Source organism: Achromobacter sp. 46006, from assembly GCF_059761975.1.
On the sequence record NZ_JCBANN010000034.1, the window covers coordinates 1 to 55,767 of the forward strand.

Annotated in this window: 51 protein-coding genes and 2 pseudogenes (1 of these 53 only partly in view); 27 read left to right on the forward strand and 26 right to left on the reverse strand. The window is 65.6% G+C overall.

The genetic code is table 11. From position 1 onward, the window contains the following. From AC6LKG_RS16665 to AC6LKG_RS16675, 3 genes and pseudogenes are all read right to left on the reverse strand, one after another. Nucleotides 1–180 (reverse strand): annotated as a pseudogene (locus AC6LKG_RS16665) (hypothetical protein); the annotation flags it as partial. Further along, a complete protein-coding gene (locus AC6LKG_RS16670; RefSeq protein WP_498166027.1) occupies nt 177–680 on the reverse strand; it encodes a hypothetical protein in 504 nt (167 codons plus the stop codon). The pseudogene AC6LKG_RS16665 and the gene AC6LKG_RS16670, both read right to left, overlap by 4 nt. A 158-nt stretch (nt 681–838) precedes the next feature. Beyond that, nucleotides 839–1,438, reverse strand: coding sequence for a TetR/AcrR family transcriptional regulator (locus AC6LKG_RS16675; RefSeq protein ID WP_498166028.1), 600 nt, complete (start codon nt 1,436–1,438; stop codon nt 839–841). 171 nt (nt 1,439–1,609) lie between these two features. Between AC6LKG_RS16675 and AC6LKG_RS16680 the strand changes: the two genes are divergently transcribed. Continuing rightward, complete coding sequence (locus AC6LKG_RS16680) at nt 1,610–3,682, forward strand: DUF8189 domain-containing protein (protein WP_498166030.1); 2,073 nt, start codon at nt 1,610–1,612, stop codon at nt 3,680–3,682. 81 nt (nt 3,683–3,763) lie between these two features. Here AC6LKG_RS16680 and AC6LKG_RS16685 read toward each other — a convergent pair whose 3' ends face one another. Beyond that, nucleotides 3,764–4,195 (reverse strand): response regulator, encoded by a 432-nt coding sequence (locus AC6LKG_RS16685; protein ID WP_498166032.1) that lies wholly within the window; start codon nt 4,193–4,195, stop codon nt 3,764–3,766. Nucleotides 4,196–4,371: 176 nt separating this feature from the next. Between AC6LKG_RS16685 and AC6LKG_RS16690 the strand changes: the two genes are divergently transcribed. Genes AC6LKG_RS16690 through AC6LKG_RS16705 form a run of 4 tightly spaced genes read left to right on the forward strand, consistent with a single transcriptional unit; the run spans nt 4,372 to nt 10,378 of the window. After that, on the forward strand, nt 4,372–7,764 hold the full coding sequence (locus tag AC6LKG_RS16690; protein ID WP_498166033.1) for a response regulator: 3,393 nt from the start codon (nt 4,372–4,374) through the stop codon (nt 7,762–7,764). Between the two features lies 1 nt (nt 7,765). Continuing rightward, nucleotides 7,766–8,605, forward strand: coding sequence for a CheR family methyltransferase (locus AC6LKG_RS16695; protein WP_498166035.1), 840 nt, complete (start codon nt 7,766–7,768; stop codon nt 8,603–8,605). Then, on the forward strand, nt 8,602–9,222 hold the full coding sequence (locus AC6LKG_RS16700; protein ID WP_498166037.1) for a chemotaxis protein CheB: 621 nt from the start codon (nt 8,602–8,604) through the stop codon (nt 9,220–9,222). The genes AC6LKG_RS16695 and AC6LKG_RS16700 overlap by 4 nt, the downstream gene beginning before the upstream one ends. Nucleotides 9,223–9,241: 19 nt before the next feature. Beyond that, nucleotides 9,242–10,378, forward strand: coding sequence for a hybrid sensor histidine kinase/response regulator (locus AC6LKG_RS16705; protein WP_498166039.1), 1,137 nt, complete (start codon nt 9,242–9,244; stop codon nt 10,376–10,378). Between the two features lie 103 nt (nt 10,379–10,481). On the opposite strand, the gene AC6LKG_RS16710 is transcribed toward AC6LKG_RS16705, so the two are convergent. The 5 genes from AC6LKG_RS16710 to AC6LKG_RS16730 form a co-directional block, all read right to left on the reverse strand. Continuing rightward, nucleotides 10,482–11,978: a class I adenylate-forming enzyme family protein gene (locus tag AC6LKG_RS16710; RefSeq protein WP_498166041.1), complete on the reverse strand. Its 1,497-nt coding sequence runs from the start codon at nt 11,976–11,978 to the stop codon at nt 10,482–10,484. A 21-nt stretch (nt 11,979–11,999) separates the two neighbouring features. Continuing rightward, nucleotides 12,000–12,734: a CoA-transferase subunit beta gene (locus AC6LKG_RS16715; protein ID WP_498166042.1), complete on the reverse strand. Its 735-nt coding sequence runs from the start codon at nt 12,732–12,734 to the stop codon at nt 12,000–12,002. Then, nucleotides 12,727–13,560: a CoA transferase subunit A gene (locus tag AC6LKG_RS16720; protein ID WP_498166044.1), complete on the reverse strand. Its 834-nt coding sequence runs from the start codon at nt 13,558–13,560 to the stop codon at nt 12,727–12,729. The genes AC6LKG_RS16715 and AC6LKG_RS16720 overlap by 8 nt, the downstream gene beginning before the upstream one ends. Nucleotides 13,561–13,626: 66 nt before the next feature. After that, nucleotides 13,627–14,343: an enoyl-CoA hydratase/isomerase family protein gene (locus AC6LKG_RS16725; protein ID WP_498166046.1), complete on the reverse strand. Its 717-nt coding sequence runs from the start codon at nt 14,341–14,343 to the stop codon at nt 13,627–13,629. Further along, nucleotides 14,340–15,506, reverse strand: a complete 1,167-nt coding sequence (locus tag AC6LKG_RS16730; protein ID WP_498166048.1) for a CaiB/BaiF CoA transferase family protein — start codon at nt 15,504–15,506, stop codon at nt 14,340–14,342. The genes AC6LKG_RS16725 and AC6LKG_RS16730 overlap by 4 nt, the downstream gene beginning before the upstream one ends. 196 nt (nt 15,507–15,702) lie before the next feature. Between AC6LKG_RS16730 and AC6LKG_RS16735 the strand changes: the two genes are divergently transcribed. Together AC6LKG_RS16735 and AC6LKG_RS16740 are read left to right on the forward strand one after the other, a co-directional pair. After that, entirely contained in the window at nt 15,703–16,680 is a 978-nt protein-coding gene (locus tag AC6LKG_RS16735; protein ID WP_498166050.1) for a Bug family tripartite tricarboxylate transporter substrate binding protein, read from the forward strand. A gap of 65 nt (nt 16,681–16,745) precedes the next feature. After that, nucleotides 16,746–18,245, forward strand: a complete 1,500-nt coding sequence (locus AC6LKG_RS16740; protein ID WP_498166051.1) for an FAD/NAD(P)-binding protein — start codon at nt 16,746–16,748, stop codon at nt 18,243–18,245. A 376-nt stretch (nt 18,246–18,621) separates the two neighbouring features. On the opposite strand, the gene AC6LKG_RS16745 is transcribed toward AC6LKG_RS16740, so the two are convergent. Next, entirely contained in the window at nt 18,622–18,966 is a 345-nt protein-coding gene (locus AC6LKG_RS16745) for a hypothetical protein (protein ID WP_498166053.1), read from the reverse strand. A 140-nt stretch (nt 18,967–19,106) separates the two neighbouring features. On the opposite strand from AC6LKG_RS16745, the gene AC6LKG_RS16750 reads away from it, so the two are divergent. From AC6LKG_RS16750 to AC6LKG_RS16765, 4 genes are read left to right on the forward strand one after another with little or no spacing between them, the layout of a single operon-like run. Beyond that, on the forward strand, nt 19,107–19,877 hold the full coding sequence (locus tag AC6LKG_RS16750) for a COG4705 family protein (RefSeq protein WP_498166054.1): 771 nt from the start codon (nt 19,107–19,109) through the stop codon (nt 19,875–19,877). Between the two features lie 45 nt (nt 19,878–19,922). Next, entirely contained in the window at nt 19,923–20,477 is a 555-nt protein-coding gene (locus tag AC6LKG_RS16755; protein ID WP_498166055.1) for a cytochrome b, read from the forward strand. Nucleotides 20,478–20,506: 29 nt separating this feature from the next. Then, nucleotides 20,507–21,172, forward strand: a complete 666-nt coding sequence (locus tag AC6LKG_RS16760) for a response regulator transcription factor (RefSeq protein WP_498166056.1) — start codon at nt 20,507–20,509, stop codon at nt 21,170–21,172. Next, nucleotides 21,148–22,533, forward strand: a complete 1,386-nt coding sequence (locus AC6LKG_RS16765; protein ID WP_498166058.1) for an ATP-binding protein — start codon at nt 21,148–21,150, stop codon at nt 22,531–22,533. Before AC6LKG_RS16760 ends, AC6LKG_RS16765 begins: the two co-directional genes overlap by 25 nt. On the opposite strand, the pseudogene AC6LKG_RS16770 reads toward AC6LKG_RS16765, so the two are convergent. After that, a pseudogene (locus tag AC6LKG_RS16770) lies at nt 22,528–22,692 on the reverse strand (class D beta-lactamase); the annotation flags it as partial. The gene AC6LKG_RS16765 and the pseudogene AC6LKG_RS16770 sit on opposite strands and share 6 nt — an antisense overlap. 198 nt (nt 22,693–22,890) lie before the next feature. Here AC6LKG_RS16770 and AC6LKG_RS16775 point away from each other — a divergent pair. The 8 genes from AC6LKG_RS16775 to AC6LKG_RS16810 all read left to right on the forward strand — a co-directional run bounded on the left by AC6LKG_RS16775 (nt 22,891) and on the right by AC6LKG_RS16810 (nt 31,065). After that, nucleotides 22,891–23,070 (forward strand): hypothetical protein, encoded by a 180-nt coding sequence (locus AC6LKG_RS16775; RefSeq protein ID WP_498166060.1) that lies wholly within the window; start codon nt 22,891–22,893, stop codon nt 23,068–23,070. A gap of 203 nt (nt 23,071–23,273) precedes the next feature. After that, nucleotides 23,274–24,206, forward strand: coding sequence for a LysR family transcriptional regulator (locus AC6LKG_RS16780; protein ID WP_498166062.1), 933 nt, complete (start codon nt 23,274–23,276; stop codon nt 24,204–24,206). 242 nt (nt 24,207–24,448) lie between these two features. Next, nucleotides 24,449–26,461, forward strand: a complete 2,013-nt coding sequence (locus AC6LKG_RS16785) for an FUSC family protein (RefSeq protein ID WP_498166063.1) — start codon at nt 24,449–24,451, stop codon at nt 26,459–26,461. After that, on the forward strand, nt 26,451–26,645 hold the full coding sequence (locus tag AC6LKG_RS16790) for a DUF1656 domain-containing protein (protein ID WP_498166064.1): 195 nt from the start codon (nt 26,451–26,453) through the stop codon (nt 26,643–26,645). The genes AC6LKG_RS16785 and AC6LKG_RS16790 overlap by 11 nt, the downstream gene beginning before the upstream one ends. Then, on the forward strand, nt 26,638–27,567 hold the full coding sequence (locus AC6LKG_RS16795) for an HlyD family secretion protein (protein WP_498166066.1): 930 nt from the start codon (nt 26,638–26,640) through the stop codon (nt 27,565–27,567). Before AC6LKG_RS16790 ends, AC6LKG_RS16795 begins: the two co-directional genes overlap by 8 nt. A 10-nt stretch (nt 27,568–27,577) precedes the next feature. Then, complete coding sequence (locus AC6LKG_RS16800; protein ID WP_498166068.1) at nt 27,578–29,065, forward strand: efflux transporter outer membrane subunit; 1,488 nt, start codon at nt 27,578–27,580, stop codon at nt 29,063–29,065. Nucleotides 29,066–29,249: 184 nt separating this feature from the next. Then, nucleotides 29,250–29,945, forward strand: a complete 696-nt coding sequence (locus AC6LKG_RS16805) for a GntR family transcriptional regulator (protein WP_498166069.1) — start codon at nt 29,250–29,252, stop codon at nt 29,943–29,945. Nucleotides 29,946–30,078: 133 nt separating this feature from the next. Beyond that, a complete protein-coding gene (locus AC6LKG_RS16810; protein ID WP_498166071.1) occupies nt 30,079–31,065 on the forward strand; it encodes a Bug family tripartite tricarboxylate transporter substrate binding protein in 987 nt (328 codons plus the stop codon). Nucleotides 31,066–31,147: 82 nt separating this feature from the next. Here AC6LKG_RS16810 and AC6LKG_RS16815 read toward each other — a convergent pair whose 3' ends face one another. The 3 genes from AC6LKG_RS16815 to AC6LKG_RS16825 all read right to left on the reverse strand — a co-directional run bounded on the left by AC6LKG_RS16815 (nt 31,148) and on the right by AC6LKG_RS16825 (nt 33,770). Continuing rightward, nucleotides 31,148–32,005, reverse strand: coding sequence for an alpha/beta fold hydrolase (locus tag AC6LKG_RS16815; protein WP_498166072.1), 858 nt, complete (start codon nt 32,003–32,005; stop codon nt 31,148–31,150). A 25-nt stretch (nt 32,006–32,030) separates the two neighbouring features. After that, complete coding sequence (locus AC6LKG_RS16820) at nt 32,031–32,633, reverse strand: amino acid synthesis family protein (protein WP_498166073.1); 603 nt, start codon at nt 32,631–32,633, stop codon at nt 32,031–32,033. Between the two features lie 84 nt (nt 32,634–32,717). After that, nucleotides 32,718–33,770 carry a WD40/YVTN/BNR-like repeat-containing protein gene (locus AC6LKG_RS16825; protein ID WP_498166074.1) on the reverse strand — a complete coding sequence of 351 codons (1,053 nt, stop codon included), beginning with the start codon at nt 33,768–33,770 and terminating at the stop codon, nt 32,718–32,720. A gap of 297 nt (nt 33,771–34,067) precedes the next feature. Between AC6LKG_RS16825 and gstA the strand changes: the two genes are divergently transcribed. The 3 genes from gstA to AC6LKG_RS16840 all read left to right on the forward strand — a co-directional run bounded on the left by gstA (nt 34,068) and on the right by AC6LKG_RS16840 (nt 36,239). Further along, a complete protein-coding gene (gene gstA, locus AC6LKG_RS16830) occupies nt 34,068–34,703 on the forward strand; it encodes a glutathione transferase GstA (RefSeq protein WP_498166076.1) in 636 nt (211 codons plus the stop codon). Nucleotides 34,704–34,756: 53 nt separating this feature from the next. Beyond that, nucleotides 34,757–35,725, forward strand: a complete 969-nt coding sequence (locus AC6LKG_RS16835; RefSeq protein ID WP_498166077.1) for a Bug family tripartite tricarboxylate transporter substrate binding protein — start codon at nt 34,757–34,759, stop codon at nt 35,723–35,725. A 223-nt stretch (nt 35,726–35,948) separates the two neighbouring features. Then, nucleotides 35,949–36,239, forward strand: a complete 291-nt coding sequence (locus AC6LKG_RS16840) for a hypothetical protein (protein ID WP_498166078.1) — start codon at nt 35,949–35,951, stop codon at nt 36,237–36,239. Between the two features lie 122 nt (nt 36,240–36,361). Here the strand turns inward: AC6LKG_RS16840 and AC6LKG_RS16845 are convergent, their stop codons facing one another. Continuing rightward, nucleotides 36,362–36,808 carry a carboxymuconolactone decarboxylase family protein gene (locus AC6LKG_RS16845; RefSeq protein ID WP_498166079.1) on the reverse strand — a complete coding sequence of 149 codons (447 nt, stop codon included), beginning with the start codon at nt 36,806–36,808 and terminating at the stop codon, nt 36,362–36,364. A gap of 140 nt (nt 36,809–36,948) precedes the next feature. On the opposite strand from AC6LKG_RS16845, the gene pdxR reads away from it, so the two are divergent. After that, nucleotides 36,949–38,367, forward strand: coding sequence for a MocR-like pyridoxine biosynthesis transcription factor PdxR (pdxR, locus tag AC6LKG_RS16850; RefSeq protein ID WP_498166080.1), 1,419 nt, complete (start codon nt 36,949–36,951; stop codon nt 38,365–38,367). Nucleotides 38,368–38,652: 285 nt separating this feature from the next. On the opposite strand, the gene AC6LKG_RS16855 is transcribed toward pdxR, so the two are convergent. The 7 genes from AC6LKG_RS16855 to AC6LKG_RS16885 form a co-directional block, all read right to left on the reverse strand. Beyond that, nucleotides 38,653–39,969, reverse strand: a complete 1,317-nt coding sequence (locus tag AC6LKG_RS16855; protein ID WP_498166081.1) for an FAD-binding oxidoreductase — start codon at nt 39,967–39,969, stop codon at nt 38,653–38,655. After that, nucleotides 39,966–41,414, reverse strand: a complete 1,449-nt coding sequence (locus AC6LKG_RS16860; RefSeq protein WP_498166082.1) for a sulfatase family protein — start codon at nt 41,412–41,414, stop codon at nt 39,966–39,968. The genes AC6LKG_RS16855 and AC6LKG_RS16860 overlap by 4 nt, the downstream gene beginning before the upstream one ends. A 39-nt stretch (nt 41,415–41,453) precedes the next feature. Next, nucleotides 41,454–42,326 carry a tripartite tricarboxylate transporter substrate-binding protein gene (locus AC6LKG_RS16865; protein WP_498166103.1) on the reverse strand — a complete coding sequence of 291 codons (873 nt, stop codon included), beginning with the start codon at nt 42,324–42,326 and terminating at the stop codon, nt 41,454–41,456. Nucleotides 42,327–42,507: 181 nt separating this feature from the next. Then, nucleotides 42,508–43,461: a LysR substrate-binding domain-containing protein gene (locus tag AC6LKG_RS16870; RefSeq protein WP_498166083.1), complete on the reverse strand. Its 954-nt coding sequence runs from the start codon at nt 43,459–43,461 to the stop codon at nt 42,508–42,510. Between the two features lie 357 nt (nt 43,462–43,818). Next, nucleotides 43,819–46,296, reverse strand: coding sequence for a TonB-dependent siderophore receptor (locus AC6LKG_RS16875; protein ID WP_498166085.1), 2,478 nt, complete (start codon nt 46,294–46,296; stop codon nt 43,819–43,821). A gap of 121 nt (nt 46,297–46,417) precedes the next feature. Continuing rightward, the gene (locus AC6LKG_RS16880; protein ID WP_498166087.1) at nt 46,418–47,398 is read right to left on the reverse strand and encodes a FecR domain-containing protein; all 981 of its coding nucleotides are present in this window, start codon (nt 47,396–47,398) and stop codon (nt 46,418–46,420) included. Beyond that, nucleotides 47,395–47,898 (reverse strand): sigma-70 family RNA polymerase sigma factor, encoded by a 504-nt coding sequence (locus AC6LKG_RS16885; RefSeq protein WP_498166105.1) that lies wholly within the window; start codon nt 47,896–47,898, stop codon nt 47,395–47,397. Before AC6LKG_RS16885 ends, AC6LKG_RS16880 begins: the two co-directional genes overlap by 4 nt. Before the next feature lie 397 nt (nt 47,899–48,295). Between AC6LKG_RS16885 and groES the strand changes: the two genes are divergently transcribed. Together groES and groL are read left to right on the forward strand one after the other, a co-directional pair. Then, entirely contained in the window at nt 48,296–48,583 is a 288-nt protein-coding gene (gene groES, locus AC6LKG_RS16890; protein WP_006385977.1) for a co-chaperone GroES, read from the forward strand. 37 nt (nt 48,584–48,620) lie between these two features. Then, entirely contained in the window at nt 48,621–50,261 is a 1,641-nt protein-coding gene (gene groL, locus AC6LKG_RS16895; RefSeq protein WP_498166089.1) for a chaperonin GroEL, read from the forward strand. A gap of 103 nt (nt 50,262–50,364) precedes the next feature. Here groL and argE read toward each other — a convergent pair whose 3' ends face one another. The 4 genes from argE to AC6LKG_RS16915 all read right to left on the reverse strand — a co-directional run bounded on the left by argE (nt 50,365) and on the right by AC6LKG_RS16915 (nt 53,766). Next, a complete protein-coding gene (gene argE / locus AC6LKG_RS16900; protein WP_498166091.1) occupies nt 50,365–51,540 on the reverse strand; it encodes an acetylornithine deacetylase in 1,176 nt (391 codons plus the stop codon). Nucleotides 51,541–51,547: 7 nt separating this feature from the next. After that, nucleotides 51,548–52,534 carry a LysR substrate-binding domain-containing protein gene (locus tag AC6LKG_RS16905; RefSeq protein ID WP_498166093.1) on the reverse strand — a complete coding sequence of 329 codons (987 nt, stop codon included), beginning with the start codon at nt 52,532–52,534 and terminating at the stop codon, nt 51,548–51,550. Between the two features lie 119 nt (nt 52,535–52,653). Beyond that, nucleotides 52,654–53,325, reverse strand: a complete 672-nt coding sequence (locus AC6LKG_RS16910) for a DUF1028 domain-containing protein (RefSeq protein ID WP_498166094.1) — start codon at nt 53,323–53,325, stop codon at nt 52,654–52,656. A gap of 27 nt (nt 53,326–53,352) precedes the next feature. Continuing rightward, complete coding sequence (locus AC6LKG_RS16915) at nt 53,353–53,766, reverse strand: RidA family protein (protein WP_498166096.1); 414 nt, start codon at nt 53,764–53,766, stop codon at nt 53,353–53,355. 298 nt (nt 53,767–54,064) lie between these two features. Between AC6LKG_RS16915 and AC6LKG_RS16920 the strand changes: the two genes are divergently transcribed. Further along, nucleotides 54,065–55,090 (forward strand): ABC transporter substrate-binding protein, encoded by a 1,026-nt coding sequence (locus tag AC6LKG_RS16920; RefSeq protein ID WP_498166098.1) that lies wholly within the window; start codon nt 54,065–54,067, stop codon nt 55,088–55,090. Between the two features lie 100 nt (nt 55,091–55,190). Further along, nucleotides 55,191–55,767, forward strand: the 5' portion of a protein-coding gene (locus AC6LKG_RS16925; protein WP_498166100.1) for an ABC transporter permease. 278 nt of this gene lie beyond the right edge of the window; 577 of the gene's 855 nt are visible here — the first part of the coding sequence; it begins with the start codon at nt 55,191–55,193; its stop codon lies off the right edge, out of view.

The window sequence follows — 55,767 nt, forward strand, 5'->3', positions numbered from 1 at the left end:
GGCCAGAATCGGCGCCGGTTCTGGCCGGCCCACGCTGGCTTGCAGGCGCGCGAACGTGGCATGGCGGGCGGGCACCACCCGCGCCGCCTGCATCTGTGCGCGCAGGCGCTCGGCGCGGTAGGGATCGCGCGTATCGCCGATGCGCGCCGCATCGAGCGGCTCCAGGGCACGGTGGCTCATGCCCGGCCCCGCACCGCGCGCCGCGCGCGGATCGCCCATTGCTGCGCGGCGGCGCCCAGCACGAACAGCGCCAGCCACGCCACCAGTGCGCCCCGCAGCACCGGCGATTGCGGCCCCTCGGCGAACGGATGCGAGAGCGGCAGCCGCGTCAGCGTTTCAGCGATGCCCGGAATCCACATCAGGAAAAAACTGAACGAAAACCCCAGTTGCGCCAGATGCGCGCGCGCCCGGGGCAACCCCGGCAGCCGCGCCACCAGCAACGCCCCCGCCACCGACAGCAGTGCCAGGATGCCGAGCGCATGCCCGGCGTTGAAACCGCCGGTGCTGGACAGGCCGAACGAAGTCAGCACGGCCACCAGCAGCCCGCCCAGGTAGACCTTGCCGGCGAGCGTGGCACTGTCGATGCCGCGATAACGGACAAAACAGTAGAGCCCGGAGAAGGCGGGCACCAGGCTGATGAGGGTATGTGCCGCGCCCAGGGCGGAAATGGGATGAGGCATGGTGAAACTCCTTGGAAATAGACCAGACAGGGGGAAACAGCTCGGGCAACGGCAGACCAGGCAGCGGCACCGACCGCAGCGCAAAAATCAACCAACTAGTCGGTTGGTTTTTGGATTAAAAAAAAGGGCGCACCCAGACGGGATGCGCCACCGCGCGTTCAAGCCGGCGCGGCCAGGCGCGCGATGGCGGCGCGCGCAATCGAGGCAAACATGTCGGGATCGCCGAACGCCCGCGCGGTCAGCATCGCGCCATGCACGGTGGACATGAGGGCCTGCGCTTCGGCGCGGGCACCGCCATGCAACTGCAATTGCCCGGTCGCGGCGCCGCGTTCGAGCACCAGCGCCAGCCAGGTACTCAATTCGCCGAAATAGGCCCGCACTTCGTCGGCAACGGCCGGCGGGATCGTGGGCAACTCGGCAGCCAGCATGGCGCAGATGCAGATGGGCGCGGTGCCGTCGCGTATGCATTTGGCCCAGTAATCGGTGTAGGCGATCAGCCGCGCCAGCGGGTCCGCGACATGCTGGTCCAGTGCCGCCAGCCCGGCCCGGGCCTGCGCGCGGTGCTGCCCGACCACCGTCAGCACCAGGTCGGCCTTGGCCGGGAAATGATGGTGGATACTGGCCTTGCCAATGTGCACCCGTTCGGACACATCGGCATAGCTGAAGCCGTGATAGCCGCCGGCGGCGAGCAGCAGCTTCGTCTGTTCGACGATTTCCAGGGCGCGGGCAGACAGTTCCAGGCTTATCGGTGCAGGCATGTTGATCAACGGAAAGAGGCGCGAGAGCTCAGGCGAGCGCAATATCAGCCAATCTACTAGTTGGTTGGTTTTCTGTCAAACGGAACAATCCTGCTTCCCCTCGCCCGGGCACGGCTTGATAAGATGCGCGCAACCGTCAGTTTCACGACCATGCCTCAGGAGCGGCGCCCCTTGACGCGGATTCCCACGACCTTGCTCGCCCGTCTCGGGCAGACGCTGTTTCTTGCCTGCCTGGCCTGCCCCGCCCTCGCCGCGCCCCCCACCCTGGCGCAATGCAATGGCATCAAGGATCTCGCCTTCGTCGCCCACCTGGATGACGACCTGCTGTTCATGAACCCGGACATCGCCTCCAACATTACGGCCGGCGGCTGCGTGCGGGTGGTCTACCTGACCGCCAGCGATGCGGGCGAAGGCGACACCTACATGCTGGGCCGCGAACGCGGCGTGCGCGCGGCCTATGCCTACATGGCGGGCCAACCCGATCTCTGGCAGGAAGGCGTCGGCCACGCCGGCCCGCGCCGGATCGCGCGTTTCAGCCTGTCCGGCAATCCGCGCGTGCAACTGTGGCATCTGCGCCTGAAGGACCCGTGGCTGGGCAAGGGCTGGGGCAGCCTCACGCCGCTGAGCCGCGCTGAATCCGAACCCGGGCAGAGCGTGGACACGCTCGGCCCCTACCCCGAGGTGTACTCGCGCGAACAACTGGTCGACACCCTGGCCGAACTGATCCGCCAGTACCAGCCGACCACCGTGCGCCACCTGGACGACACCATCAGCGTGCCATACACGCAATTGTGCTGGCGCTGTGCCGGGCACGGCCATCCCGACCACATCGCCAGCGCGCGGCTGGTGCGCGCGGCCATGCTGCGCGCGCCGGGCAACTATGCCGAAACCGGCTATATCGACTATCCCAGCCAGGAACGCGCCAGCAATCTCGCCGAAAACGAAATCGCCAGCAAATCGGTGATCTTCCAGCACTATGCCTGGAACGACTACCACTATTGCGCCGGCCCCACCGGCTGCAAGGAGCCCGCGGGTCCCGCGGCCGCCTGGGTGCAGCGCGCCTATTACGTCTCGCGCCGCGACATGCCGCCGCAGATCTATCCCGACAAGCGCGATGGCCTGGTGGTATTCGCGGCGGGCGAGACCAACGCCGCCGCCAATCGCTGGGATGCCGGCCAGCGCCGCTGGCAAAGCCTGGGCGGCCGTACCGGCGGCCCCCTGGTCACGTTCGGCCACGCCGACGGCACCGCCGGCCTGATGGCGCGCGACCCGCTGGGCGGCGTGTGGGCCAACAAACAGCGCCAAGACGGCACCTGGCAGGGTTGGCAGGCGTTGGCCGGCATCCGCGTCATCCAGATACCCGCGGTGGCGCCGCGCGGCGAGGCCGCCGCCGTGGCGCTGGGCTACGACGGCCTGCTGCACTGGATCTCGCCGTCCGGCATCGATGGTAGTTGGGGGTCATGGCAAAGCCTGCCGCCGCTGGACGGCGCCTCGGGCGCGCCCGCCGTGGTGCGCGGCGGCGATGGCCGCTACATCGTCTTCGCGTCGGCGAACGGCCAACTGTTCTACACCCGCCAATTGCCCGCCGCCACGGGCCAGCGGCCGGACTGGCAGGCCTGGCGCGCCGTGCCGGCGCCCACGGCCGCCGGTGGCCTGGCCGCGATCCGCAATCACGAGCAACGGGTCGAACTGTATTTCCGCCAACGCGCCAACAATCACCTGACCCGCCTGGAAGAAACCGGCGACACCACCGACCTGGAGATGGACTGGAGCACACCCGCCGACCTGGGCGTGCCCTATGTCGGCCGCCCGGCGATCGACGCCGACGCGCAGGGCAACGTGGTCCTGGCGATCCTGGAGCGCGCGGACGGGCCGCTCTGGCTGGTCGAGCACGGCAAGCCCGACAGGTTGCAGGCCGAGGCGGCGTCGCCGCCAGCAATCCATTTGATTGACGGCACGCTGTATGTCGTGGCGCGTATGGCCGGCGCGCCACAGCGCTACCAGGTGTTGTCGCGCCGCGACGGCCAGTGGGCGGCGAACCTGACGCTGGACGGTGTGCCGGCCAGCGGCGGCGGGCCCTTTGCCACGCTGGCTGCACGCCCGGCGGACCTACCCAGGCTGGGCGCCAACGACAGCCGCAATGCCGTCGTGGTGCGTCCTTCCTCTGCCGAGCCTGGCACCCTGACACAGGAACGCATGCCCACCCAGGCATCCCGCGCCGCCACGCCGCCCCAGGTGCAATGATCCGCCGGCCCGGCGCGCCCCCGCGATGCCCGCATCGCCGGCACGCCTGGCGCGCGCAGTCCCAACCGCGCCCCGGTCCGGCTACCAGCCGGTCGTCAATGCCGGGGCCGCCGCGACAAGGCCATCGGCCAGGCGCGCGGGCGCGGGCCGTGGCGTAGCCGGCGCCAGGCGCCGCACGGCCTGCAGCACCGCATCCGGTTCTGCAGGCTTGCGCAACAGGGTGGCGCGTCCGGCGCAGGCCGGGCCGATCTCGGATTCGGGCCGGCCGCTGAGCACCAGGACCGGGGTGTCGTTCAGATAGGCGTTTTCACGCATGGCGGTCAACAGCGCGCCGCCATCCATGCCAGGCATGGAAAAGTCGGTGATGACCAGGTCCGGCCGTAATTCCAGCATCTGCCGCAAGGCCGTCAGGCCATCGGTATGCGTCGTGACCTCGTAGCCTTCGCTACTCAGGAACTCGCTCATCAGAGCGACCAACGCGGGCTGGTCGTCGACCAAAAGGATTTTCGTCATGATTGTTCTGGCCCGCGCGCGGCATGGAAGGCGGCGCGCGGGCGGATTGGCCAGCGGGGAAGGCCGCATCCTAGGACATGCGCGCCCTTCGAGGGGGAAGCAATTGTATCTGGACGCAACCAGCGCCCCGGACCCCTGTATAGTCGTCCCTTCCCTTGCCCCGCCCACCCGTTCCTATGCCGCACACGCCGCAACCCGCCAGCCGCCATGCCGTTCCACGCACCCTGATCATCGGTTTCGTGACGGCCGCGCTGGCCACGCTGATTATCGCCTTCGTCAACGTGCGCTCGGCCGACACCCGTACCAAAGCGGTCCAGGCCATGGACAGCTCGACCGAGACCCTGCGCCAGTTGAGCCTGTTCAACTCGGCCCTCAAGGACGCCGAAATCGGCCAGCGCGGCTACCTGCTGACGGGCGATCCGAACTACCTGCAGCCCTATGTGCGCTCGGTGCCGCTGATCGAACAGCGCCTGGCGGTGGTCCAGGCGGCCACCGCCACCGATGCCACGCAACGCCGCATCGCCAACGACATCGCCGGCATCACGCAGCAGAAGCTGGCCGAACTGCGAACCACCATCGACATGCGCAAGGCCGGCGATGTCGAAGGCGCGATGGCCGTGGTGCGGACCGACGCGGGCAAGGACGCGATGGACCGGCTGCGCGACCTGGTCGCCGACCTGTACACGCGCCAATTGTCGCTGGTTCAAGAGCAGCGCGAGGCATGGGTCACGGCCTCCGCCACCTCGACCTATTACTCCTGGGGCGGCTCGCTGCTGCTGCTGGCGCTGATTCTCGCCTCGGCCGCCATGACCATCCGCGAGTACCGCGCCAAGGCGCGCCAGGCCTGGATCACCACCGGGCTGTCGGGGCTGAGCCTGCGCCTGCGCGGCGATCACCGCCTGGACGAGATCGGCAAGCGCGCGCTGGAATACCTGGCGCAGTACCTCAACGCCAGCGTGGGCGCCGGCTACGTCGTCAACGGCGGCCATGAACTGGAACTGTTCGGCGGCTATGCCCTGCCGCCCGAGCGGCTGGCGCAGAAGATATCCCCCGCCGAAGGGCTGGTCGGACAGGCCGCCAGCTCGCGCCGGCTGCTGCACCTGCGCGACGTACCTGCCGGCCACTTCGAGATATCCTCGGCCACCGGGCGCTCCAACCCGGCCGAACTGGTGCTGGCGCCCGCCATGCAGAACGAGCGGGTGTATGCCGTAATCGAACTGGGTTTCAATCACCCGGTGGGCCAGAGCGAGCGCAGCCTGCTCGAAGGCGCTTCCGAAATGCTGGCCTCGGCGATCCGCGCCGGACTGGACCGCACCCGCCTGGAGTCGCTGCTGGCGGAAACCCAGCGCCAGTCCGAAGAGCTCCAGACCCAGCAGGAAGAACTGCGCGTCAGCAACGAAGAGCTGGAACAGCAAAGCCGCATCCTGCAGGAATCGCAGGCGCGCATGGAGGTACAGCAGACCGAGCTGCAGCAGGCCAATGCCAGCCTGGAATCGCAGACCGAGCAACTGCTGCGGGTGCAGGGCGCGCTGACCGACAAGGCGCGCCTGTTGAGCCAGGCCAGCCAGTACAAGAGCGAATTCCTGGCCAACATGAGCCACGAACTGCGCACGCCGCTCAATTCCACCCTGATCCTGGCCAAGCTGCTGGCGGACAACAAGCCAGGCAACCTGAGCCCGGAACAAGTCAAGTACGCGCAGACCATCCACGCGGCCGGCAGCGACCTGCTGGCGCTGATCAACGACATTCTCGACCTGGCCAAGATCGAGGCCGGCCAGGCCACCGTGGAAGTCGAAGAGGTCGCCATCGTCCCCACGCTGCAACGCCTGCTCGATCCGCTGCGCCCGATCGCCCAGGAAAAGCGGCTGGCGCTGGACCTGGATATCGCCGCCGACGCGCCGGCCTCGCTGCACACCGATCCGCAGCGCCTCGGCCAGGTGATCAAGAACCTGTTGTCGAACGCCCTCAAGTTCACCGAACGCGGCAGCGTCACCCTCAAGGTGGCGCGCGCGCCGCGCAACATGCTGTCATTCGCGGTGCAGGACACCGGCATCGGCGTGGCGGCCGAGCAGCAGGAGCTGATCTTCGAAGCCTTCCGCCAGGCCGACGGCAGCACCCACCGCAAGCATGGCGGCACCGGCCTGGGCCTGTCGATCTCGCGCGACCTGGCCAAGCTGCTGGGCGGCACCCTGTCGCTGGTCAGCACGCCGGGGCAAGGCAGCGTCTTCACGCTGCTGCTGCCGCTGCGCCTGGAAGCCGGGCCGGCCGCGCGCGCGGCGCTGCCGCCGGCCTACGCGCCGGTGCCTGCCGCCGCGCCCCTCGCGCTCGAGCCCGAGTCCGAGGCTCAAGCCGAGGCTGAGGCCGAACCGCAGCGAGGTGACGGCCGCACCCTGCTCGTGATCGAAGACGACGAGCGCTTTGCCGCGATCCTTGGCGACCTGGCGCGCGAAATGGGCTTCGGCTGCCTGGCGGCGCACACCGCCACCGACGGCCTGGCGCTGGCGGCTCGGCGCCGGCCCGATGCCATCGTGCTCGACATCAACCTGCCCGACTTCTCCGGGCTTGGCGTGCTGGACCAGCTCAAGCGCAATCCGCACACCCGCCACATTCCGGTCCATATCGTCTCGGTCGCCGACTACGCCCAGGAAGCAATGGGCCGCGGCGCGGTCGGCTATGCCCTCAAGCCGGTCAAGCGCGAGGAGCTGGTGCAGGCCCTGCAGCGCCTGGAAGCCAAATTCACCCAGGACGCGCGGCGCGTGCTGGTGGTCGAGGACGACGAACGCCAGCGCGACAGCGTGCGGGAACTGCTGGCGCGCGACGACGTGCAGATCGTTCCGGCCGCTACCGCGCACGCCGCGCTGGAACTGCTGCGCAACACCACCTTCGATTGTGTCGTCATGGACCTGAACCTGCCCGACATCAGCGGCCACGAGCTGCTGCGCGCCATGGCCGAACAGGAGAGCGTGTCGTTCCCGCCCGTCATCGTCTACACCGGCCGGGCGCTGTCGCGCGACGAGGAACAGCAACTGCGCCGTTTCTCCAAGGCCATCATCATCAAGGACGCGCGCTCGCCCGAACGCCTGCTCGACGAAGTCACGCTGTTCCTGCACCAGGTCGAGGCCGACCTGCCGCCGCAGCAGCGCCAGATGCTGGAACTGGCCCGCAGCCGCGACAGCGCGCTCGAGGGCCGCACCGTGCTGGTGGTCGAGGACGACGTGCGTAACGTGTTCGCGTTGTCCAGCATCCTGGAGCCGACCGGCCTGCGGGTGGAGATCGCGCGCAACGGCCGCGAAGCGCTCGAAGCGCTGGACCGCGCCGGCGGCGATGGCCGGCCGGCCATCGATCTGGTGCTGATGGACATCATGATGCCCGAGATGGACGGCTACACCGCCATGCGCGAGATCCGCGCCCGGCCCGAATGGCGCCGCCTGCCCATCATCGCCCTGACCGCCAAGGCCATGAAGGACGACCAGGAAAAATGCCTGGCCGCCGGCGCCAACGACTACATCGCCAAGCCGCTGGATGTCGAACGCCTGTTGTCGCTGGTGCGCGTCTGGATGGGCAAGTGACATGCCTCAGCCGAACAAGACGCCCACCGAGGATATCGAGCAGCGCTTGCTGCTCGACGCGATCTACCATCACTATCACTACGACTTCCGCGCGTATGCGCAGGCCTCCCTCAAGCGGCGCCTGCAAAGCGCACTGGCCCATTTCGACTGCAAGACCCTGTCCCTGCTGCAGGACCGCGTGCTGCACGAACCGCCGGTGTTCACCGAGCTGCTGCAATTCCTGACGGTGCAGGTCAGCGACATGTTCCGCGATCCCGGCTACTTCCTGGCGCTGCGCAACGAAGTGGTGCCGATCCTGCGCACCTACCCCTCCATCAAGGTGTGGGTGGCCGGCTGCAGCACTGGCGAAGAGGTCTATTCACTGGCCATCCTGTTGCGCGAGGAAGGCTTGCTGGACCGCGCCTTGATCTATGCGACCGACATCAATCCGCACGCGCTGCGCGCGGCCGAGCAGGGCGTGTTCGACCTGGAACGGGTGGCGGCCTTCACCCGCAACCATGCCCAGGCTGGCGGCCGCAGCTCGCTGTCCGACTACTACACCGCGCGCTACGGCCGCGTGGTCTTCGACAAGGCGCTGCGCGCGCACATGGTCTTCTCCGATCACAGCCTGGCCACCGACAGCGTATTCGCCGAAGTGCACCTGGTGTCGTGCCGCAACGTGCTGATTTACTTCGAGCGCGAGTTGCAGAACCGGGCGCTGCGGTTGTTCCACGATGCCTTGGTCCATCGCGGCTTCCTGGGCCTGGGATCGCGCGAATCGGTGCGCTTTACGGCCCAGGCCGACAGCTTCGACGACTTCGTGCTCGAAGACCGCATCTACCGTAAAAAGGCCGGACTGTGAGCCACCGCCCTGCGACGCCCCGCGCAGCCCCGACGCCCGCCGCCGCTAGGGACGCGATCGTCATCGGCGGTTCGTCCGGCGCCATCGAGGTTTTGAATCTGCTGCTGCCCGCCCTGCCCGCCGGCCTGCGCGCGGCGGTGATCGTGCTGCTGCACCTGCCGCGCGATCGCCGCAGCCTGCTGGTCGAGATCTTCCGCGACCGCTGCGCGCTGCCCGTGCGCGAGGCCGAAGACCAGCAGCCGATACTGCCCGGGCATCTCTACTTCGCCCCGCCGGATTACCACCTGCTGGTCGACCGCGGCCCACGCCTGGCGCTATCGATCGGGCCGCTGGTGCATTTCTCGCGGCCGTCGATAGACGTGCTGTTCCAATCCGCCGCCGATTGCTACGGCGCCGGGCTGCTGGGCATTCTGCTGTCCGGCGCCAACGAGGACGGCGCCCAGGGCCTGGCGGCGATCCACGCCGCCGGTGGCCAGGCGGTGGTGCAGGCGCCGGACTCCGCCGCCATGCGCGCCATGCCCGACGCCGCGCTGGCCCTCGTCGACACCGCCCACGTGCTGCCGCCCGCCGCCATCGCCACCCTTCTGGCGCGCTTGCCCGCGCAAGCCACGCCCTGATTCCCTCTACGCTGCCACCATGATATCGACACCCGCCCAAACACCTGACAACCGTATCAAGTGCCTGCTGGTCGACGACGTACCCGAGAACCTGGTCGCGCTGGAAGCATTGCTGGCCAGCGACCGCGTCGAGGTACTGAAGGCCCAGTCCGGGCCGCAGGCCCTGGAACTGCTGCTGAACCATCCGGACGTGGCCCTGGCGCTGCTCGACGTGCAGATGCCCGACATGAACGGCTTCGAACTGGCCGAACTGATCCGCGGCAGCGAACGCACCCGCCACATCCCCCTGATTTTCATCACCGCCGGCTCGCGCGAGCAGAACTGGCAATTCCGCGGCTACGAAAGCGGCGCGGTCGACTTCCTGTACAAGCCGGTCGATCCCTACATGCTGCGCAGCAAGGCCAATGTCTTTTTCGAATTGCATGAGCGCCGCCACGCGCTGGCGCGGGAGCTGGACGCGCGCACCGAGGCCCTGCGGGTCAATGACCTGTTCATGGCGGTGCTTGGCCACGATCTGCGCACACCGCTGCAGGCGGTCATCATGGGCGCGGCGCTGCTGCGGCGCCAGAGCGACGACGCCCGCGTCACCAGCCTGGCGCAACGCATCCTGCAAAGCGGCGAACGCATGAACAACCTGATCTCCGATCTGCTCGATGTCACGCGCATCCGCCAGGCGGGCGGATTGACGCTAGCCCCGGCAAACACCTGCATGCAGACGCTGGTCGAGCGCACCCTGGATGAAATCCGCACCGGCTTTGCCGATCGCCGGATCGAGGCCGCCTATCGCGGCGACACCGCCGGCGCCTGGGATGGCGAGCGTATCGCGCAGGTGCTCGCCAACCTGCTGGGCAACGCCTTGCACCACGGCAGCCGAGACGTCCCGGTGCGGGTCGAGGTCGACGGCGAGGCGGCCGGCCAGGTCGTCATCACCGTCAGCAATGGCGGCAACATCCCGCCCGAGCTGCTACCGCGGCTGTTCGACCCCTTCCGCAGCGGCGCCCGGCGCACCGGCGGCCACCGCGGCCTGGGGCTGGGCCTGTTCATCGCGCAGCAGGTGGCACAGGCGCATGGCGGCCGCATCAGCGCCGAATCGCGCGACGACGTCACGCGTTTCCGCGTGGCGCTGCCGCGCACGGCGGCGGCCGGCGCGGCCTGATTGCAGGCCTGCAGCCCCGGAGCGCGCGGCGGGAGCCGGGTGGAAAAGGCCACCGGGACGCGCGGGGCGCGCGCAACGCCACGCAGGGATTCGCCCACGCGGGTCAGTGCGTGGGCTCGGCCGCCCGCGCCTGCACCCAGGCGGCCAGCGCTTTGCGGTCCACTTTGCCCACGGCATTCTCGGGCAGGGCGTCACGGTGGTAGACCGTCTGCGGCACATAGATCCGGCCCAGCCGCTCCTGTACCAGCGTCCGCATGTCCGCCTCGGCGGGCATGGCCGCCGATCCATCGGCCACCACCACCGCCACCGGCACTTCGCCCAGATCTGCGTCGGGCCGCGCCACCACGCAACAGGCGGCAATGCCCGGCAGCGTGACGAGCACTTCTTCGATCAGCTTGGGCGAGATATTCTCGCCGCCGCGGATGATCACTTCCTTGATACGGCCGGTGATGCTGAGATAACCGTCGTCGTCGAAACGGCCCAGGTCGCCGGTGTGCAACCAGCCGTCGCGCACCGGATCATCGCCTTCGTGGCCGAGATAGCCGAGCATCAGCGCATCGCCGCCAATGCAGATCTCGCCCTCGCCGCCAGCGGGCACCGGCTTGCCGGCGGTATCCAGCAAGGCCACCCGCTGCCCCGCCAGCACGGTGCCAACCGTTCCGATACGGCGAGCGCCCGGCGGGTTCATGGTCGAGGTGCAGGTCGCCTCGGACAGTCCATACGACACCACCAGCTCGCAGCCCGTGAACGCCTCGATCTCGCGATGCAGCGTGGTGCTGAGGGGCGCCGAGCCACAGCGCAACAGGCGCAACCGCGAGAACGCATCCGGCGCGAAGGTCTGCCCCAGCATGCGCGCATACATGGTGGGCACGCCGGTCAGCACGGTCGGCTTGAAGCGCGAAAGCACCTGCGGCAGTGACTCGGCGCGAAAGCGCTCGGCCAAGGCAATGGCGGCGCCGCAGGCCAGCGGCGCGAACACCTGGTTGTTGATCGCGTTGGTATGGTGCAGCGGCATCAGGTGCAGCAGGACATCATCCGGCCTTAGCCCGGTATGCGCCAGGATGCCCGCCGCGTTGCGCGCCAGGCCGCGATGCGACAGCAGCACGCCCTTGGGCTTGCCGGTGCTGCCCGACGTGAACAGCAGCAATGCCGCATCGGCGGGCGCCGGGTGCGGCGCCCAGTACGGCGCCGCGTCCGGCAGAGCATCCCAGGCCAGAATGCGCGCCGCCGGCAGGCCGCAAGCCGTCGCGCACGCGGCGTTGTCATCGTCGTGCACGATCCAGCCCAGGCCCACCGCCTGCACCCGGCGCGCGGTTTCCTCGGCGGCGATGCGCGGTTCCAGCGGGCAGGGACAGGCGCCCGCGGCAATGCACCCCAACAGCGCGATCACCTGCGCCGGTCCGCGTTCCAGCGCCAGCGCCACGAAATCCCCGGCCTGCACGCCGGCGCGCCGCAGGCCGCCCGCGACGCCGCGCACGGCCGCGTCCAATTGCGCGTACGTCCATTCGCGTTGCGCCGTGATCAGCGCGGGGCGGTCGCTCAGCCCCGGCGCGCGCCATTGCGCCTGCCATGTCTGCGGCAGCGTTGGAATGTCATTCATCGCCTGTCTCCCCGCCGCGTTTCAGCGCAGCCGCACGTTGGCATCGCGTTCGAATATCCCCTGCGGATCGAGCGCCGCCAGGGCCGTCCGCTCCGCCTCGGTGGGCAGCGGCGTCGGCGCCGCCCCCGTGGCATCGAAGGCAAACCCCGTGCGCTCGCGCACCTCGGCCAGGCTCGATTCCGGATGCCAGGACTGCAAGGCCAGGCGGCCGTCGCGCTTGATGAAGATGGCAATCGGCGTGACCACGCCGTGGAACCCTCCCCACGACGTGCGGAAGTCGAGCTTCTGCACGAAGGTGCGCGGCGAATGCTCGGTGCGCCAGGTGCAGGCGCGCCGCGCGGTAGGCAGCATCACCGCGCCGCCGCCGCCCCCCGGAAGACGCACCTTGGGCTGGTGCCAGTCGCCGATGCAGGAGTTGTTGGCGCACCCTTCTCCGTCGATCTGCGCGGCGCCGAGAAAGGTAAGGTCCATCCGGCCCCGGGTGCAGAGGTCGTAGAAATCCTCGTTCGAGAAAATCGAGGCGGTATGCGCGGCCAGTTGCGGATCCGAACTGGAAATCGGAATGGATTCGGGCCTTGGGTCGACCCCGCCCGCCACGTTGATGTAGATGAAATCGAAATCGTAGGCCTGCTTGGCGAGCAGGCAGGCCAGCATCGGCGGGGTCGAGTTCACGCCGCTAAAGGTGATCTCATTGGGCTGGATGAAGCGGGCCAGCCCCAGCACCACGTGCGCAAAGGGCGAAAAGGTGTCAGGCATGCGAAGTCTCCTTGAGCTCGGGCGCCTCGGCCATATGCGCCTGCAGCGTGCGTTCGGTATCCATGTAGCGCTCGACGGCGGGGTAGTCGATGTCGTAGTACGGCGTGCAGGACCCCGGCCAGGCGCTGCCCGGCAATACCGTGAACGCCTCGACCATGAAATACGGCAACAGCGTGGCCTCGGGCTGCGCTTCGAACACCTCGGTCTCGACCAGCTTCTCGGCCACCACGAGCACCGAGCCCGCGGCGCGCGACATGATGCGATCCCAGTGCGCCGTGCCGTGCACCCGGGCGTTGCCCAGACGGTCGATCTCGGATACCTGCAGCACCGCGAAATCCGGCTTCACGGCCGGGATCAGATAGGTGCTGGCTCCGCTGCCATAGGGATCGTCGAGCAGCTTCCATTGATTCAGCGCGGGCAGATCGCTGCCGTGCAGCCCGCCGCAGGGCATGAACGGCACGCCGAAAGCGGCGGCGCGCAAACCCGCCGTGAGGCTGGCGCAGGCGTGCTCTTCCAATGCGAGCCGCCCCTGCTCGATGGCCTTGCGGTACCAGGGCGCCAGGCCGAAATTGCCTTCCATCGCCACGATGCCGGCCCGCGCGCGCGTGGCCACGCCGGCCCGGCACAGGATGTCGATGTCGTAGCCCGGCGATTGCTTGATGATCTCGAGGTCGCGCCGTTGTTGCCGGATCAATTCGCGCACCAGCGCAAATGGCCCGCGATGCAGGAAGCTGCCGCCCAGCGCCACCGAGGCGCCGTCTGGAATCATCGCGCCCAGCGCGGCCAGGGAAATCCGTTTGCCGGATTGGTTGAATCCTGATGTCATGTGTCTCGCTCCAGTTGACCGCGCCGCTCGCTGGCAGCGTCGGTGCCCGATACGGGCCTGCCTTGCCTAGGGGTTCAGATATGCGCGTATGCGGTCCTTCAGGCCGGGCGCGGCGGCCGATCGCACCAGGTCGGCCAGGTCGGTATCGCTCTCGCGGCCGCCTAGCACGGCGTGCAACCGCGCCCGCGTGGCCGCGTCGAGTTCGCGCGCGCTGGCCAGGGCGGCGGCGGCCACCGAATCCCATTGCTCCGGCTGCGCCAGGCGGGTGGCGAACCCCATCTCAAGCGCGGCTTCGGCCGAGAACGCGCGGGTATGCAGGAGCACATCGTGCGCCGTCCGCGCGCCCACCAGCGCGGCGAAGCGCCGCGTGCCCAGCACCAAGCCGAACTTGAGGCCCGGCATGCGGAAGCTCGCATCCGGCGCCGCCACCCGCAGCCGGCATGCGCCGAACAGGTCGACGCCCGCGCCGAAATTCCTGCCATGGGCCAGAGCCAGCGTCAGCGCGGGCGACGCCGCCACTTTCTGCAGCAACTGTTCCAGCCGCACGAAACGCAGCAGCAGATCGCCTTCGCTCTGTTCGTCATAGCCGCCGAAGTCGAAGCCGGCGCTGAAGTTCCTGCCTTGGCCCTGGAACACGATGGCCTGGCTGCCGCGCGCATGGGCGGCATCGACGGCCGCAATCAAGGCCTCGACCAGGTCGCCGGACAGGGCATTCATTTTTTCGGGACGCTGCAGCGTGATATGGCTGCAATCCTCTTCATGGCGCACATCGACCAGGCTCATGCCGGCTCCTTGCGCGCATCGCGCAGCGCACCCAGGATTTCGTCGGTGTGTTCGCCCAGCCCCGGCGGACGCATCCGGATGGGCGTCGCCGCGCCGCCGACGCGCACCGGCGCGCCGAAGGTGCGGGTACGCACGCCATTGGGCAGTTCCAATGACCGCACCCATTCCATGTGCTCGACCTGCGGATCGGCAAGCACTTCGGAGTAGCTGTTGATGGGTGCGCAGGGCACGCCGCGGCCCCGGAACTGCTGCAGCCAGTGATCGCCATCGCGGGTCTCGAAGATGGCTTCGAGGAATTCGCGCAATTCGGCCTGGTTGCGCGCACGCAGCGGCGTCGTGGCGTAACGCGGGTCTTCCGCCAGTTCGGGGTGGCCGACGATCTCGCAGACCGAGCGCCACAGCGCATTGTTGCCCGCAGCCATGCCGAAATAGCCGTCGCGGCAACGGAACGCCTGGTAGGGCGCATTGCGCGGATGCGCGGACCCGAGCTTCTGCGGGTCCTTGCCGCTGCCGAAATACTCGGAGGTCTGCAGGGCGGCAATGCCCAGCGTGACTCCCAGCATGGCCACATCCAGGTGCGTGCCGCGGCCACTGCGCTCGGCCACGCGCAACGCCGCGGTGATCGAGGTTGCGGCATAGAGGCCCGCGGTGAAATCGGCCAGCGGCACGCCGCACTTCACCGGCGCGCCGCCCGGTTCGCCGGTGACGCTCATGATGCCGCTCATGGCCTGGATGGTGAGGTCGAAGCCGCCTTCCTGTGAGCGCGGGCCGGTCTGGCCGTAGGCCGAGATCGAGCAGTAGACCAGCCGTGGATTGCGCGCCGACAGCGCCTCGTAGCCCAACCCCAGACGGTCCATCACGCCAGGCCGGTTGTTCTCGAGCAGCACATCGGCCTCGTCGATGAGGCGCCGCGCGAGCTCGGCGTCGGCCGGGTCCTTCAGATTGAGCGTGACCGAACGCTTGTTGCGGTTGAGCGAGGCGAAGTTCTCGCTGTAGCCCTCGCTGAGGGGCGGCCAGGCCCGCAGCGTATCGCCGCCCTCGGGATGCTCGATCTTGATGACGTCCGCACCCATATCGGCCAGCAGCATGCCGCAGTAGGGGCCGGCGGCCACGTTGCACACCTCGATAACGCGCACGCCGGCCAACGCTTGCTTGTGATCCATGTCGTCTCGCTTCTAATCCTGATTCTTGTGATTCGAATCCCAAGAAAACCCTGAGATATCGATCATTGCTTGACGCAGAATATCACTGCGTGAGATTCTTGTTAAGCCTAATTTGGGATTTGAATCCTATATATTAGGAATTAAGCAGAACAAGCCGCGCGGTCAGCGGCGAAAAAAACATCGGAGACAAGCCATCATGCGCAAGTACCTACTGTTGTTTCTCGCCGCTGCCATCAGCGGCTCCGTCCTGCCTGCGGCGCATGCCGCCGACTGGCCCGACCGCCCTATCCGGATGATCGTGCCCTACCCGCCCGGAGGCGCCACCGACGTAGCCGCGCGCCTGTATGCGCAGCAGATGGGCGACTACCTCAAGCAAACCGTGGTCGTGGAGAACAAGGCCGGCGCCGGCGGCGAGGTTGGCGCCGAAGCCGTGGCGCGGGCCACGCCCGACGGCTACACGGTGCTCATGGGCGCGCTGGGCAGCCTGGCCATCAACGCCTCGCTGCTGGAAAAGCAGAACTACAGCTTCGTGAAGGACTTCAAGGGCGTATCCGTCGCCATCACCATGCCCATGGCGCTGGCGGTCAATGACGCCGTGCCGGCCAAGTCGGTGCAAGCCCTGATCGCGCTGGCCAAATCGCGTCCCGGCAAACTCACCATGGGCTCTGCCGGCAACGGCAGCTCCCAGCACATGGCGGGTGAACTGTTCAAGCAGATCACCGGCACCGACATCCTGCACGTGCCGTATCGCGGCAGCGGCCCCGCGGTCACGGACCTGCTGGGCGGACAGATCGACATGGTGATCGACACCCTGCCTGCCCTGCTGCCGCAACTGGCCAGCGGCAAGATCCGCATCCTGGGCGTGACGACCGACACGCGCGCCCCCGCCCTTCCCGATGTCAAGACGCTGGCCGAACAGGGCGTGCCCGGGTATACGGTGGCCACCACGTACGCGCTGCTGGCGCCCACCGGCACGCCCGCCCAGGCCATCGAGAAGATGTCGATGGCCATGCAACAGGCCGGCGCATTGCCGCAATTGCGCGAAGGCGCGGCCAAGCTGGGCGCCAACGCCACGCCCACGACGCCCGCCGAAACCGACAAGGTCATCGCCAGCGAGATCGACAAATGGGCCGCGGTGGTACACCGCTCCGTGACCCGCACCGCCAAGAAATGATCGCCGGCCGCGGGCGTCCCAGCGCGCCCGCGCATCGCCGCCGCTAACGTCCCCAGGAGTCCTGCATGTCCGTATCCCGCGCGCGCATCGCCATCGTGGGCGGCGGCTCTGTCGCCGTGTCGTTCCTGTATCAATTGATCGACGTCCTGCCCGCAGGCGCGCCGCTGTCGGTCACGCTATTCGAACCCGCCGCCGACGTGGGCCCCGGCACGGCCTATCAAGCCGACGCGGTCAGCAACCTGCTCAACATCCCGGTCAACCGCATGTCGGCGGTATGCAGCGCCCCCGACAGCTTCCTGGACTGGCTGCGCCAGCGCGAACCGGCCTTCCTCGCCGACATGGGCGTGCGGCGCATCGACCCGGGCGACTTCGTGCCCCGTCCGGTCTTCGGCCTGTACCTGCGCGATTTATATGAGGCCGCGCTGGCCCGCGCGGCCGAGCGCGGCATCCGCGTCACGCGCCATGCCGAACGGGTCGTTGGCGTCTGGCCGCAGGACGCCGGCGGCGCGGCGGTCCTGGGCGAACGCGGCACGCATCTGCTGGCCGATCGCGTGGTGCTGTGCAACGGCAACCTGCCCTCGGTCGCCTTCCCGCGCCTTGCCGCCCTGCCCGGCTATTTCAATAGCCCTTATCCCGTGGCCGGCATGACCGGCAAGATCGGCCAGGACGACCCGGTCTGCATCATCGGCACCAGCCTGAGCGCCATCGACGCCATCGCGGCCTTGCAGGCGAGCGGCCATCGCGGCCCCATTCATTGCGTCTCGCGCAACGGCCGGCTGCCGGCGGTGCGCAGTCCGCACAACAGGAGCGTGCGGCTGCCCTCGCTGCCGGAGCCCGAGGCCGATGGGCGCGTCACGCTCGATGGCCTGCTCGACAGCCTGCGCCGCGCACTGCGCGAGGCAGGCGGCATCGAAGAGCCGAACGACATCCTTGGCCAGCCCGGCCCCGCCGCGCAGGCGCTGGACGCCGAGATCGCGCGCTCCCAGGCCGGCCCGCGCCCCTGGCAGGCCGTGGCCGCCGCCACCAACGATCGCATCGAACACATCTGGCACGCCCTCGGCGAAGCGGAGCGCAATCGTTTCCACCGCGACTGGCGAACGCTATGGATGGCACGCCGCGCCACCTTTCCAATGCGCAATGCGCTGACCCTGCAAACCCTGCTGCATGAAGGACGCCTGCATGTGCATGGCGGATTTCGCGAAGCCAGCTTCGAGCCGGCGCGCAACGGCTTCGCCATCCAGGCCGGCTCCGGCGAGCTGCGCGCCCGCTGGATCATCAACGCCACCAGCTTTTCGCTCGATGTGGCGAGCACGGCGGATCCCCTGGTCAGGCAACTGTGCCGGGACGGCGTCGCCCGCGCGCATGGACTGGGCGGGTTCGATCTGGATTTCGACACGGGTTGCCTGCTGGACGCGCAGGGCCGGCGCGTCGACGCCGTTTCCGTGCTCGGCAGCCTGGCGGCGGGCACTTATTTCTGGACCACGTCCATGGAGGTCAACGCGCGCCTGGCCGCGGGCCAGGCCCGGCAACTGGCGGCACGGCTGAACACCGCGGCGCTTTCCTGAATTGTCGCGGCAGGCCACCTGCGATGGGGCCAACGCCATCGCAGGGCAAGACGCGCATGGCCTGGACGTCCCATATTAAAAATCAACGCCGACAGACAAAAATGGCGATTATCAGCATTCCGGCCAACGTTCCTCCTATCGCGAGGCCTGCCCGCTCCGAGTGTTCAGAACCATATATATACAGGACGACAGACACCGTGACCGTGAAGGCAATAAGCATGCCGAGCAAGAACGGCCGCCAATGTTTCCGCCAGGCACGACATGCCCTGATCGATGCAAATCTGGGTTTGCTCATGAATATTCCGCGAGGCTTCGATCAAACCATATTCTGCCAATTATTTTCCGGATCTGGTTTTTTTTCAGCGCGACATTTATTCTAAAAATTAGTCCTTTCTTTCAACCCGCGCAGCCCTCCCTTCAGGGCTTGCCCGCCCACGCATCCCATGAACGCCTGACCGGACTGGGCCTGCGGGAAAAACGACACGCGCACGGAAGCTCCCGCATTCAAATGACGGGATAGCCGGCCATTCAAATTCGTTACCGGAGCCCCTGCGCTGGCCGCCATTTCCGGCTTGGCCGAGATATTTCCGCTCGCCCCGCCGATTCCCGCTTCGCACCACGCCCGCATAGCGAAAATCATTATTAATGCAACTTGAGACTGGCCCGTGCCAGTTTTGACGCAAATCCAAAATGGAGCGCGGATCCGCGAGGAGGCTTCCACGCTTTTTTCCTTCGGGCGCGAAGCCGCATTTTTGTCGGGCAGGTTGCGCCGGGAACGGCTACGCGGCCCAGGCCTATGACTGCGCTAAGTCTGCCACCCCATACTGGGCTGGTCCATCGCGCAAACACCAGGAGAATCCGATGAGCCGATTGTCCGCGTCCCGCTCCCACGAATTGCTCTGCAAAGTACCGGCGTTAACGCTGGGGTTCTGGCTCATCAAGATTGCCGCCACCACCCTGGGCGAAACCGGCGGCGACGCTGTCTCCATGTCCATGAACCTGGGCTACCTGGTGGGCACAGCCATTTTTGCGCTTATCTTCCTGGTGGCCGTGGCCGCGCAGGTCAAGGCCCGGCGCTTTCATCCCATGCTTTACTGGATTACGATCATCGCCACAACCACGGTCGGCACGACGCTCGCCGACTTTACCGATCGTTCGCTGGGAATAGGTTATGCAGGCGGTTCGAGCCTGTTGCTCGCGTTGTTGCTCGCTGCACTGTTCGCGTGGCGGCGCACGCTTGGCTCGGTGGCGGTCAACACGGTCAGCTCCCCGCGGGCGGAGGCGTTTTACTGGCTCACGATCATGCTCTCGCAAACGTTGGGCACCGCGCTGGGCGACTGGACCGCCGACACCGCCGGCCTGGGCTATACCGGCGCGGCCGTTGTCTTCGGCGGCCTGCTGGCCCTCGTGGCGATCGCGTATTACCGCACCAGGGTGTCACGCACTCTCCTGTTCTGGGCGGCCTTCATCCTTACGCGCCCCCTTGGCGCGGTAGTGGGCGACTTTCTTGACAAACCCCTGAGCGCTGGCGGTCTGGCGCTGGATCGCTACTCGGCGTCGGCCGCGCTGCTGGCATTCATGCTGGCCGCCATCCTGCTCTTCAAGCAACAGGCAGCCAGGACCGCGCATTGAACTTAAGCCGCGGCGCAAGCGGCGCGGCGAATTCCAGGAGAGAAAATGAGCAAGACCGAAGCCATTCACTATGACGGAATCAGCAAGACCTTTCACTGGCTCACCGTCATCCTCATTCTTGCCGCCTTTGTTCTCGGCCCCGGAGATTTCGGACGCCTGGTCCATGCCAATGGCGATCCCGGCGCACGACTGGACATCGTGTGGCACGAAACGTTGGGAATAAGCATCTTTGCCCTGACCTTTCTGCGCCTGTTGTGGGTTGCCGTGCGCTCGGGCGCGCCTGATCACAAGCTCGAACCCAAGCTGCATCTGGCCTCCAGATTGATGCACATAGCCTTGTGGACCCTGCTGTTTGCATTGCCGTTGACCGCTTTGCTGACACTGGCTTCGGAAGGCCAACCACTGACGCTGCTGGGCGGCTTGCGCATTACCGAACTGCCTTGGATCGCGTCCGCTCCGATCCTTGGCATGACCGATTGGGGCGATATCCACTCCTTCCTGGGAGATGCCATCATCTGGCTGGCGGGTATTCATGCGGTTGCCGCCCTCTACCACCACTTCGCGCTCAAAGACGGCGTATTCAGATCGATGCTGCCTTGAGCCGCTTACCCGGACTGCCTGGAGAAAATATGCGGGTTTTGCTGGTCGAAGACGATCTCATGATTGGCGAGGCGGTCCAAGGCGCATTGAAGGACGCCGCGTACGCGGTCGATTGGGTGCGGGATGGGCAAAGCGCGCTGGCGGCATTGGGCAGCCAGCATTACGACCTGCTCCTGCTGGACCTTGGCCTGCCGGGCAAGGACGGGTTTCAGGTCTTGCGCGATGTCCGCGCCGGCGACAACGGCGTGCCGCTGATCATCATCACCGCTCGGGACGGCCTCGATGACCGGCTGCGCGGCCTGGATGGCGGAGCCGACGATTACGTGCTCAAGCCTTTTGAGATGACGGAGCTGCAGGCCCGCATGCGCGCCGTGCTGCGCCGCAAAGCCGGGGCATCCGGACCGATGATGAGCAATGGCGTGGTTTCCCTCGATCTGGCCACCAAAGAGGCGCGTGTCAATGGCGCCGCCGCCCAGCAACTCTCCAATCGCGAGTTCTCGCTGCTGCAAGCCCTGCTGGCCAGGCCCGGAGCCATTCTCTCGCGCAGCGAACTGGAGGATCGCATATACGGGTGGGGCGAAGAAGTCGAAAGCAACGCCGTTGAGTATTTGATCCACGCACTGCGGCGCAAGCTCGGAAGCGAAATCATCAAGAATGTCAGGGGGCTCGGATGGATGGTCTCAAAAGGCGCTTGAACGAGTCCGTTCAACTCAAGCTCTCGTTCATGCTGTCGCTGTCCATCCTCGTGGTGGCCATGGTGGCGGGCATCTTCTCATTTGCCTCGGCCTTGGACGAGGCCCACGAATTGCAGGACGATCTGTTGCGGCAGATCGCCCAGCTCGTGGATCGGCAACATCTGTCGCTGGCTCCCCAGCCCGCCGCGATGCCGCAAAACGAGAGCACGGAAGACGCACGCGTGACGGTCCAGCGGCTGGGCGCGCCTTCTGGCACACCGGCGGCGCAAGGCGAACAGGAACTCCCGATCCCGGCCACCCTGGCCGATGGCCTGCATACCGTCGAGTTGGGAGGGGAGTCCTTCCGCGTCATGATCAGGACCGGCGCTTCCGGCGAACGCTTCGCGGTTTCCCAGGAAGCCGACTTCCGCAACGAGATCGCGCGCGATGGCGCGCTGCGCACCGTGATGCCCTTCCTGATCCTGGTGCCCGTGCTGCTTCTGATCGTCGGCGACCTGATCCGAAAAATGTTCCGTCCCATTGCCGCCCTGTCCAGAGAAGTGGATCTACGGGAAGAACAAGCGCTGCATCCGGTACAAGACCACCATTTGCCTGTCGAGGTGCGCCCCTTCGCCGTGGCGATCAATCGCTTGCTGGAACGTGTCGCTCAGGCGATGGCGTCACAGCGCCGTTTCCTCGCCGATGCGGCGCACGAACTGCGCTCTCCGTTGACAGCGCTTTCCTTGCAGGCCGAGCGACTGGCGGGGGCAGACATGTCCGACGTGGCGCGCGAACGGCTGGCGGTACTGAGGCAGGGGATAGAACGGGGCCGTAGCCTGGTCGACCAATTGCTTGCACTGGCCAAGGCGCAGGCGCCGACGACGCCTCCACCGGTGCCAGTGTCCGCACAGCATGTATTCCGACGCGTGCTGGAAGACCTCATGCCGCTAGCCGAAGCCAAGCATATCGACATCGGCGTGGAGGGCGCCCAGGACGTCGAAATATGGGCCAGCGAGCTGGATCTCTTCCTCATGGTCAGGAACCTGGTCGATAACGCGATCCGCTATACCCCGGAGCAAGGGCGCGTCGATCTCTCGATAAAGGCATCCGGCGGTTTTGCCGAGTTGCGGATCGCGGATAACGGCCCCGGCATTTCGCTGGCCAACCGGGCGCGGGTATTCGATGCCTTTTACCGCGCGCTCGGCAATCCTCACCAGGGGTCGGGCCTGGGGCTGTCCATCGTTCAAACGATCGCGAACCGCATAGGCGCGCAAATTCGCCTCGACTTCTCCGATCGGCAGAAACAATGCGGCCTGTGCGTCGCGATCTTCATTCCGTTGACGACCATAAACAATGAGCGCACTCCATGCGAGCCACAATGATCCCGCGCGAGCGCCCGGCCCGCTGGCCGCCCCGGGCTCGCAGGCCTTGAAGGTCGAGTCGGGCGTGTAGCGTTGCGCGCAGGCCTGCTGCGTGCCTCGCTGGAACACGATAGGGCCATCGGCGGCATCGGCCACCGGGGCGCACAGGACCGCCGCCTGAGCGTACGAGCGTTCGTTTCCATCGCGCTTGAGCCGGCCCTTGCCGTGCATGATCAACACCTGCGGCAAAGAGTCGCAGCCAAGACACGTTTGTTTTTGGCGGCATGGGCCAGACATGCTTTATATTTATGTATGGCTTTTTTCCTAATTTCATTGACAAATATCCATACAAATTAAATACACGTATGGATATTTGCGTTGGGATCTGAAGCGCCGCACTTTGAGGAAATGATGAATTTTTGGGTCCCTGTCATCTTCGGTACGTTCAAGCTCCTCGTGTTGGGCACGGGCATGTTTCTCGCCATCAAGTCCCATTACGACGGCGAAAAAAAGGAGAAAAAAGAGAAAGCGGAGAAAAAGGAGATGAAAGCGCCATAGCGGCGAGTTCGCCGGCCCTCAGGCCGAACCGCAACAACTCGCCACGATGGAGTGCGGCCACGGCGCACTCTGGGCGCCAGGCCATGCGAGACAACGCTTCCAGCCGTCGGGTATTGAATGCATACGCCTTCGCCGACGCATGCATCAGCCGTCATTCAAAAGAACATATGATTGCACCAATGTAATCAAAGATAGGGGCATCCATGCCGCGTCCCGACCTCAATCTGCTGCTGGCGCTGGACGCGCTGCTGGATGAAGGCAGCGTCATCGGCGCCGCGCGCCGCATGCACCTGAGCGCCCCGGCGATGAGCCGCACTTTGAGCCGCATCCGCGAAGCGCTGGGCGACCCGGTGTTCGTCCAGGTCGGCCGCAAGCTCATGCCCACCCCCAAGGCGCTGGCACTGCGCGAACAAGTGCGGGCGGCGGTCGAACAGGCCTCGCAGGTGTTTACCGCCGGCGTCGACATTGACCTGAAGTCGCTGGATCGGCGTTTCAACGTCCGCGCCACCGACGAGTTCGTGAGCATCCACCTGGGCCACCTGCTGGACGCGATGGCGCGCGAGATGCCGCGCGCGATGCTGCGCTTTTCGCCGGAGGAAGACGACGTGGACGACGATGCGCTGCGCAGCGGCCGCATCGACCTGTTCATCAGCGCCTCGCGCAAGCTCGGACCGGAGATTCGCGTGCAGTCCCTGTTCACCACGACGTTCGTGGGCGCCGCTAGAGCCAATCACCCGATATTCGACGACGAGATCACGCCCGAACGCCTTACGCGCTGGGAACACATCAACGTCTCGCGGCGCGGCAAGGCCGCCGGGCCGCTCGACGCCGCGCTGGAAGCGCAGGGGCTGCGTCGGCATGTCGCCCTGGTGGTGCCCAATCCGTACACGGCGCTGTTCGCGCTTCAGGATTCCGACCTGCTGCTGCCCTTGCCGCGGCATCTGGCCAGCAGCGCGCTGGCCGCGGGCCTGCGCGTCCGCCTGTTCGACCTGCCGACGCCGCTCGAAACGGTGCTGCTGACACAGGCCTGGCACCCGCGCCTGGATAGCGATCCGGCCCACCAATGGCTGCGGCAGACGATTCATACGCTTTGCACCGAGAGCCGGGCGCAAGCGGCCAAGCGCGCCAAACCATAACGGCACGCGTGGGCCAACACATGCGTTTCACGCAATCATAAGGTTGCGATAAATTCACTTTTCGGAATGATTGCACCTGCCTACAGTGATTCGTATTGATCACTGCAGAAGGGTATCCCGTGCGTTGTGTAAGGCTGCGTGACGCGGCTTCAGGCGTTTCTCCACGCCCGTCCCGGCTTCGGGATGGGTTGGCGCGAGGGCTGCCCTATCTCGATCTGACCACGCCTCGCGCCGCCTATGTGATGCGTTCAATCCTGGCCGCCTGCCTTGCCCTGACGTCGGCCTATCTGCTGGAACTGCACGCGCCCTACGCGGCGGCATCCAGCGTGCTGCTGGTCATCAACCCCATCCAGGGCGGCGTGATCGGCAAGGGGGTGTGGCGGGTACTGGGCACGCTGGTCGGCATGCTGGCGGCCTTCGTCCTGATGAGCGCCTTCGGCCAAATGCCCTGGCTTTTCCTGCTCGGCTTCGGCGCCTGGCTAGGGGTATGCGTGGCTGGCATGACCCTGCTGCGGCATTTCCGGGCCTATGGCGCCTCGCTGGCGGGCTATACCGTGGGCCTGGCGGCCTTCGGCGCCATGCAACATCCTGAACGCACCTTCGATCAGGTGATGGGGCGCGGCTCGTCCGTGCTGCTCGGCGTGGTCTGCCTGGCCGTGGTGTCCGCGCTGTTCAGCAACCGCAGCGTGCACAGCCGCCTGGCTATGTTGCTCGACCGTCTGGCCGCCGCGACCGCCGACGTGTTATCGACCCACCATCAGGCCCTGCAAAGCAGCGTGGCGCCGGACACCAAGCCCCTGGATGTCCGACGTCGCTCTCTCATCGCCGAGGTCTATGGCATGGACGATCTGCTGGCGCTGGGCAAGGCCGAGTCTGCCGATCTGGCCCATCGGGCGGGCACGCTGCGGCACGCGATGGCGTCGCTGTTTTCCGCCCTGGTGGGCGGCGTGCCGCCCCTGCGCGAACACAGCCCCAGCCTCGCGGCGCTGGACGCGTTGCAGCCGGACTGGGAGCGGGCATGGCGGCAGGCGGGACAGGCTCTGGCGCAGGAACCCGGCCCGTCCGCAAGAGCGCAGGCCAGACGACGACTGAGCGCGCTGCGCGCCAGATTGGTGGCCGCCCTTGCCGCGACGTCGCTGGATGATCCCGCCGAGCAGGCCGCGATGATGATCGCGGGCGATCGCCTGATCGAGCAACTCGACGATTACCTGCAGGCCATCGACAGCATCGAGCGCTTCCACCAACCCAGGCCAACGCCGGCGCGCGTGCGCGTGCCGTTCCACCGCGATACCGTGGCGGCCATCCAGAACGGCGTGCGCGCCATGTTGACGGTGGTGATGGGAGGTGCCTTCTGGATCGCCACGGGATGGACGGAAGGCAACCTGATGTTGGCGGGGCTGGCGGCGGCATGCGCGCTGCTTTCCACTGCGCCTGATCCCGCGTTGGGTGCGGTCGAATTCATCAAGGGCACGGCGGCCGCCGTGGCGATGGCCTTCCTGTGCTCTTTCATCGTGCTCCCACACGTCTCGGGCCTGCCGCTGCTGCTAGTTACCCTGAGTCTGTTCTGGTTGCCTGGTGTATACGCCACCACGATGCCCCGCTACGCCCCGGGGGCCGTGGCCTATCTGGTGGCGTTCACGACACTGGCGGCGCCCAACAACCCCATGAGCTACGACTTTGCATCGTTTCTCAATAGCGCGGCGGCCTGGGTGCTGGCTACGTGTTTCACCCTGCTGGGCTTCCGGATCGTGCTGCCGCGCAACCAGGCGCGCGACGCCACGCGCCTGCGCCAGCGCATCCGCGATGAGGCGCTGGCAACCTTGCGCGGCCAGCCCGCCGATGCGCGCGCATGGCAATGGCGCCAGCAACACCGCATCGCGCAACTTGGCGCGTTGCTCAGGGCACAACCGCAGGAGATGGATCGCGCCATCGCGCAGGCCCTGGCCAGCCAGCATCTGGGCCGGGAAGTGCTGCGTTTGCGACGCTGGGTGCGCCAGGCGCCTCAGGACGCCGAATGGCCACGCGTGGTGGCCAGCGCGTTGCGCCATATGCGCCAGCGGGCCGATGACCCCGCTCGGGCCGCGCGTCTGGCCCGCCGCGCGGCGCAGACCTTGACGCGCCTGCCCCCGCGCTCGAGCGCCACCACGCACGACGAGCAGCGATCGACGGTTGTTCTGCAGGACGTCGCCGCGCTGCTGGAGCGCCATGCGGTCGAGGTTTCCCCGCCCTTTGGAGGCCATGTCCATGCTCAGTGAATTCCCGCTGGCCGGCGTCTACCTGCCTCCCTTCTTCGTCTATGCCTGCGTGGCCCTGCCAATCTACCTGGGCCTTCGTTTCATGCTGGCACGCAGCGGCGTGCTGCGCCGGGTGTGGCATCCGGGCCTGTTCGAGTTCGCCATTTCCCTTTGCCTCGTTTCCCTGTTGGTGCTTTATGTCTGAACGCTCATTCCCCGCAAAGACTCTGCTGCGGGCAGGACTGACGCTTGCCGTGGTCATCGCCGCCGGCCTTCTGGTCTGCGCGCTGTGGCGCGCCTACGTCGTCGCGCCCTGGACTCGCGATGGCAGGGTCAGCGCACAGATCGTGCGCATCGCCTCCGAGGTGTCCGGCACCGTCGCCGACGTTTCGGTGACGGACGATCAATACGTCAAGCAGGGCGAAGTGCTCTATCGCATCGACAACGCCAGCTTCACGTTGGCGTTGGCTCAGGCTGAAGCGCAATTGGCGGCGGCAGAAATCGCCCTGCGCCAGAAGACCGGGGAGGCGCGGCGACGCCGCGGCATGGAAAGCCTGGTGCCAGCCGAGGAGATCCAGCGCGCCAACCAGGCAGTGGCTATCGCCCAGGCCGAGCTGCGCAGTGCGCAGGTCGCCGTGGACAGAGCGAAGCTGGACCTGGCGCGCACCGTGCTGCGCGCGCCGACCGACGGCTACATCACGCGCCTGCGCCTGAACAAGGGCGACTACGCCGTCGCGGGCCAGCCGAACATCGCGTTGCTCGATGCCCGCAGCTTCTGGATCACCGGCTATTTCGAGGAGACCAAACTGCGCGCCATCCAGCCCGGCGCGGCGGCACGAATCCGCCTCATGGGGTTCGACCAGGTGCTGTCGGGCCGGGTGGCAAGCATCGGCCGGGGCATCACCGACACCAATCAGCAGGCCGATGCGCAGGGCCTGCCGAGCGTGGAACCCAGTTTCAGTTGGGTCCGGCTGGCGCAGCGCATCCCGGTACGCATCGAGTTCGAGCATGTGCCGCACGAAGTCGTACTGGCGGCCGGCATGACCGGCAGCATCGAGGTGGCGCCATCGGCAGGCGCCCCGGCGCCCCAGGGCCGGCTGATCTCGCTGCTGCATCGCTGGCTGTGAGGGCAGGGCCATGCAAACACCCCCGCCCTGCTCGCTGCCGCGCCTTCGGCAGGCGCTGCTGCAGACCTCGCTGCTGGCGGTCCTGACCGGCTGCACCCTGGCCGGCCCGGACTACCACGCGCCGACGCTGGACGTCCCCGCGCACTGGATCGAGGCCGAGGCCGCGATGCCCGGCGGCGATCACACTGGCCTGCGCGCCTGGTGGCGCGCCTTCCAGGACCCCCTGCTCGACCAGTTGGTCGACCGGACGCTGGCGCACAACCAGGACCTGGACATCGCCTTGGCGCGCCTGCGCCAGGCACGCGCCGAACGCGCGCAGATCGCCACGGCCGCCCTGCCGGAGGTATCGGCCGGAGCGCGCGGGGATGCCGTGCGCAGCAGTCAGGCGCTCAGCTCGCAGCCCGGCGGACGGGCGCGAAGCTGGCACCTGGGATTCGATGCCAGTTGGGAACTGGACCTGTTCGGCGGCACGCGCCGTGCGGTGGAGGCGGCCGACGCCGGCATCCAGGCGCTGGCCGCGGACCATCGCGCGCTGCAAGTGAGCCTGGTGGCCGAACTGGTATCCGATTACGCCGGGCTGCGTGCCGCGCAGCGTCGCCTGGCCATCGCGCGCGACAACATTCGCGCGCTGCTCGAAGCCGAGCGCTTGGCCGAACGAGCGCAAGGCGGCGGCCTGGGCACACAGGCCGACGTCACCCTGGCCCGCGCCGAACGCGTAGCGGCCCAGGCGCAACCCCCTCTGCTGGAAGCGGACATCGCCCGTTTCAGTCACGCCATCGGCGTACTGGCGGGCGGCTTTCCCGGAGACTGGCAAGCGGCCTTGGCCACGCCCGCGCCAGCCTTGTCCATGCCCGCCGACTTGCCGCTGTCACTGCCGTCGGACGTCATCCGCCAACGCCCCGACCTGCGAGCGGACGAACGACGCCTAGCCGCCGCCACGGCTCAAATCGGCGTGGCGCAGGCCGAACGCCTCCCGACGTTCCGCATTCCCCTGGGTATCGGCACCACGGCCAGCGTCATCCGCGATTTGTTCTCGGGCGCCAGCCTGGCGTGGTCGGCGGCGCTGCAGGGCAGCCAATCCCTCTACGATGCAGGACGCGCACAGGCGGGCGTGGCTGCGGCACAGGCCAACGCCGACGCGGCGCGGCGCGTCTACGAGCGGGACGTGCGCTCCGCGCTGCGCGACGTGGAGGACGCGTTGACAGCGTGGACCAGCGAACGCCAACGGCAAGCCGCGTTGCAGGATGCTGTGGTCGACAGCCGACACGCCCTGACGCAGGCGACACGGCTCTACGCGCGCGGGCTGAGCGCCTACCTGCCGGTGTTGACGGCGCAGCGCAACCTGAACCAGGCACGTGATGCCCTGGCGCTCAGTCAACTGGCGCAACTGCGCGGTGGGATTGCCTTGTACAAGGCGCTGGGCGCGGGATGGTCAGGCACGGGCTTGGATCGGGACGCCAAGCAACGCGACGCCGTGCAAGCAACCGGAAAGCAATGACATGAACCTGGCGTGCCGGCTCGTGCGCGAAGGCGCGGGCATCGTGGCTGCGCCCCTCGCGCACGGCGCTCGGCGTACTCAGCTCAAGCGCCGGGACGGAAACGACGTACGGGCTAGCTGCGCGATGCCATACAATTTTCGTATGATCGCCTTGAGAGAACAGCAAATTCCGGTATGACACTCCATGAATAACGATAAGCAGGACGCGCGCTCACCCACCGAACAGGACGTCCCTTCGACCCCGCTGCGACGGCAAGCGGAAGACGCGCTGCGCAAAACCATTCTTTCGGGCAGATTCCAGCCGGGCGAACGCCTCAAGGAACGGGAGTTGATGGAACTGCTCGACGTCAGTCGCACACTGGTGCGCGAAGCGCTACGCCAGGTCGAGGCCGAAGGCCTCATCGAGATCATCCCCAATCGCGGCCCGGTGGTCGCAGTGCTGACCTACGAAGAAGCGGAAGAGATCTACGAAGTGCGAGGCATCCTGGAAGCGCAGATCTGCACCGGCTTCGCGCTGCGCGCGCGCAGCGAGCACATGCAGACCTTGGCAACCACCTTCGACGCCCTTGCCGAGGCCGCGCGTCGTGGCGACGTCGAGCAGACGGTCGCCCTGAGCGATACGTTCTATGACACGATCGCCGCCGGGTGCGGCAATCGCCTGCTCGGCAGCATGCTGCGCCAACTGCACAACCGCATCGTGCTGTTGCGGCGCACCTCCCTGTCCGCGCCCAGCCGGCTGCCCGAAACCCTATACGAATTGACCCAGATCTTCGAAGCGCTCAAGGCCCGTGACGAAGCGGCCGCCGGCAAGGCCGCCCTGCACCACGTCCGCCAAGCCGGGCGTACGGCTCTACAGGTACTGCGGATCCGACAACACTAGGTGTTATCCATTAAATTGTAGTACCAAAATATAATTTTCTAGCTTTTAGTAGTACGATTTGCACCGTCATTCACGTTCGCGGACGGCTGGCGGGCGCTGCCGCGGCCGATCCCCACACCAGGAGCAGGCGGTCATGAAACGCAGATCTTTCACCACAGGGTTATTGGGCCTCATGGCGGCGGGCGCCTTGGGGCGGACCAAGCTGGCCAAGGCCCAGAGCCAACCGCTACCCGCGCTGATTACGCTGGTGGTGCCCTTTGCCCCGGGGGGAGGCGCCGATCAGCTCGCGCGCGAATTCGCCCACTTCGCCCAGACGCACGCGCCCGGCACCACCTTCGTGGTCGAGAACAAGCCTGGCGCCAACGGCGCCATCGCCGCGCGCCACGTTGCACGCCAGAAGCCCGACGGCACGACCTTGTTGCTGGGCACATCCAGCACGCACGTACTCGGACCGCTCATTGCCAAGACGACCGCCGCCGAAATCACCAAGGAGTTCAGCCCCGTCACCTTGCTGGCGACCACCGCCAATGTGCTGGCCGTGGCCAGCTCGTCGCGTTGGAAGACACTGGATGAATTCCTGGCCGACGCCCGCCAGCAGGCCTTGACGTACGGCACCTTCGGCACCGGCTCGTCAGCGCACCTGTATGGCCTGTTGCTGGCCCAATCGACGGGCGCCAAGTTGTCCCATGTCCCCTACAAAGGTTCCGGCCAGGCGGTCACCGATCTGCTCGGCAGCCACATCGATGCGGTGTTCCTGACCAGCAGCGCGCTTGAAAGCCTGGCCCGCGAAGGCAAGGTTCGCGTCCTCGGCGTGACGGGCGAGACGCGTACCAGGGTTTTTCCAGATACCAGGACCTTCGAGGAACAGCAGGTGCGGCAATTGGACTTCAGCGGCTGGTTCGGTTTGTTCGGGCCTGCGGGCACTCCCGCGCCCATCTGCGATGGCATCGCGGCACTTGCAGCAAACCTGGGCAAAGACGACAACGCTCGCCAGCGAATGATTGGCCAGGGGTACGACTGGGTTGGCTCTTCGCCGGCGGCACTGCGGACCGCGGTGGAAAACACCATCGCGATCTATCAAAAGGTGCTGGCGACGGCGCCCGGAAATCTGGCTGGCTAAGGGAGCGACGCAGCAGCCCCCCGGAGCATGTGGGCCGGCGGGCTGTTTGCGGCCTGAGGGGCCTTTCGCGTCACCTCTCTCTTCAGTCCTGCGCGGTGCGCTGGCCTCTCAGGAATGCCCGCACCGTTTCAGCAAACAGGACAGGCTGGTCATCGTGAACATAATGGCCGGCATCCGGAATCTCGACCGATCGAAGACGATGATTGAGGTCGCACATGCGCCGCACCATGTCGGGCTGCAGGTAGTCCGTCCTGCCGCCGCGCACCACCAGCGTATCGCACGCAATCGCCCGCACATAGGGTTCCAGGTCCACGACCCGCGCGGGATCCGGGTTCAAACGGGTGGCCGCGATACCCGCATGGTCGTAGCGCCAGGTAAAGCCGCCCTCCGCCACCGGCTTGAGCATGCTGGCCAAACGCTCCTGGCGCGCCGCCTCGCTGACAGTGGGACGCAACGCACGCATGAACGCCGCGGCCTCGTCCCATGACGCAAACCGCTTGGGCGTGGTCTGGAGTTCCTGGCAGATGCGCGAGGCCCCCGCACTGACTTCGAAAGCGCCCGGCCCCGCGTCTTCGATGACCAACCGGCGGACCAACTGCGGATGCCTCGCCGCGAACACAATGGCGTTGATGCCGCCCAGCGAATGCCCGAGCAAATCGAATCGTGCCAGGCCCAATTGCCCGACAACGCCCTCCAGGTCCGCCACATAGGCGTCCACATAGTAATTCCAGTCGGGGTCCCAATCGGAGTCGCCGCGGCCGCGTTGATCGAAGGCGATCACGCGCACGCCGGGTTGCAACGCGGCCGCCAGGCACGAAAAGGTCTCGGCGTAGCCCCGGATGCCATGGAGCATGACAATGGGATCGCCGTCGACGTCGCCCCATTCAACGACATGAAGGCCCAGCCCGGATACCGTCAACGTATAGTCGCGGCGATTCATATTCCTCTCCTTGAATCCAGCCAGCTCAGCACAGACCGTCGAGCCCCTTCACGTCGGAAGCGCGCAGTCCGCCCAGGCGCGCGTTCAGCCGCCCCCTCGTTGCGAACGCCCAGACCAGTACGACTTCATCACGGTTCGGGCCGTCGTTGAATTGCGCCGTGACGGTGTCGTAATGCGACCGCACATAGAGCGCGTCCTTGTGCGCCAGGGGAATATCGATGGCCGTGCCGGGCGTCCCCCGCTTGCCGGTGGACGGCACCCAGGATTTCGCGCCTCCGACGCCTTCCCGCACAGGGTTGGCCGCGGGATTGGTGAGCAAGGCATTGCCATGCTCATATTCGCCGTCCATCCCCACCAGGCACGCTTTGCCATAGCTCTCGATCGCCCGTCCCGCGGCGGCCTCTCGAATGCGACGGCCAAACTCGCGCCCCAGCTCGGGCGAAGCGTCGATCCACGCGGACAGGTCCTGGACATAGCGGCCGGCATAGGGATTGTGGAGACAAGCGGCAATGACTATCTTTCGCAGAGGTTCGCCATCCGCGGGGGCTCCGGTTTCTCCAGCCAGGGAATCCTCGATCTGGAGATACCACTTGCGGATATGGAAGGCGCTGAAATTGGGGGTCTTCATACGGTACGTCTCTTGTTCAGGAAATGGAATGGGACTGGAATGGCCGCCACCGCGGACGCGGCCGGCGCGGCGGCGCCGAGGCGGTCAAGTGGACGGGCTCTGTAATCTGGATTGAGGGTGGGCCTTGACTGGCGCGACGAACGGTGTCCAGGCCACGGCTGTGATCTCACTGAAATCACGCCACTCCTTGAACCAACTGCGCCCGCCATCCATCGACCGGAACAAATGCCCATACTTCGTGCCTGCAAACACGAGCGACGGATCGGCCGTATGCGCGCCGAAGGCCCAGAAGGTCGAGTTCGGCGTCGAGTGCAAAATCGCGCAGGTCCAAGTGCGGCCACGGTCTTCGGAGCGATATATCCGCGTCCGCGTGCCAGGCGTGCCATCTCCGGCCGCCAACAATAGGGTGTCCTCGCCCCCGGGCAGTGGCTGGATCGTGCGGGTGTAGTACATGCCATCGAAGCGATCCGCCGAACTGGCGCCCTGCCAGGCGCCTTCGCCGCTGTCGACGTTGGTGTAGACCGAATTGACGGTGCAGATCAGATGCGTGCGCGGGGCCGTACCGCGCGCCGGCAAAACGCTGATGGCGTGGATGTCGCCACTGACGATTCCGTTGGCTGCCGAATCAATCCGCTGCCAGGAATCGCCCCGGTCACGGCTGCGCCAGGCGCCGCCCTCCTCGACGCCGAACCAGACCTCGCCATTGGCGGGGTCCACGGCAATCGACAGGATACGCGGCCGATTCACACCGGCACAGAACTCCGGCAACTCGACCGGCAACGTTTCCCACGTCTGGCCGCCATCGGCGGAGCGGAACATGCGCGCACGCGACGGTGCCCCGGTCCCCGCGTAGATCAGCGCGGGATTGCTCGGATCCAATGCCAGGGCCCAGACGGTCTGCCCATTGGCCGGCGACTCCAGCCGCTGGAAGTGCGCCCCACCGTCGGTACTCAGGCAGATACCGGTATCCGCGCCGGCGAACACACGGGCGGGGTCGGACGGGTCGACCGCCAGGCAGCGCACGACGCCGTCAAACTCGATCGCCTCCTTCAGACCTAGCCGATGCCAGCTCGCGCCGTTGTCGTTGCTTCGCAATATGCCCTGCCCCGCAGTCCCCACCAAGATCGTGCCTTGCATGATGTCCTCCTTCCCCTTTTAGGAAATAAGTGCTCGGCCGGTCCCGACCGCCCCCCGGCGCTCACCAAAGGCCGGCTGGCCTTCGATATGGCTCAAGAAGCCGCCGACGTCAGGCCATTGGCGAGACAAGCGTTTCCCCTAGTTGGAAACAACCTCGAGTCACGCAAGAATTGTAGTACTGAATTAATTATTTTTCTATCTTGGTACTACGATTTAAAGATAGACCGAAGTTTCAATCCGATGCCGAGCAGCCCCGCATCCCGCTGCAGCTTTGGCACGTCACCTGGGAAAACTGACATGAAGTTCTATCACGAGGTACGGGGTTGCTCCCTGGCGGTCGATATCGTTGCGCGCGAACTCGGCATTGCGTTGGACCTGCAATGGGTCAACATGCGCACCAAGCGGTTGGCTGATGGGACCGATTACCTGCTGATCAACTCAAAGGGTACGGTGCCCACCTTGCAATTGCCCGACGGGCAGTACCTCAGCGAGGGTGCCGTCATCATGCAATACCTGGCCGACCAACAGCCCGGCACGACCTTGTTCGCGCCGCCCGGGTCGCTGATTCGCTACCGCATCATGGAGTGGATGAGCTTCATCGCGGCGGATCTGCATAAAGGCGGCTTCATGCCGCTGTTCAAAGCCACCACGCCGCCCGAGTACAAATTGATCGCCCGCCAGTATCTGCAAGGCCGGCTGCAATGGCTCAACGACCAATTGGCGGAACGGGACTTCCTGATGGGCCGCCACTTCACGATTGCGGACGCGCACTGCTACACCATCGCCATGTGGACCCGCGCCCACGACATCGACACCGCCGCATGGCCCCATCTGGAAGCCTATCTGCAGCGGGTCGGCACCCGGTCCAGCGTATGCGCCGCCGAACGGGCGGCCCATGAAGAAGGCGTGCGTCAACGCGCGGCCCAACCGTAACGCCATTGTTCGCCCCCCCTTTTGGGACATACCCGTTCCCTTTGGAGAACCCCATGAAAATGCTGCTCCGTTTGGTCTTCCTGTGCCTGAGCGCGCTATGCGCCGCCCAGGCCGGCGCCACCGGCAATCCCGCGGGCCCACTACGCCTGGTAGTCGGCTTTCCTCCAGGCGGGGGCACCGACGGGGCCGCCCGCATCATTGCGGAAAAGCTCCCCTCGTTCCTGAACCAACCCACGATTGTCGAGAACCGGGGCGGCGCCGGCGGCACGCTGGGCGCATTGAACGTGGCGCGCGCCACCCCAGATGGCAACACACTGTTCTTTGGTACCAGCGCCGAGATGATCATCAACCCGGTGACACGCAAGACGGCGCCGTACGACGTGCTCGAGCAATTCACGCCAATAGGCGAAGTGGGCAGCGTCAGTTTTGTCCTGGTCGTGCCCGCCTCCTCGCCCATCACCAGCGTGCAATCCCTGATCGCCCGGGCCAAGGCGCAACCCGATCGCCTGAACTTTTCGTCGTTCGGCATCGGATCAACCAATCACATGCTTGGCGAGCTGTTCCTGTCACGCACCGGGATCAGAGCGACCCATATCCCCTACCAAGGCAGCGCGCCGGCAATGACCGCATTGTTGGCGAACGAGGTCGACTTCACCTTCGAAACCGCGGCAGTCGCCTTGCCTCATATCAAATCGGGAAAGCTGCGCGCGCTGGCTACGCCCTCCCCCGCACGGCTGCGAGACCTGCCGGACACCCCCACCCTGACAGAGCTGGGCTTCCAGGACCTGGCCGCGGAAGGGTGGATGGGCGTATTCGCACCCGCTAACATGGCGCCTGACGTAGTACAACGGCTCAATGCAGCCTTGAACTCCGTATTGCATATGCCCGATGTGCGGGAAAAGCTGACCGCAAGAGGCGTGGAAGTGTCGCCGGGCTCAGCCGGACAATTCCGTGACATGCTTGCGACCGAGCAAGGAAAATGGCGGCGTGTGGCCCAAGAGTCCGGCATCTCGCTAGACTGAAAAGCCGCTGCTCGTCCCCACGCACATCATCGAAAACCCAAGGCCCGTCCCGAAACGATCGAACGCGACCCAGCGTCCCTCAGTATCCTGCACTGGCTGCGCGCGGTGTCGATATTTGGCTTGCTGCGGGTTGGCTGGCACATGACCGGACTGGACGACCACCAGGTTCCCGATAATCTTCCACGTAGGCATAGAGCCTACGCGCCGCACGCACTGTAAAAAGATGGGCAAACGTCCCGGCGACGGCTTCGCACGCATAACCCTATCCGCCGAAAGCGGGATTGAAATTCCCACAAGCTCGCTCGATGCTCGAACCGAGCGAGCGCTGACCCAAGCCTTGAACGCCCTGTCGAAGAACCGGACCACCATCACAATCGCGCACCGGCTATCGACCGTTCGCCACGCCGATCTGATCTTGGTGCTGCAATCGGGGCGGATCGTGGAACGTGGCACCCATGAAGCACTGCTGGCGCAGCGTGGCGTCTATGCGGGGCTAATCCGGTCTTCTTCGTAGACCGTGTCAGAGATACGAGCGCAACGAGATGAGTCGCGTCGTCGGGCGCACCAGCGGCGCCCAGGATTCCGCAATCTTCTGGCCACCCAAGCATCTCTCCAAATCTGCGCGCGGAAGCCAGATCACAACCGGGCGGCGACAGGAAGCCGAAACGGCGCACCCAGTCGATTGAATGCATTCATCGCCGCGATCGTGATCGTAAGGTCAACCAGATCCTTGGGCGTGAAGTGCGCCGAGGCGGCGGCATACGCCTCATCAGAGGCATGCGTTTCGCTCACACGGGTCACCTCCTCAGCCCAGGCCAGCGCCGCGCGCTCCTGCTCAGAAAACAGGTCGCCCACCTCGTCCCATACCGGTACCAACGTGATCTTGTCGATCGACATGGTTTTCCGGAGATCGCGACTGTGCATGTCGATGCAGTGCGCGCAGCCGTTTATTTGCGACACGCGGAGGAACACAAGATGCACGAGCTCCTCCGGCAGGTTCGTCTTCTTCGTGACGTAGTGGTGGATACCGAACAGTGCCTTCGCGCCTTCAGGTGCGATCTCTTGCCAATTCAAACGGGTCATCACAGTCCTTTCCTGTCGTTGATGATGCGTCGCGTCGCGGCCGGCTATCGACTTCGAGCGCGATCCATGTCATAACCGGACATTACTCCAGCCGGCATTGGAGAAACAGGCCCAAAATACGCCGAAACGACTGACCCAAGATGACTAACCGCAATACGCCAAAAGGGCTGTCCATCCAGGTGGACCGCGCCGCCGTCGCGCCAATTGGCGACCAGATCCATGCGAGCCTGCGACGCGCAATCCTCGACGGCCGGCTTGCGCCGGGGCAGCGTTTGCCTTCCGGTCGGGACCTCGCGGCGCAGCTGGGCGTCGCGCGCGGCACCATCCGCGTGGCTTACGATCGGCTGATCGCCGAAAACCTGGTATTCGGCGCCGGCCCCGCAGGCACACGCGTATGCGCCAGGTCAGCCGCGGGTGAAACGGTCGACGAGGAGCCAATCGACAGGCCCTTGGCGGCATTCACACGCCCATTCTCGAGCGCACCGCTGCCGTTCCAAATGGGCGTACCCGCTCACGACGCGTTTCCGGCCAAGCTCTGGGCCCGCATGTGCACGCGTGCCGCACGCGACGACGCCATCACTTGCACCGCCTACGCTGACCCGCGGGGCGAACCTGCGCTGCGGGCCCGGATCGCGAGCCACCTTGCGATTAGCCGGCAGATGCAATGCCATCCCGACCAAATCATCATCACCAGCGGATACCGGCAGGGCTTGCTGCTTGTCCTGACGGCGCTGCGCGCTTACGGGCGCAAGGCGTGGATCGAGGAGCCAGGTTATCCGCTTGGAAGACGCGGGCTCGAACTGATCGGCGCCGCGATCGAACCCGTGCCCGTTGATGCGCAGGGGCTGCGCGTGGAAGATGGCATCGCCCGCGCGCCCGACGCCATACTGGCGTTGGTCACACCGGGCCAACACGCACCGCTGGGCGTGACGCTGTCGCGAGCGCGAAGACACGCCTTGCTCACCTGGGCCGCGTCAAGCGGCGCCTGGATCATCGAAGACGACTATCTTGGCGAACTTCAGCTCGATGGCCGCGCCGCACCGGCCCTTGCGTCAGGCGCAGGCGCCGAGCGCGTGGTCCACATCGGGTCGTTCAGCAAAACGCTCAGCCCGGCGCTTGGCCTGGGCTTCGTCGTCGCCCCGCGTTCGCTGGCCGAGCGCCTGATCGAGGTTGCCGCTGTGTTGGCGCCGGCACCGAACCGGACTACCCAGTTGGCTGTCACGGAGTTTCTATCCAATGGGCACTTCCTGCGGCACCTGCGGCAGATGAAGGCGCTCTATACCGAGCGCCGCAACCTCGCGCTAATGCATGTGAGCAGGTTTCTGCCAGGCGCGCTGGCCGCTGGCCTGGGCGTAATCGCGCCGCTGCGACAGGCCTGCGACGACATTGCCGTGGTGCGTATCGCCCGCGCACATGGCCTTGCGCCTTCGGCGCTCTCTGCCTGGCATATCAGTCGCCCCCATGCGCAACGTGGCCTGCTGCTCAGCGTGACGAACCTGCACCGCGGCAACATAGGCACCACATGCGCGACGCTTGCAAGAATCGTGGAATCAAATTGATGGGCCACTCACACCGCCGGCCAGGATTCGCGTTCACAGCGTTGCCTGTCGAAGTCCCGCCTCGCTGCGCGGCAGCGGCCCGCATTCTCGACGATCCAGGGCCAAAGCGGCGCCCTGCGAACGAGCAACTCGATGCCGGCTTCGGAGATCTCATCCTCCACCCTGGGCGGTACCTCTTCGAAGTCATGACGGAACACCAAGCCGTCAACCTCCCTGCGTCCGTTTCAATCTATCGGCGAAGATGAGCGCAATGCTTGCGGGCTCGGCCTCGCCGCCCGCATGTCGTCAATCGAAAATACGGCCCGGGTTCAGCGTATCGTTGGGATCAAGCGCGCGTTTCAGACGTTTGAGCAGCGCAACTTCACCTTCGCTACGGGTATACGCCAGAAACGGCTTTTTCAGAAAGCCGATGCCATGCTCAGCGCTGACAGTACCGTGCCGGCCCCGCAGCGCGTTGTAGACGAGTTCTTCCACGTTCTGCCATTCGTCTTGAGCGTGCGGGCCGGTCAGGATGTGGATATTGTTATCTCCCAAGTGGCCGAGGAACAGATGGGTCGCGTCCGGATACCGCTTTTTCAGCGCCGTCTCGACCTCAGCCACGTACCGCGCCATCTCGGCCCAAGGCAAGCCGCAGTCAAAATTCACCGTGGGCTTGAGTGCCGTCAGGAGTTCGGGAATGCACTCCCGCAAGCGCCAGAATTTGTGCGCATCCGACAAGCTGGAAGCTATCGCGCAATCACTGATTGTGCCCGCCTCCAACGCCTGTTCCAGCGCGCTTTCCAGCGCCACCTGAGGATCCGCGCCAGCGACACCGCTCGCCTGTATCAGCACGCTCCAGGGCGCATCACCGGACAGAGGCAAAGGCACGCCCGTCAGGTCCGCCGCCCTCTGCAGAAATTGCGCGGACATAAATTCATAGGCGGTCAGCTGCGGGCCCAAGGTCTTTTTCAGATGGCGCAGCAACAAGGTCATGGACTGTGTGTCTGGCACTTGCACCAGCGCCGTAGCCGGCGCGCCCGGATCAGGCTGCAAGCGCAGGGTCAGTCGGGTGATCACGCCGAGAGTTCCTTCAGACCCGATGAACAAATACCGCAGGTCCAGGCCGGAGCTGTTTTTCACCAGGCGCGTCAGTGACGTCACGACAGATCCATCGGGCAGGACCGCTTCCAGTCCCAGCACCGAATCGCGCATCGTGCCGTAACGCACCACCTGCGTGCCGCCGGCGTTAGTGGCCGCATTGCCGCCGACCTGGCATGTGCCGCGCGCGCCCAAGTCCACCGGAAAAAACCAACCGGCCTCGGCCGCGGCTTCTTGCACGGCTTGCAAGGTGGCGCCGGCCTGCACCTGCATGATCCCTTCAACCTCGTCGATGGATTCAATGCGATTCATGCGTTCCATGTTGATCACCACATCGCCATCGCCCGGCACCGCGCCGCCGGCCAGCCCCGTCAGGCCGCCCTGAATCGTGATCTTGCGGCCATGCAGGTCGGCCTCGCGAACAAGCGCCGCCACCTCCTCCGTGGTCGTAGGCCGATGTACCGCGCTGGGCACGCCGCGCGTCAGACCGCTCCAATCTTTGAGATATCGTTCATCCACATTCATGCGGTCTTCTCCACGGTGGGCGCGGGCGTCGCCCCGCTAGCCCCCATCGTCGACGCGCTTTCGGCCCCCCCCACGCGTTCGATCAACGCTGCCTGGTCCGACTTGGCCTGCCTGTCGACGTCTTCCGGGTTGCAGATGGCATACAAAGAAGCCTTCATGTCGGCCAGCACGCCAGCATGAGCGGGGTCGCCTGCCAAGTCGTGCAATTCGCCGGGATCCGAATCCAGGTTGAACAGTTCGGGCTGGAAGCGCACATAGTGGTGATACTTCCACGGCCCTTTGCGAAGCATAAAGCCCGCCGTATTGCTACCAGCAGCATGGTATTCGCTCAGAATCGCACGTGTCGTATCGGTCGGCTGTCGCGCGATATCGAAAAGCGATTTTCCTGGACGCGCTCCCTGATGCGGAGCAGGATCCACGCCGACTGCCTGCAACAGCGTCGGGTAAAGATCCAGCAAGTCCACCGGCGTCTCGCAGACAGTGGGCGCCACGTCCGGGCCGGCCAATATCATGGGGATTCCGACGCTTTCCTGATATAGCGTGGACTTTCCCCACAAACCTCGCGCTCCGACGTTATCCCCGTGATCGGACGTATAGACGACGTGGGTGGAGTCGGCCAGGCCCAATGTAGCGAGCTCGTCCACGATACGGCCCACGTTGCTGTCCAGGAAGCTGCACAGCCCGTAATACGCCAGGAAGGCGTTGACGCGTTCCTCATCGCCCTGGAACGTTTCTTCGGTGCGCTCGAATTCTGCATAAGCCTGCACCCAGGGATGGCGTTCGTAGCCATCTTTCGGGTGCAGCTTGGCCTGGGGAATCTGTCTCGGCTCGTACAGGCTAAAGAACTCCTGCGGCGCAATCAGCGGGAAATGCGGCGCGACGAGCCCGACGTACAACGCAAACGACTGGCCACGCTCGGCCGCCGCTCGCAGCCATTGCAGCGTGCGCGCGGTCACCGAGCGGTCATAGGACGTATAAGGCGATTCGCCCATGCCGATGCGATCACCCATCATCCGCTTGCGGCCGGCAACGGGCAGATAAGGATCGCGGATGGAGGCCCACACCATGCCATGCCCCCCAACCACATGCATGGGGATATGTTCGGCATCGAAACCGACTGGATCCTCCTCATTGCGATAGTGCAGCTTGCCTATGCTTTCCACATTGATGCCATGCTCCTGAAGCACATGTCCCCACCCTTGCGGATCGCCCAGGTACGGCATGGCATTGTCCCAGTGCCGGGTCTGGTGCACGCGATGGCCGGTGGCAAATGCCGCCCGCGCCGGCACGCAGATCGGACTGGGCGTGTATGCGTTCGGGAACCGTGCGCCGCGCGCTGCCAGCGCATCCAAATTGGGCGTCTTGATGAACGGGTGCCCGGAACAGCCCATGAATTGGGGATTGTGTTCATCGGACATGATGACGACGATGTTCTTGCCTTTCATTTCTGCTTCCTGAATTTAGCCAATGGCGCGCGCACCACATCAAGTCTCGGGGCGATATCCGCTCTCTTTTACGACCCCGTCCCAAAACGCATATTCACGCTCGAGCTGTTGCTTCAAGGCGGCGGGCTCGGTGACTCTGGTTTCGAAGAACTGCTGCCGCATGACCTTTTCAAACTCCGGCGAGCGCACGGCTTTTGCCACGGCGCCAGCCAGTGCATTAGCCTGGTCGGCTGGCATGCTTTTGTGGCCCAGCAAGGCGAAGTACTCGGCGACCGTCAGCGCTGAATAGCCCGCGGCAGCAAACGTGGGTACGTCAGGCAGCTCGGCCGACGGCGACGTCCCCGTCGTGGCCAGGATGCGGATCTTGCCGGACTTGTGCATCGGAATCAGGTTGGGGAGCGTCGTGATCAGCGCGGGCAACGTGCCTCCCACCGTGTCAGCCAGTGCCGGCGCGCCTCCCTTGTACGGAATGGGCGTCAATGCGACCTTGCTAACGTTGCCCAGCATGATGCCCAGGTAATTCATGACCGTGCCCGCGCCGGGGGTGCCAAAGGCGGCCATGCGCATGTCCTTTTGCGCCAGTTGCAGGAACTCCTGCAGTGTCCTGGCCGGACTGTTGGCTCCCACCGCCAACCCAAAATTGAACTGGCTGGCCGTGCCCAGCGGCGTGAAATCCGACGTGGTATAGCGCAGGTCCTTGTACAGATGAGGAAACAGCGTCAGATTGGTAGAGGGCGTGAACAGCACCGAATTACTGTCACTGCCTCCCGCCAAGAGCGTATCCACCGCAATGCGCCCACCCGCGCCCGCCTTGTTCTCTACGATGGTGACGTACCCCGATGCCCGCATGCCCTCCGCCAGCGCGCGCGCCACGAGGTCGGCCGCGCCGCCTGGAGCGAAACCGACCAGCATGCGCAAAGGGGGATTGGCTCGTGCCCACCTGGCAGGAGCCGTGCTACAGCAAACGGCGGCGGCGCCCAGGGCACCCAGAAATTTTCTGCGTGGAACTTGCATGCTTGTCTCCATATTGGCGTTTTATGCCGCCATTTTGGAGGTAGCGTACGATCGGGCGCAGCCTAAAGACAAATATTATTTATCTGTGTTTCGCATAAGTTTTTTTGTATATCAACGATCCACGCAAGACTTTGCTATCGACTAGGGTACGCAGTACTGCCATCAGCGCCTCTTCAACAGCCAGGACCGCGCTGCCAGGCGTGTCTTCCGCAGCCCGCACGATCGACTGCATACGCTTGAGCGATGGACGCAGCAACTGCCGCTCGCCTACCGCTTCGGCGCCGGCTCCCAACTCCAGTCCGACGCTATCGGGCAGGATTGCAAACGCGACGCCATCGCGCACCAAGGCAAAGTTCAATGCGGGATCGTTAATTTCATATTTCACGTTCAACGGGCAACCCAAGTCCACCGCCGTGCGCTCGACCAGCCGGCGCAGATCGTGGTCTCGGTCCGGCGCGACCAGGGGTCGAGACCCGATTGCAGAAAACGCGATCGTCTTGCCAGGCCGGTCGAACATCGATTCCAGGCCAAACAACGAAAATCCTTCCTCGTACACCGGATTGCAGTACAAGCCGGGCAATTCAAACGCATTAGGCATAAGCGCCAAATCCAGTTGTCTGGTCTCCAGGGCCGCGCGCACCTGGCTGGAGAGCGCCGATGACAACAACAGGCGCACCTCGGGATACTCCTGTTCCACTTGCCGTATCAACGGCGCGGCCACCACCTGCGCCAACGAGCGCGCCAGGCATACGCGCACCGGTCCCCGCGGCTTTCCCGCTGGACCCACCACGTCGGTTTTCAACGACTCGAGCTGGTCCAATATAGAGGCCGCGCGTTGCTGCAGGCGCTTTCCTTCCGCTGTCAGCGTGACGCCTTTGGCATGCCGCTCGAACAAGGCTACGCCCAACTCGCCCTCCAACACCGCCACGTGCTGGCTGAGCGCGGGCTGGGCGATACGCAGCGAGCTGGAGGCCAGCGACAGACTACCGCTGCGGGATATCTCTAGAAAATAACGAAGCTGGCGTGGAGTCATGGTTCAGGAATAGAGGATCATGCATGCGGCGCCGAAGTTCAGGCGCTGCCAGCGACGGTTCACAGGATATCTGCAGACGCAGGGCTCGGGGGATTCACGCCCCCCTCCCGCGACATCATGATACCCAGCGGCGACGTCGTCCAGGCCTGATCCGCCGGCAGTCTGCGCAAACTGTTTGGACTCGCGCCAAGGCGGAACAGCGGCCATTCATAGAGCCCGTTAGAACGACAAATCGGCATTGCGCCCATCGTCACCATCATTAGTCCGCTCGCGGCCAGGAACGCCCATTCGGCTACACGAACGACCTGGATCATCGAACGGCCCAACTCCTCGCCTGCTGCACGCGGTTCGATGACGTCACCAGCTATAGCTGAGTGTCCCCACCACGGCGCGCCGGTTGCCGTAAAACACGGACTGATCGTAGAAACCCGGTGTGAAATAGCGCTTGTCAAAGAGGTTGGTCGCACTGATCGAAGCGCGCAAGCCCTTCAGATCTGGGCTCAACTGGCCCAGGTCATACCGCACCACCGCATCGACCAGCGTATACCCGCCAATCTTGACCGTATTGGCCGCGTTGTAGGACGACCCAACATAGCGCACCCCTGTGCCCAGGCCCAGGCCGGAGAGAGGCCCGGTGCGCACGGTGTAGTCGACGAACAGACCCGCCATGTGCCGCGGCACCGACGCTGGGCGCAGGCCCTTCTTGCTAACGCCGGTGACAAGATTGGCGTTGTCCTTGGTGATCTCGGCATCCAGGTAGGTGTACGACGCCGCCACGTTCAGGCCAGCAGCCAGCGAGGTCTTGGCTTCCAACTCCAGCCCGCGCGAGCGCACCTCGCCGTCCTGCACCGAATAGCCGGAGTACACAGGGTCCGCGGTGGTGACGTTTTGCTGAGTCAACTGGAACAGGGACGCGGTGATCATGCTGTCGGAACCCGGGGGCTGGTACTTGATGCCGACTTCGTACTGCTTGCCCTTGGTCGGATCGAAATTGCCACCGCCCCGTGCCGGCGCCAGCGTGCCCGAGGCGGGCTGGAACGACGTGGAGTAGCTGACGTACGGCGCGATGCCGTTGTCGAAAAGATAGGTCAGTCCGCCGCGGCCGGTGAAGGCCTCAGAATTGACCTTGCTGGAAGCATCGGACAGATAGTCGGATTCCTTGTTGGTGGCCCAGTCGTAGCGGCCGCCCAGCGTCAGGATCCAGCGTCCATAGCGCAGTTGGTCCTGCGCATACAACCCGGTCTGATAGACCTGGCTCTTGCCGTCCACCGATTTGAAGCTGTTCCACGTGGTGGTGTTGGTGTAGACGGGATTGAAGATATCCACAGTGCCGTTGGTGCCCCCGGTGCGGGACTCGCGGCCGGAATAGTACCCATAGTCCAGGCCGGCCAGAACGGTGTGCTGCACGGCGCCCGTCGACATGCGGCCTTCGACATTGGTGTCGACGAGGAAGGTGTCGGTGCTTTTCGGGCGGTCCTGCATGCCGAACGTGTAGTAGCGCCCATCGGTCAGTTGCGCGCTGTTGCGCGCACCGCTGGACACGTAATCCACGTCGGCATGCGTGTACCTCGCCTTCTGACGCACGGTCCAGTTTTCCGTGGCGGCAGTTTCGATTTCATAGCCGACCGAAGTATTTTCAACCGTGTAATGCGTCAGGTCGGGTTGCCCCAGGAAGACGTTCGACGGGAAGCGGCCCGCCGGATTGTCATTGACGGTGCCGCTCAGCGGGAGGCTCTGTTCCGAACCGCCGCGCTTGGATTTCTGGTAGCTGGCGTAGACGGTGACGCTGGTCCGGTCAGTGGGACGCCATGTCAGCGACGGCGCCAGATAGAGCCGGTCGTCGGGCGAATGGTCAACCTGGGTGCCACTGTTGCGCGTCACGCCGGTGATGCGGTAAAGCCACTTGCCCTCCTGGTCCATCGGGCCCGCAAAATCGAACGCGGCCTGGCGGCGGTCAAAATTACCGCCCTGCAACTCGATTTCATGCAGCGGCGTTTCGGTCGGGCGCTTGGTGGTCATGTCGACCAGCCCGCCCGGGGCGATTTGCCCATACAGCACGGAGGATGGCCCCTTGATGACGTCGATGCGTTCCAGCCCATAGGTCTCGATATCGATGTCGTACTGGTTGAACCCCGCGCGCAGGCCGTCCCGGAACGTCGAGAACAGGTTGAAAGCGCGGAACCCCCGAAGGTAGATGTCGGGCGCGCCTTGCCCACCCGGGTAGTCGATGGCGCGAATGCCGGGTGTGTACGCCACGGCAGTATTGAAGTTCTGTACTCCCCGCTGATCCATTTCTTCGCGACTGACGACGCTGATAGCCTGCGGAATCTCGATCAGGGGCGTATTGGTCTTGGTGCCGCCCGACGAACGCAGCGCCACGAAGCCGTCGTCGGCAGGCCGCTCGGTGGAGGCGGTCACGGCGATGCTGGGCAGGGTGACCACGGACCCCGCCGCGGGCAAGGCCTGCAGCGTATAAGCGCCCTGCGCGCCGCGGACGGCCTGTAGTCCACTACCCGCCAGGGCGACCGCGAAGCCCGCATCCACCAAATACGCGCCACGCACGCCAGCAGAGGTCAGGCCGCGCGTTAGCGCCGCGTCGAACGAAATGGCCACGCCGGCTGCGCTCGCATACTGGCTGATCACCTGGGCCAGCGGCCCGCCAGGAATGTCGTAGCGGCGGGCGGTGGACTCGGAGGCCATGACGGCGCCTTGCGCGCGCAGCATCGGCGAGGCAAGCAGGGCCGACGCCATGAACGACAGCGCCAGGCGGGACGGCAAGGCGCGCAGGCGCATGCCGCGGACGGAAACAGCGTGAACAGACGGGTTGTACGACATGAAGTCTCTCAGGAAGACGTGAAATAAGGGTTTCTGCCTGAGAGGACGAACGAGACGGCCCGAAGACGCAAATTCTTCGAAAATAATTTCTGCGCGGTTCGGGGCTCGGCATCCGCACGCATCAACGCGCGACAAGCCGGGTCCAATAGCCCAGCACGCGCGCGGTCTTGACTGGAAAGCCCTGCGTCAACGCGGCCAGGGCCTGATCGGCGTTGTCCAGCGGGAAAGAGCCAGACACCAGCAGTTGGGCAATGTCGGCGTCGCACCCCAGGCCGCCGCGCAGGTATCTGCCCAGCTCGGCCGCCAGTTGGCCCAGCGGCATGTCCAGCACGACGAGGTTGCCGCTAGTCCATGACGCGGTGGTGATGTCGTTTGGTTGGGGGGCTTCGATGGTGTCGCGGCTGAACCGCGCCTGCTGGCCAGCATGCAGGACGACGGCGCCTTGCCCTTGTGCGGGCGCAATGCGGACGGACTTTTCCAGGACGGCTACGCGGGTCCAGCCATCTTCGGTCCTGACCGTGTAACGCGTGCCCAGCGCGGTGGCCGTGCCCTGGCGCGTGCGCACGAGGAAGGGGCGCGGGGTGGCGGCGGGGTCGGGATGCGTGGAGACCAGAATCGCGCCCGATCGCAGATCCAGGATACGGGCCTGGGCGTCGAACGAGACGTCGACGGAGGTATCCGTGTCCATCAGCATGGACGAGCCGTCTGCAAGCCGGATGTCGCGCCGTTCGCCGACGGCGCTGCGGTAATCGGCAGTCCAGCCTTCCCACGGCAGGGTGCGCCAACCCAGCCAGGAGGCGGCGCCGGCGCCCGCCCCGAGGCCGATGTTACGCAGCACGGTGCGGCGCGCCGCCTTGGCCGGGGCCAGTGTGGGACGGGCGATGCTGCCTGGCAGGCGGCCCATCTGGCGACAGACCTGCTCGACCTTGCCCCATGCGGCGCGGTGGGCGGCGTCGCTGGCGAGCCAGTGGCTCCATGCTTGGCGATCGTTGGGAGTGGCGGCTTCCGAACTCAGCCGCGCATACCAGGCGGCGGCCTCGTTGACGGCGCGCAGTTCCCGCGCGCTCGGCGTTGTGTCCGCTGGCGTTGGCGTGCCGCTCACGGCAGCAGCAGGCAGCAATGCGCCATGGCGCGCGCCAGATAGTTATCCACGCTACGACGCGATACCCCCAGACGCCGGGCAATCTCGGCATAGGGCAGGTCTTCGCACTGCGCCATCAAGAAGGCCTGCTTGACCTTCAATCCGAGTCCGTCGAGCATGGCGTCGATCTCGATCAGGGCGCTACGCAACACGGCCTGCGCTTCGAGCGAAGGCACCTCCTGCGGCGGGAGTGCGGCCAAGACCTCGAGATAGGTTCGCTCCAGCGTTTGGCGCCGGAAAAAATCGATCATCAGGCTTTTGGCGATGGTCGCCAGATAGGCGCGCGGCTCCCGGATCTGGGCGACGGGGTCGGCGCTGGCCGCGCCGCATCGACCGGTATGCGCCTTCAACACCCTGACGAAGGTGTCCTGCATTAGATCCGCCGCATCGAACGGATCGCCCACACGACGGCGCAACCACCCCAACAGCCACCCGTGGTTGTCGCTGTAAAGCGTATGCATCGCTGACGCTGCAGCGGGAGGAATGGTGGACACCAGGCGCTCCGGATTGAAAATTCAGTAATGAGAATTACTATCAATTTTCCATCAAACCCGCGGATTTTTGCAAGCCGCGGCCGTGGGCGATATGGGGCGGAAGCGGTCTGCCGTCGTAGCCAGCGCGCGCCTGATTGAATGAACGCTTATGAACCGAAATTCAGCTTGGATGAATTTATTAGGGGCGCAACAACCCTCGCGATTGATTCCGGGATTTCCTCCCCGCTATATGTAACAGCCCCCTGCCCCCCCCTTGAACCCCGCCACATCATCCCTATAATTAGCACTCGACTCCGGTGAGTGCTAACAATCCTCCCGGGCCCAACCGATCATTCACTTTCTTCTTAAGTAACAGGAGTTCCTCATGGCCTTGCGTCCCCTGGGCGATCGCGTGATCGTCAAACGCCTCGAAAACGAGCGCAAGACTGCGTCGGGCATCGTCATCCCCGACAGCGCCGCTGAAAAGCCCGACCAGGGTGAAGTCGTGGCCGTCGGCCCCGGCAAGAAGACCGAAGACGGCAAGATCCTGCCGGTCGACCTGAAGGCTGGCGACAAGGTTCTGTTCGGCAAGTACGCCGGCCAGGCCGTCAAGGTTGACGGCGAAGAGCTGCTCGTCATCCGCGAGGACGAAATCCTCGCCGTGGTCCAGTAAACCCTGCCTCAAACGAATTTTCGAAGGAAGCTAACAAATGGCTGCCAAGCAAGTACTGTTCGGTGACGACGCCCGCGTGCGCATCGTCCGTGGCGTGAATGTCCTCGCCAACGCCGTCAAGACCACCCTGGGCCCCAAGGGTCGCAACGTCGTGCTGGAGCGCTCGTTCGGCGCCCCGACCGTGACCAAGGACGGTGTCTCCGTCGCCAAGGAAATCGAACTGAAGGACAAGTTCGAGAACATCGGCGCCCAACTGGTCAAGGACGTCGCCTCCAAGACCTCCGACAACGCCGGTGACGGCACCACCACCGCCACCGTGCTGGCCCAGGCCATCGTTCAGGAAGGCCTGAAGTACGTTGCCGCCGGTTTCAACCCGATCGACCTGAAGCGCGGCATCGACAAGGCTGTCGCCGCCGCCGTCGCCGAACTGAAGAAGCAGTCCAAGCCGGTCACGACCAGCAAGGAAATCGCCCAGGTCGGCTCGATCTCGGCCAACAGCGACTCCTCGATCGGCCAGATCATCGCTGACGCGATGGACAAGGTCGGCAAGGAAGGCGTCATCACCGTCGAAGACGGCAAGTCGCTGGAAAACGAGCTGGACGTCGTCGAAGGCATGCAATTCGACCGCGGCTACCTGTCGCCCTACTTCATCAACAGCCCGGAAAAGCAAGTCGCCGCGCTGGAAGACCCGTTCGTCCTGATCTTCGACAAGAAGATCAGCAACATCCGTGACCTGCTGCCGGTGCTGGAACAAGTCGCCAAGTCGAGCCGTCCGCTGCTGATCATCGCCGAAGACGTCGAGGGCGAAGCCCTGGCGACCCTGGTGGTCAACAACATCCGTGGCATCCTGAAGACCACCGCCGTCAAGGCGCCTGGCTTCGGCGACCGCCGCAAGGCCATGCTGGAAGACATCGCCATCCTGACGGGCGGCACGGTGATCTCCGAAGAAACCGGCATGTCGCTGGAAAAGGCCACCCTGGCCGAGCTGGGCCAGGCCAAGCGCATCGAAGTGGGCAAGGAAAACACCACGATCATCGACGGCGCTGGCGACAGCAAGTCGATCGAAGCGCGCGTCAAGCAGATCCGCATCCAGATCGAAGAAGCCACGTCCGACTACGACCGTGAAAAGCTGCAGGAACGCGTGGCCAAGCTGGCCGGCGGCGTTGCCGTGATTCGCGTTGGCGCTGCCACCGAAGTCGAAATGAAGGAAAAGAAGGCTCGCGTCGAAGACGCCCTGCACGCCACGCGCGCTGCGGTGGAAGAAGGCGTTGTGGCCGGCGGCGGCGTGGCCCTGCTGCGCGCCAAGCAAGCCATCACCGACCTGAAGGGCGACACGCCTGACCAGAACGCCGGCATCAAGCTGATCCTGCGTGCCGTCGAAGAGCCGCTGCGCACTATCGTCACCAACGCCGGCGAAGAAGCCAGCGTGGTGGTCAACACCGTGCTGCAAGGCAAGGGCAACTACGGCTACAACGCCGCGACCGGCGAGTACACCGACCTGGTCGAGCAAGGCGTGCTGGACCCCACCAAGGTGACCCGCACCGCCCTGCAGAACGCCGCCTCGGTCGCCAGCCTGCTGCTGACCGCCGAAGCTGCCGTGGTCGAACTGGCCGAAGAGAAGCCCGCTGCCCCGGCCATGCCCGGCGGCATGGGCGGCATGGGCGGCATGGACTTCTAAGTCCCGCTTCCCCTGCACGGCCGCCCCGGCTTCGGCCGGGGCACGCAGTACCCCGAAAAACCCCCGGACCTTCGCCCCGGGGGTTTTTCTTTTGGCGCGCGCCTCAGTCGCAGAGATAGTCCGTCAGCCGCGCCAGCATGGCGTCGCAGGCTTCGATCTGCGCGATCTCGACATACTCGTCGGCTTTGTGGGCGACTTCGATGCTGCCGGGCCCGCACACCAGCACCGACGTCCGCGCCCATAGTTGCCCGAACAGCCCGCCCTCGGTGCCGAAGGCGACCTTGGTGCAGGACGTGCCCGCGGGCAGCATCGATGCCAGCAAGCGCACCGCGGGCGCTTGCTCGGGCACCGACAGGCCGGGGTAGGCATTGCCGGCAACGATCTCGGGCGGCGCCGCCGCGGGCAGCGCCTGGGCCTCGCGCATGCGGTCCTGGGTGCGTTCCAGCACGCGGGCGAGAATCCGGTCCGGCTGGTCCTGCGCCACGTTGCGGATCTCGAAATCCACTTCGCAGTCGGCCGGCACGATGTTCAACGCGGTGCCGCCCCGCACGGTGCCCACGTGCACGGTCGAATAGGGAATGGCATAGCCGGCTTCGCGCGGCCCCTGCTCGGCCAGTTCGCGCTGCACGTCGCGCAGCGCGCCGACCAGGTCGGCGGCGGTATGAATGGCGTTGACAAAACGCGGCGCCAGCCCCGAATGGCCCGCCTGGCCGCAGCAGCGCGCGCGGTAGGCCGCCTTGCCCTTGTGGCCGGTGCCGATCTGCATCAGGGTGGGCTCTCCCACCACGCACAGCAGCGGCTGCGGCTCCATGCCCTCCAGTTCGCGCAGCAGGTGCCGCACGCCGACACAGCCGATTTCCTCGTCGAAAGACAGAGCCAGCAGCAGCGGCCGTTTCAGCGGCCGCTGCGCGGCCCGCACCATGGCCATGACCGCGCAGGCCACGAAGCCTTTCATGTCGGCCGCGCCCCGCCCATAGAGACGGCCATCGCGCTCGGTGGCCTCGAACGGCGGCGTGCTCCAGGGCTGGCCGTCGACCGGCACCACGTCGGTATGGCCGGACAGCAGGATGCCAGCCATCTCGCTGGGACCGACGCTGGCGAACAGATTGCAGCGCGTTGCATCGTTCGGGTCCGGCACCCGCCTCGAGGCGATGCCGGCATGCGCCAGCACTTCCTGCACACGATCCATCAGGCCGGCATTGGAGGTGAGGGTGACGGACGGAAACGCGATCAGTTCGCGCAGCAGCGCCAGGCTGGTTGGCGGCAGGGGACGGCTCATGGCGGACTCAGGTGGAAGCGGCGTCGGCGCCCGCGGCGGGGCCTGACATGTAGGGATCGAAGAAACTGGCGGCGCTCATGCCCGGGATGTACTGGTCGGAGATGTAGGCGCGGCAACGCTGCATGAATGCCTGCGCCAGCCGCGACGGCTTCATCGGCCGGTAGGTGGCCAGGCCCAGCAGCATCGGCCGGTGCTCGCCCGCCAGGCGCAGGCGCACCAGCCGCTTGCCGTCCAGCGACTGGGTCGACCTGGGGCGCACGTTGAACAGCGCGTAGCCGATGCCATTGGCCACCATCGAGCGGACCACGTCTTCCGAGCGCGAGCGCGCCACGATGTTCGGCTCCAGGCCGGCCTTGGCGAACAGCGACAGGAAATACTCGCGGCTCATGGGCAGGTCCAGCAGCACCATCGGCAATTGCGCCAGTTCGTCCAGCGTGACGGCGACCTGCTGCGCCAGCGGATGCAACTCGCTCACCAGCACGTGCGGCGGCATGTGCGCCAGCGTCTCGAAGCTGATCTCATCGCCCAGTTGCAGGTCATAGGTGATGGCAAGGTCGATTTCCAGCAGATGCAGGCGGTTGATCAGTTCCTGCTGGTCGCCTTCGGCCATATGCAGCTCGACCTTCTCGAACGCGCGCGAAAACCCGAAGATGACCTCGGGCGCGATCATGGCGGCCAGCGGCTGGAAGCAACCCACGCGCAGCACGCCCTGGATGGTGTCGTTGGAATTGGAGGCGATCTCGTAGAGCCGCGAGGCGCGTTCGAGCAGGTCTTCGCATTCCTGCATGACCTGCGTGCCCAGCGGCGTCAACGCCAGCCCCTTGGACGGATGGCGCACGAACAGTTGCACGCCCAGCTCGGTCTCGATATGGGCAATGGCCGCCGAGATCGACGGCGGCGAAATGTGGATCTGGGCGGAAGCCGCGGCGATGCTGCCATGCTTGGCGGTCGCCACGAAATACTCCATCTGCCGTAGGGAAATGCGGTTGAGCATGGGTCCGACTTGAGGAAACAGGGTCAATAGGTTGGCGCGCGCGCGGCGGGGCACGCAAAGTATCCCCTCCTGGCGCGGCGCCCGGCAAGATTTTCCTCAGCCGCGCCCAGCCGCCTGGTTCAGAGATCCCCCGGGACGCCAAAACTCGGCGCATCGCGCGGATCCCGGGCCCGGGTCAGGTAGGCGGGGATCTGCGGCTCGTACAGCTTCCAGGCGGCGTACAGCGCTTGCACCGGCCCGTCCTCGACCCAGTCCAGGCGCAGGTCGACCATCGGCCATTCCAGATCCTGGCACACCAGCAGGCCGGCCGAGTGCACCGGTCCCGCCTCGCCACCGGCGGCCTGTCCGGCCAGCAGCGCCAGCATCAGCCGCTCGGCCAGCGCGCCCTCGGCGCGCTCGAAGGCCGCCAGCATCGCCGCCGGCACCTCGGTCGAAGCCAGCATGTTGCCGGCGCAGGCGGCATCCGCGCCGGCGACGCCAGCCAGCGTGCCCAACGCGCTGGCGCCCGTGAAGATGGCGGGCGGATGGGTGGCGTCGAGCGCCATCAACTGCCGGTAATCAATGAATGGGCGCTCCCGCAGCCGCGCCAGCGCCTGGGCCGGGGTCTGCCCGGCGGCCATCAGGTCCAGGGCCAGCGGCCCCAGCGCCGGATCGGTGATGTTCTGGCTGACCGCCGCGCCGACGCCGGCGCGCACGCGTATGCAGCGCGCCGCCACGGCGGGCGAGGACGACGACACGGCGGCGCCGAACTGGCCGGTCGCGGGGCAGCGGGCAATGATCGAAAAAGTCATGGTTGCGGACCTGTGGCTGGCGGGAAATCAGTCGGGGATGACGGCGGTGGCGTCGATCTCCACCAGCCACTCGGGTCGGGCCAGCGCCGACACCACGATGCCGGTCGATACGGGGAAAACGCCCTTGAGCCAGCGGCCCACCACACGGTAGACCGCTTCGCGATAGCGCGGGTCGATGATGTAGATGGTGATTTTGCAGATGTCCTCGATTTCTCCTCCCGCTTCCTTCAGCAGCATGGCGATGTTGGCCATGGCCTGCTCGGCCTGGCCCGCGGCGTCGCCGATGCACACGCTTTCCGAGGTGTCCAGGTTCTGCCCGATCTGCCCGCGCAGGAATACCGTGCTGCCGCGGGCCACCACCGCCTGGCACAGGTCGTTGTCCAGGTTCTGCTCGGGATAGGTGGCCTTGGTATTGAAGGTGCGGATGCGCTTGTGTTTCATGGTCGCTCTGGGAATGAGGCCTGCGGGCAGCGGCGCGCGGGTCGCGGCGCCAGGCTCGGCCGGGACTCCATCTTCGAACCGGGCGGCGCGGGGCGCCTATTTGTTTTTTCCGGGGTCCGGTCTCGGAATTTCCGACCCGGGGCGGCGCGACCGCCGCCCCATCCGGGTTAACGCGGCGCCTCAGGAATTGCGAGCCAGGCCTAAGGAAAAGGCGACTTGGCCCGCGCCCACCCCTCTTCCATCATCTGGGCTCAAGTCGGCGGCGTTCGGCGGACACAAAACACTCAAGGGGTTTGCAATGATTCGACAACTAACCGTAGCCGGTCTTTTTTCCACCGTGCTGCTGGCCAATGTGGCCTGGGCCGAGGATGCGCTCGTGGTCAGCACCTGGGGCGGCAGCTTCCGCGACCTGATCGATGAGAACATCGGCAAGGAGTTCACGCGCCAGACCGGCGTGCCTGTCAAATACATCACCGGCGGCACGATCGACCGCCTGAACAAGGCCAAGCTCGCCAAGACGCCGGAAAGCGACATCACCTTCACCACTTCGCACATCGGCTGGCTGTATGTCGACGGCGGCCTGTTCGAGAAGCTCGACACGGCCAAGCTGCCGAACTACGCCAACCTGGTGGACCGCGCCAAGGTAAGCCCGTACCACATCGGTAGCTGGGCCTATGTCTACACGATCGGCTACCGCCCCGACCTGGTGCCCAAGGACATCAAGTTCGACAGCTGGAATGACCTGTGGAACCCCGCGCTCAAGGGCAAGCTGTCGGCACCCGACTTCGATCCGAGCCACATCATCACGGTGGCGGCCCTGCTGTCCGGCGGCAACGCCGCCTCATGGGAAAAGGGGACGGAAAAACTCAAGGCCCTCAAGCCCAACTTCAAGGCGTTCTACACCAACGACGCCAACAGCCAGCAACTGATCGCCACCGGTGAAACCCCGGTACAGATCCTGCTGTCGATGAATGCCTATTACATGATGGGCCAGGGCGTGCCGATCAAGGTCGTCATGCCCAAGGAAGGCGCCGTGCTGGGCATCGACACCATGGGCATCATGAAGGGCAGCAGCAAGGCCGACCTGGCCTACAAATTCATGAACATCGCACTGTCGCCCGAAGTGCAGTCCAAGATCGTGGCCTACAAGAAGGCCAGCCCCGTCATCACCAATGCCAAGGTTTCTGCCGAAGATGCCGCCTTGCCTGGCGTCTTCACCACCAAGGAGCAGTGGGACAAGCAGGCCATTGTCATCGACGACAAGCTGCGCGCCGAGAAAACGGCGACCTGGCGCAAGTGGTTCACCGAAAACATCATGAACTGATGGCGGTACCGTCGCGTGCCGCGCCCGCGTCCCGGTGAACTGCCTTGCCGGGACGTCGGCGTTGCCGCGCGCATCAACCCACACGGGAATCTGACGATCTATGAATACGCGTTCCGGCCTGAGGGGATGGCTGATCTCGCCAGCGGGGTTCGTCGCGCTGTGCATCGTCGTGGCGATGGCCGCGGTGCTGCAGTTCAGCGTGCGCGCCTTCATCCCCGGCTCGATGGCTGTCGGTGGCCTGACGCTGGCCAATTTCTCCGGACTGGGCAAGTCCATTTACCTGACGGCTTTCGCCAATACGCTGCTGCTGAGTATCGAAACCACGGTGTGCTCGCTGCTGGTGGCCTATCCCCTGGCCTATGCCATGGTGCGCGTGCGCAACCGCCTGCTGAAGTCCTTCATCCTGATCGTGTCGATCACGCCGCTGTTCCTGGGCGAGATCGTGCGCACCTATTCGTGGATCATCGTGCTGGGCAGCAACGGCTTCATCAATACCGTGCTGCGCAAGCTGGGCCTGATCGACCTGCCGCTGAACCTCATGTTCACGCACCTGGGCGTGCTGATCGCGCTGGTCCATGTCACGATACCGGTGGTGGTCCTGATGCTGGCCACGGCCATTTCGCACATCGACCGCGACTATGAAAAGGCGGCGCAGAGCCTGGGCGCAGGGCCGGTCC

Excerpts from the sequence above, each read along its gene's own strand:
- AC6LKG_RS16670 (WP_498166027.1), bottom strand. The coding sequence starts at position 680 with ATGCCTCATCCCATTTCCGCCCTGGGCGCGGCACATACCCTCATCAGC.
- AC6LKG_RS16675 (WP_498166028.1), bottom strand. The coding sequence starts at position 1,438 with ATGCCTGCACCGATAAGCCTGGAACTGTCTGCCCGCGCCCTGGAAATC.
- AC6LKG_RS16685 (WP_498166032.1), bottom strand. The coding sequence starts at position 4,195 with ATGACGAAAATCCTTTTGGTCGACGACCAGCCCGCGTTGGTCGCTCTG.
- AC6LKG_RS16690 (WP_498166033.1), top strand. The coding sequence starts at position 4,372 with ATGCCGCACACGCCGCAACCCGCCAGCCGCCATGCCGTTCCACGCACC.
- AC6LKG_RS16695 (WP_498166035.1), top strand. The coding sequence starts at position 7,766 with ATGCCTCAGCCGAACAAGACGCCCACCGAGGATATCGAGCAGCGCTTG.
- AC6LKG_RS16705 (WP_498166039.1), top strand. The coding sequence starts at position 9,242 with ATGATATCGACACCCGCCCAAACACCTGACAACCGTATCAAGTGCCTG.
- AC6LKG_RS16710 (WP_498166041.1), bottom strand. The coding sequence starts at position 11,978 with ATGAATGACATTCCAACGCTGCCGCAGACATGGCAGGCGCAATGGCGC.
- AC6LKG_RS16715 (WP_498166042.1), bottom strand. The coding sequence starts at position 12,734 with ATGCCTGACACCTTTTCGCCCTTTGCGCACGTGGTGCTGGGGCTGGCC.
- AC6LKG_RS16720 (WP_498166044.1), bottom strand. The coding sequence starts at position 13,560 with ATGACATCAGGATTCAACCAATCCGGCAAACGGATTTCCCTGGCCGCG.
- AC6LKG_RS16725 (WP_498166046.1), bottom strand. The coding sequence starts at position 14,343 with ATGAGCCTGGTCGATGTGCGCCATGAAGAGGATTGCAGCCATATCACG.
- AC6LKG_RS16730 (WP_498166048.1), bottom strand. The coding sequence starts at position 15,506 with ATGGATCACAAGCAAGCGTTGGCCGGCGTGCGCGTTATCGAGGTGTGC.
- AC6LKG_RS16735 (WP_498166050.1), top strand. The coding sequence starts at position 15,703 with ATGCGCAAGTACCTACTGTTGTTTCTCGCCGCTGCCATCAGCGGCTCC.
- AC6LKG_RS16740 (WP_498166051.1), top strand. The coding sequence starts at position 16,746 with ATGTCCGTATCCCGCGCGCGCATCGCCATCGTGGGCGGCGGCTCTGTC.
- AC6LKG_RS16750 (WP_498166054.1), top strand. The coding sequence starts at position 19,107 with ATGAGCCGATTGTCCGCGTCCCGCTCCCACGAATTGCTCTGCAAAGTA.
- AC6LKG_RS16755 (WP_498166055.1), top strand. The coding sequence starts at position 19,923 with ATGAGCAAGACCGAAGCCATTCACTATGACGGAATCAGCAAGACCTTT.
- AC6LKG_RS16760 (WP_498166056.1), top strand. The coding sequence starts at position 20,507 with ATGCGGGTTTTGCTGGTCGAAGACGATCTCATGATTGGCGAGGCGGTC.
- AC6LKG_RS16765 (WP_498166058.1), top strand. The coding sequence starts at position 21,148 with ATGGATGGTCTCAAAAGGCGCTTGAACGAGTCCGTTCAACTCAAGCTC.
- AC6LKG_RS16780 (WP_498166062.1), top strand. The coding sequence starts at position 23,274 with ATGCCGCGTCCCGACCTCAATCTGCTGCTGGCGCTGGACGCGCTGCTG.
- AC6LKG_RS16785 (WP_498166063.1), top strand. The coding sequence starts at position 24,449 with ATGCGTTCAATCCTGGCCGCCTGCCTTGCCCTGACGTCGGCCTATCTG.
- AC6LKG_RS16790 (WP_498166064.1), top strand. The coding sequence starts at position 26,451 with ATGCTCAGTGAATTCCCGCTGGCCGGCGTCTACCTGCCTCCCTTCTTC.
- AC6LKG_RS16795 (WP_498166066.1), top strand. The coding sequence starts at position 26,638 with ATGTCTGAACGCTCATTCCCCGCAAAGACTCTGCTGCGGGCAGGACTG.
- AC6LKG_RS16800 (WP_498166068.1), top strand. The coding sequence starts at position 27,578 with ATGCAAACACCCCCGCCCTGCTCGCTGCCGCGCCTTCGGCAGGCGCTG.
- AC6LKG_RS16805 (WP_498166069.1), top strand. The coding sequence starts at position 29,250 with ATGAATAACGATAAGCAGGACGCGCGCTCACCCACCGAACAGGACGTC.
- AC6LKG_RS16810 (WP_498166071.1), top strand. The coding sequence starts at position 30,079 with ATGAAACGCAGATCTTTCACCACAGGGTTATTGGGCCTCATGGCGGCG.
- AC6LKG_RS16815 (WP_498166072.1), bottom strand. The coding sequence starts at position 32,005 with ATGAATCGCCGCGACTATACGTTGACGGTATCCGGGCTGGGCCTTCAT.
- AC6LKG_RS16820 (WP_498166073.1), bottom strand. The coding sequence starts at position 32,633 with ATGAAGACCCCCAATTTCAGCGCCTTCCATATCCGCAAGTGGTATCTC.
- AC6LKG_RS16825 (WP_498166074.1), bottom strand. The coding sequence starts at position 33,770 with ATGCAAGGCACGATCTTGGTGGGGACTGCGGGGCAGGGCATATTGCGA.
- gstA (WP_498166076.1), top strand. The coding sequence starts at position 34,068 with ATGAAGTTCTATCACGAGGTACGGGGTTGCTCCCTGGCGGTCGATATC.
- AC6LKG_RS16835 (WP_498166077.1), top strand. The coding sequence starts at position 34,757 with ATGAAAATGCTGCTCCGTTTGGTCTTCCTGTGCCTGAGCGCGCTATGC.
- AC6LKG_RS16840 (WP_498166078.1), top strand. The coding sequence starts at position 35,949 with ATGGGCAAACGTCCCGGCGACGGCTTCGCACGCATAACCCTATCCGCC.
- AC6LKG_RS16845 (WP_498166079.1), bottom strand. The coding sequence starts at position 36,808 with ATGACCCGTTTGAATTGGCAAGAGATCGCACCTGAAGGCGCGAAGGCA.
- pdxR (WP_498166080.1), top strand. The coding sequence starts at position 36,949 with ATGACTAACCGCAATACGCCAAAAGGGCTGTCCATCCAGGTGGACCGC.
- AC6LKG_RS16855 (WP_498166081.1), bottom strand. The coding sequence starts at position 39,969 with ATGAATGTGGATGAACGATATCTCAAAGATTGGAGCGGTCTGACGCGC.
- AC6LKG_RS16860 (WP_498166082.1), bottom strand. The coding sequence starts at position 41,414 with ATGAAAGGCAAGAACATCGTCGTCATCATGTCCGATGAACACAATCCC.
- AC6LKG_RS16865 (WP_498166103.1), bottom strand. The coding sequence starts at position 42,326 with ATGCTGGTCGGTTTCGCTCCAGGCGGCGCGGCCGACCTCGTGGCGCGC.
- AC6LKG_RS16870 (WP_498166083.1), bottom strand. The coding sequence starts at position 43,461 with ATGACTCCACGCCAGCTTCGTTATTTTCTAGAGATATCCCGCAGCGGT.
- AC6LKG_RS16875 (WP_498166085.1), bottom strand. The coding sequence starts at position 46,296 with ATGTCGTACAACCCGTCTGTTCACGCTGTTTCCGTCCGCGGCATGCGC.
- AC6LKG_RS16885 (WP_498166105.1), bottom strand. The coding sequence starts at position 47,898 with ATGCATACGCTTTACAGCGACAACCACGGGTGGCTGTTGGGGTGGTTG.
- groES (WP_006385977.1), top strand. The coding sequence starts at position 48,296 with ATGGCCTTGCGTCCCCTGGGCGATCGCGTGATCGTCAAACGCCTCGAA.
- groL (WP_498166089.1), top strand. The coding sequence starts at position 48,621 with ATGGCTGCCAAGCAAGTACTGTTCGGTGACGACGCCCGCGTGCGCATC.
- argE (WP_498166091.1), bottom strand. The coding sequence starts at position 51,540 with ATGAGCCGTCCCCTGCCGCCAACCAGCCTGGCGCTGCTGCGCGAACTG.
- AC6LKG_RS16905 (WP_498166093.1), bottom strand. The coding sequence starts at position 52,534 with ATGCTCAACCGCATTTCCCTACGGCAGATGGAGTATTTCGTGGCGACC.
- AC6LKG_RS16910 (WP_498166094.1), bottom strand. The coding sequence starts at position 53,325 with ATGACTTTTTCGATCATTGCCCGCTGCCCCGCGACCGGCCAGTTCGGC.
- AC6LKG_RS16915 (WP_498166096.1), bottom strand. The coding sequence starts at position 53,766 with ATGAAACACAAGCGCATCCGCACCTTCAATACCAAGGCCACCTATCCC.
- AC6LKG_RS16920 (WP_498166098.1), top strand. The coding sequence starts at position 54,065 with ATGATTCGACAACTAACCGTAGCCGGTCTTTTTTCCACCGTGCTGCTG.